Consider the following 41,861-nt stretch of genomic DNA (forward strand, 5'->3'; position numbering starts at 1 on the left):
AAAAAGGATGACACTTTTGGGAAAATGAGACCCTTTGAAAGTGATCGTCATTCCTCTTTACCTCCCGCAATGACACGCTGTGATCATGACAGGACGCAGAAACAGTAAAAATTTTGCGACATAACCGCGAGGTTAGCTGTGTCAGGACCATACGGAATTTAGACTGGCAATCTGAAGCACGCGATATCGGACACCGTGCACTCTAAGGCACGGTTTCCAGATCGGTTTCGCGAAATTCGTTATCCGTCGCCAAGATTGGCACACGATAATATTTTGCGCACGCGTAATGAATGCAGTCTGCCAAGTTCAGACCACGACGGCCTTTCCGGTAGGTATTGGCCGCGTGGAGTGAAAGCGTCGTGGTTCGTCTTGCAGGCGGCAGATCGCGAAGCTCAATGGCGCGGGCGTCCAGAAACTCCATGATAATTGGCTCAACATGATCAATGGGAAGATCGAACTTGTCTGGCCGAGATAAGGCGAGGGCAGTTTCCAGAACGACAAGCGGTGATGTAAAGCGCTTTTTGGCATTCATGATCGCGGTGGAAACGCGTTCGGCTTCTGGTTCGTCGGACAAAACAGCGACGAGGGCGCAAGCGTCAATAAACATGTCGCTCACGATTCCCACATTTCGTCATAGGCTTCCTTCGGTAGAGGCTTTTTTGCTGCTTCCTTGCCTGCAACGTGATATTTTTCTCGCAAACGCGCTGCAGTCTGGGCCGGTGTTTCGACGTTCAGACGGCGCTCGATCGCTTCGCGCATGGCAATGACGATTGCATCAGAAATGCTTACCTTTGCGATCTTTGCGAACTTGCGCGTCAACTGGTCGGCGGTTTCATTTGTGACATTGATTGCCATGACTGGCACTCCATGTAGATAAATATTTACTTTAATGTAGATGCTTTTCTCTACATTCGCAATGGGGAACCGGTCGTGCGGGAGAAACGCACGACCGTCCTGCGGCTTATTCAGCCGCTTGGGAAAACTCCTCTTCATCGTCGACGCTTCCAGCTTCTTCGCCGGTTTCGTCGTCCATGGTTTCGGCTGCGGCTTCATCCGCGATCCGAACGGGGACCGGGAGCCATCCGCTTCCGGAAGCGAGCCGTTCTGCGATCAAACCGCTTCGGCTTTCTTCTTGGCGGCACGGACTGACAATTCCGCATCCTTGCCCTTGGCTTCGGCCACTGCCAGTTCAATCGTCGTCCTGTTGACGTGATTGAAATAGTTGTCGGCGGTCGGCTCGAACCAATCCGACATATCAACGTCAAGTGACCGGGCAAGTTGATTGGCCTGCGCCACATCGCCCTTGCGCTGGCAGAATTTCGGCTCAACCGCATTGACGGCATGAGCGGCGGCAAAAGCCAGAAGCGATAGAAGCATGTCTTGTGGCTGCTCACGCAGCCAATCGAACAAGTCATCAGGATTGCCGGGAAGAATGTCACCGTAGCGATCCGACAGGTCGTTGAAGGCCAACAAGCCTTCGCAGTTCGCGGCATCCTTCATCGAACCGTCAAGCCGCTCATGGCTGACGCGGATTTGCAAGGCGCTATGACCGCCGTAGGGATAAACAACCTCGATCAACATCGAATGCACCACGGCAACGAGCCCGATGTCCGCATTGTTCGCCAGTTCAATGCGCAGCGCCGCTGTCTTGTGTGCGGTCAGGTCCTCTATTAAAGCCGCACTATGCGTCATCACTGGAAGGGAGGGAGCCGTCAACTCGGACGAATGTTCCGTCTCGCTGTTCTCAGTCTCGTCATCAACCGTCGCCGTCTCGGCCTTCACAAAGCCACGCTCGATCCGAACCTTGCCGTAGTAGTCCATCATCACGAACGCACCAGCCTGTTCCAGTGCTTCGGAACTGAAAGCTTCCGTCTTGGCCGTCAGAGCGTCAATACGCTCCTGAACACCTTCAAGCTTTTCCTCGGCCTGATCGTCGGCGGCATCATGCTCAATCAATTCGGCAATTTCGTCATATTCTGCCTGTGCTGCATCAAGTGCGACCTGATCTTCAGCGGACAACGGCACGTCTTCGGGATAAAAGCGTTCCATGCGGTGCAACCCATCGGGAACGCCCGTGCTGCATTCGACCCACTGCCAGCCTCCGGCCTTCACCTGCTCGGCAATCACGGTGAATCTCTCTGCAACCAGCCTTTCCAGCAAGGCGGCATCCGTGGCATATCCACCGTCTCGCGTATCGAACAGGTCACGTTTGACCGCTCCGCCTGCCGCTTCATATGTCTCAACGCCACCGATGAACTCAAAACGCTTGTCGTCTGCTCGTATCATTTCCTCGGTCAGGGCATACCTGATCCGGTGCGCGTCACGATTCCAGTCAGGCAGGGCGTTCCAGACTTCCATCTGGCGCTTTTGATCATCGCAGATGGTAAAAGCTTTCAACTGGCTATAGCCAATTTCCTCGTCCCGGAACAATTGCAGCAATTCGGGTGCGACGCGCGCCAGCGCGAGGCGCTGCCGCACTATGGTTTCAGAGATCGCAAAGCGAGCGGCGATATCAGCAATGTCTTTTCCCTCATCTGCCATGGCCTTGAAAGCTTCATATTGGTCAACGGGGTTCATTTCTTCGCGCATAGCGTTTTCGGCAAGACTGATTGCCGTGGCATCCTCGGCGGCACGTTCCTTGCACTCGACCGCGAAATCTGCCGCAATCTCACCAGCCTCTGCCAGAAAAAGCAGCGCCAGACGGCGGCGTTCACCAGCCGTCACGAAATAATGGCCTTTCCTATCGCCCTCGCGCACGACCAGATTTTGCAACGGTTGATAACCGTCGCTACGCAAATTTGCCGCCAGTTCTTCAATACCTTCCTTGCGGTAGGTTTTGCGCACGTTCTTCGGGTCACGATCCAGCTTGTTCAACGCGATAATGATGGTTGTTGGCTTGTTCTTATTGATCATGATCTTCTCCATTTTCCCGCGAAGCGGTCTTGCTCTTGCCCATCGGGCAGGAGCCCCACTCCTGCTCCCGAGCTCGTGCGGAACAGCGGGAGAGGGGGTAGCAAGGAAAAAAAACGGAGGGGGTTCGCCCGCCCGAGGCGTAGCCGGAGGGTCGGTGCAGATCCGCGTATGCGGATCCGTATCGATCCTGCACGAGCTGAGGACCAAAGGGACGATGCGAGGAAGGACGGGGAGACCGTTTTTTTCTTGCGAGGGGGAGAGGGCAGCGCTCTTTCTCCCTCACTAGTGAAACTAAAGATGACCGCCGTTGCGGTCGCCATTCATCATCTGATTGTCAACGAGGGAGGGAGCCGACCTGTTTGCACGCAGGACGGCTCCCAGGTGATTGACGCCAAGGGCTAGCAAGACGTCAGCACCTATTCCGGTTGTCGCCGGATTGACGCACTATGCTGAAGTCGTCGGGTCGTGTAAACAAGAGATAGCCAATTCGGTAATTGAAATTTCTTTGAGCCGCTATGCGCCTTGCACGAGTGCGATCGTCACCCGCATGGGCAGAAACCGGCATAATGCCAGGTTCCGTGCCGAAAGCATAGAGCGCCGGCGCGCAGCTACGTGCCCAGTCCATTCAATCATAACTCTATTTTTCACCGCATTCAGCTAGCCAAATCGGCTACATCGATTTTCCCATAAAAGGAATGAAACAACGTTTGACAGGAGATATGAAGGGACGTTCGTTAGAAGAATGGATTGATATTCTTGGGCTTGAACAGGTCGACGATCCACAAATAAAGAAGCAGAAATGACGAAATCGATTTTCGACAAGCTGCGGACGCTCGACGCTCCTACGCTTGCGGCGATCTCTAATTTCATCCAGCATTTGAAGACCAAGCCTGACAGCATTGACGAAAGCGGCAATCAGGATGCGGCGTTCGCCGCATCCTGATTGTCCCTTTTTTTGAGGAGGAAGAAAGATGGACGCGATACCTGTGCTTTTGCCGGGCCAGACGCTGCAGGATGCGCGCAGCATGATTGAGGATGTCTGTTCGTTCCGAACGGCAGACACAAATCTGATCATAGAGGATTGCCGTGCTTACTACGGCGACAAGGCAAGCATCATGGCCGCTTGGTTCGGTATGGATGCGTGGTTTGAAGGTGATGATGCATCCAAAGCCAAGTGGGCAACAGTCCTCAAGCACATGATTCAATAGGAGCTGGATCGTGCGCATTTTGACTGATGAAGAGGCGACAGGCCTGGTCGGATATCCAGAGGATGGCGTGTATGTCGCCATGGCAGAGCATAGCGGCGACAATCCGCGGCTGCTAGGTGGCGAATATTGTGAAGGTGGCCTTTCTGGAACGGCTCTGAAGGCCGCGGCTTTGCCGCGCTATTATCCGGAGACAGCGCAGCTCGTCGTTGCTATCGTCGAAAACGGGCGTTTGATGACGCTTTGGGATTACAGGACTGGTGATGCGCGAGACCTGTCGCCGGCGACGCGAGCGATGTTTGAGCGGATTGGCGATCTGGAAGAGGAGGTTCGGCTTCTGAAATCCAATCAGGATTATTACCGGCAATGCCTGATCGCTCTAAAGAAACAGCATCCCGATTGCCAGGATTCCATCAACGACGTCTTTTTGTCGATTCCTTATCCGGGACTGGAAAATGAGCGACGATAAGTACCATCCTTACCCCCAAACCGGACCGAATTTCCTGACCGTGGCGAAGCCACAGAGCGGAAAAACAGCATCCATTATCGTTCAGATGAAGTGGGGCGGAAAATGAGCTCTCCACTGAAAACGGCTTTATTTATCGGCTTCCTCATGTTCCTGTTGCAATTCGTCGTGGGCGCAATTGTAGGGCGTTTCTTCCTCGGCCTGCTCATCGCCACTGGCGGGGCGCTATGGCTCGGTTATCAAGTTTATCAAACCGAAAAGTCGTATCATTCATGGTGATTGGCGTGGATGGATGCAAAATGCGACTTGCGGTTTACGAATGGACTTTAGCAAGCCGATCATGTATTATATAGCAATATCAACAACATAGTTCCATAATGCGTATTATGCGATTTTTGTATATAACAGCAATATACAGATGCGACAGATGGGCAAGATAGAGATGCGACATTTTTAGGTCGCGTGCTCTGTTCAGATCGAACGAGGAAAGGAAGACTGGCTCTCTATTGATGTGTATCAGTTTAGAGAGTTGCCATGTCTTGTTTGATTACTATGTCGCAGAGAGAACTCAATCGATTGGAAGTCATTCAGAAGATACGGGATCGCCGCCTGACCGTTATACAGGCCACCGCATTGCTCGATCTCAGCCGCAGCCAGATTCATCGTCTTTTACAGGCTTACGATAAACTTGGGAGTGCTGGACTGGTTTCGGGAAGACGCGGTCGCCTGAGCAATCATCGTTACAGCGAAGATTTCCGCAATGGTGTTCTGGATTTGGTGCGGGGTTATTATCGGGATTTCGGTCCGACACTGGCCTGTGAGAAGCTTGCCGAACGACACCAGCTTTCGGTCAGCAAGGAGACGCTGCGGCAATGGATGACGGTGGCTGGGTTGTGGACGTCGCGTCGTGAACGCAAGCGACAACTGCATCAGCCGCGCGGCCGGCGGGATTGTTTCGGTGAACTGGTGCAGATCGACGGGTCGCATCACTGGTGGTTTGAGGAGCGGGGTCCCAAATGCGCCCTCCTCGTTTATATTGACGATGCCACCGGCAAGCTTCTGCATCTGCGTTTTGCCGGATCAGAGAATACATTCGATTATTTTCATGCGACGAAGGCCTACTTGCAGGAATGGGGCAAGCCGCTGGCCTTTTACAGCGACAAGCATGGTGTGTTTCGCTCCACACATGGTTCAGAGAAAGATCGAACAAGCGGCCTGACACAGTTTGGTCGGGCACTTTATGAGCTCAACATCGATATTATCTGTGCCAATACTCCGCAGGCCAAAGGCCGTGTCGAGCGGGCCAACAGGACTTTGCAGGATCGCCTGGTGAAGGAATTGCGACTGCGCGGCATTGATACAATCGAAGCAGCAAATGCTTATGCGCCGGAATATATTGCAGACTTCAATGCCCGGTTTGGCAAGGAGCCGCGCAATCCGAAGGATATGCATCGACCGCTGGCCGGGCATGAGAACATCGACAGCGCGATGTGCCGGAAGGAAGTACGGACACTTTCGCAAACACTGACGCTGCGTTACGACAAGGTGCTGTTCATCCTGGAGCCGACGGAGCTTGCAAAGCGGCTGGCCCGACAGAAGGTGATTGTCTGCGATTATCCGGATGGCCGTCTGGAGATCATGCATGGAACGGACACCCTGCCCTATACAACCTTCGACAAGCTTCGTTCTGTTCACCGGTCGCCTGTTGTCGAGAACAAGCGATTGGATGACATGCTATCGATTGTGGCCGAGATGCAGGCAGGTCGGGAATTGCAACGCAGTAAGAGTGGACCACGCAGAACGGGGCAGACGAACCACATGTTTGGTGTTCGCGACGGCAGCACAGCCAACGGTTATCAGAAGCGTGAGCGCAAATCGCGCACCGCTTACATGAACGATCCTGAAGTTACTGCACGTCGGGAAAAAGCATTAGCCCGGTTGGCTGCAGCCGAGTGAAATGCCCATCTTTAATGACATTTGGCACTCTCAAAGCTAAAGCCGAAGAGGTGGATATTCACCCGCCCCCATTCCTCGCTTGCAACCCTGACCAGCCTCTCGGAATGGGGGCTGAACGTCAGCACCTGTCGCATTTCTATCTTGCTAAAAACGTCGCATCCCTAACTTGCTAAAACATTGTATGCAGTCGGCCAGATAGTCAGTAATTGTGCGGCAGAACGGATCTCGAGCGCAGTCCACTTACTCTCAATCCAGTCATTGTTTGCCAGGAAAGATATGAGTCGTGTTTTCGCGCTCGATTGGGATAAAACCAATCGTCGGCCAGAACAATTCCGCATCAGAGCCCGCTGAGTAGAGCACGATCGGGCGATCAAATGTCATCGCATGGTTAAGTACAAACAATGCAATCTGTCGATCAACCCCGCGCCTCCGGAAAGCCGGTCGAACGTAGAACCGCCGCATACGTAGCCAGTTGCTATCCATGAAATCCTGTGTTGTACCGCCAATACCGGCGATCTCACCATCGACAGTTCCGAGAGCTAGAATTTCGCCGGGGCGGTCAAAGCGATTGGCCCCGCTGCGCCATTCGTCACGAAGCATGGAAATCATATTGCGGCCTTCTGCTTCGGCCTCTTGCTGCAATTGATCCAATTGGGCGGGCAGTTCGACAATCTGCCTAATCACAAAAGCACTTCTGTCACCCGTCATCTGAATTTCGCCTCCTATCGAGTTGGTTCCACCGAACCTCAATTCGGACGCCAGTTTAATGTTCGGCATTGGCGGCGCAAGAGCGCCAACGAGCTCATTGTTTTTAAAGGGAAGAAAGGGCTCTGCCCTCTCTCCCCACAAGCATCGCCTCGACCTTTCGATGCAGCAAGTCGGTCGCACCATTCCAGGTGCAACCGCGTTGCGCACCATCAGGCAGGGCGGGGGCCTTGCCCGCTCTTCGCCGCTGCTTGCCCCCTCTCTCCCGGTCTGACTTGCGACGCCGCAGGAGCAGGAGCGGGGCTCCTGCCCCATGGGCAAGAGCAAGACCGCTTCGCGGGAAAAGGGAAAATGGAGAGCGAAATGGTAAAAAGAGGCGAGGAAATGCCTGTCAGGCTCGTCGTTGTGACGGATGCTCACATGCAGGCTTTTGGTAAGAGAACGGATCAGCGGGGCGTTGGCGAGAACTCGGATGACCTTTTCGATGCCGATCACGCAAAACGGCTTCTGGAACTGGCGGCCGCCGAGACGAACGCGCGGCGCGTGGTAATAGACTACAGACCGGGAAATGTCGCTGACGCTATCGATAAGCTGGTCTATATCGCGGCTTTTCTGATTTCTGGTCGATCAACGCTGGCAAAGGACGAGATGAGAAAGGTGCTGAGGAGTGTCGAGAATTTGGACTGAGATGGGCAAGAAGCCCGCTCAATTGCGGGCTTTGCCAGATTATATTTTGACCTTCAATGAGAAGGTCAATGCAGAAACGATATCATCATCGAAGTCATAGGACGCGTCCAGATAAGGACGGCCTGTTGCAGGGTTGACGACCTCATTCGAGACTTCACCGCCGGTAAGCACCCCTATCAATCCACCAAATCGAAGCTCATGGAATATCCTGCAGAACGCTCCAGTCGGTCCACTTTAACGACCCGAAGGCAAGCCAATCCGGCGCAATTCCCGACTGCATTTTCAATTCAAGGGATTGTGGCAGCTTGGCGGACCCGTTTACATCCCATGATCCTCCTGCAAGCGGATTTCCGCCAGCGCCAGGTGGGAGACCTGTGAGATCGAGCTTACCGGTGAACTCGTCAAGTTTAACCTCGGAATTATAAACCAAGCTGGCACGAAATGCGTATTCCGGAACCTCGTAGGCGAAGCCACTGCGCCATCCCCATCCGTCTGCTTCCAGCGTTAATCGACCGAGACCGTTCCAGCCAAACGGGTTAGCCGGGATAGGCGCGACCAGCTGTTCTTTGAAGCCGTCCATGGATTGGTAAAACACACCACCGATGAGCCGAAACTGGCCCTTCTCGCTGACGTCGAATTTATAAGAACAGGTTCCGGAATAGCCATCGCTATTCATTTTGGTTTCGGTGTTGTCGTTGGCGCCAGCCCAGTTTCGACCGGGATTTGTATGTGCGCCCCATGGCTGCGAATAGTCGAGAAGGCAATCAAGGGAATCGATGATACCGAACTTGAGACCGATCCGCGGAACCAATAAGCCTCAGATTCCTTAACACCGTCGGTTCGTCCCCCACCAACTGGTCCGTCCCACGGACTGCTATCTCTGACGTTATTTAGCTTCCTGTTTGGCATGACATAGATGGAGGTCGCCTCCGTGGCGAACCGATCCGGATCAAACAGAAGGTCTATGTTATAGCCGCCACGTTCCAGTCCGCCGGCAGAACCATGACTGGCCGTTCCCAATACAACGCAGCTCGTACAAAGCAGGGCCTTCAAAGGCAGTTTGACCATTAATTCCCCTCCGAGAATGGTGAAATTGATCCCCTTGATTAGGACAAACCCCTGCACCTGATGATGGATATTCACAATTGATAGTTCATGTTTGACGATCTGAACTGTCAGACTTCGACAGAAACCGTTTTAAATTAATTCCGGCGAAAATTATGTACGGCGGAATTGCCAGTGAATAGTGACCACAGTTTAATTGCAGAACATCCGGGTTTACGCCAGCATTATTCAGACTTTCCAACAGAGCAATTGACACTTCTGGCAATACAACCTTGTCTCTTTTTCCCAAAACGATCTGAATATCCAGATCAGGACGGGCGAGACTGTAAGCGTAGTTCCCCAGATCAAGCGGTGCCCAAGCCCTGTGCAGTTGAGAAAGGTTTATCGTGGGTTCAAAGCTCTCGCGTATTGCTCGCGTTGCTCGCCCGGTCCAGACCATTTCGGCCAGACTGCCACCTGTGAGAAACAGCGAGGCTTTCCTAACGTTGGTATCATGAGCGGCGACCAGTCCTGCGACCCATGAACCGAGGCTCATTCCGAGTACGGAGATTTCTCGATATCCTTCGCTTTTCAGCCAACGAATGAGCTTCTGTCCATCCCACACGGCCTGCCGTAGTGACTGGATCGTTCGGCCAAGATTTGCGCTTAGCATATAATCAGCGTAGTCGGCCCCCGGACGGCTCCTTTCAAAATGATACGGCATAGCAATCTCAACGACTGTGATGCCCCTTTTGGACAAATAACCCGCTATCTGTCGGTTGCGGGATCGTGCGTTCCAATGATGAAAGATTACCAGTGCCTTGTCGCGCGAGCCGCTATCGGTGATCTTCGACCAGACCAGGTTATTTTCCTCAATGTCTGTCGAAATATCAGATGGAAATTTGAGGAAATCCCCTGCCCGCTCAAAATCGTTGTCGTCGCCGAGTGGCGCTCTGAAGTACGATGGCGTGGCAGTTGCCTGCACCCCGAGCTTGCAGAATTCTTCGATGTTGGAAACATTCGCAGCGCCCGGAAACGCGCGTTCTGCATCAAGACTGACGATCGTTGCTTTTTTAGCATCTTCTCCGCGTCGTGCCCGTTTCTCATCCCATTGATCAAGCCAACTATGAAACACTTTGATTGCTAACCTCACTCGCACGCCCGCGCCCGAAGGCCGGATCAAATAAGCAGTAAATAGCGATTAGGAGCCCGGCAAACATCAGGACCGTAAAGCCGGAAAACGCGTCGATAGACAAATAGCTTGCGAAAAGCAGCGCCACAACTGCGGTCATTTTCCAGAGAGCGACTTTATAACGACTTCCCGATCCAGCGCGGATCACACCATATAGAAAAACAAAACAGGTTGATATTGCGATGAGCAGGCTGCTGAAGTGTGTCGGCATCCGATAGCTAATGCGACTGTGCACGTCTGTACGATCGAATAGGATCGATGAAAGGTCGCTAATCACCCATGCAACGATGCTTGGGTCATTTGACGCCAGATAAGAGCTTTGCAGCTTCATGACGGTAGCGATCAGCATACCTAAGAGTGTGCAGCGGAAAACCCACAGCATAACCCAAAACCCGGTATCGCTTAGATCGCCCGCGTCCAAGAGGATCCGTGATTTTGCCGCGCTGCGGATTTTCCAAAAGTCATTGATCACAGAATAAAGCAGAATAAGACCGGCGAAAAAAAGATAAAACGATAGGCACATATAGAGGTAGGCGAGCGCCGTGAAAAAGATCGCAACAGGTATCGTTACGATTTCAGGCCGGACTATCGCGACTGTGCCCCAATCGATCGCGTAATTACCTCCGCCTTTGATGAGAGGCATCAAACAGACGCCAATCCACTGGAAAACACCCGCAAATAATAAGCATATTAGGAACACTGCCCAGAATGAACCGGATGAAGCATCAATAATTCGCTTCCATGCGCTGTCGCTGTCCTCGATTGCGCCATCGACAAGCCCCCTCCGTTTTTCGTGCTTCCACGAATTCACCAGTTCAAAAACAAAGGCAAGGAAGAGCGGGAGGAATACCATGAACACTAATGTCCAGTTCGCCGCCCAAAGGAAGCCGACCTGCTTGATGACGCCATCGGATCGGGTGAACTTAACGTTGTGAATGCCTATGATGAACGAAAGGAATCCAAGGGCGGACATTCCGGCAAAAACAGAAGCAGACAGATTCAGGGGAGAACCTTCGCTGAAAAGCTTCTCAGACTGTCTGGCTAGGTTCCATCGCCTGCCATCGTCATCGCGTACGGAATCCGATCTTGCTATTCGAGCTGCACCCCGGTCTGGCTCCGATGGCCCAACACTTTCGGCCCTCTTCATCTCGCGTCTTTTCGCCACCAACCGGGACTGAGCCGCGCTAAGCTCCATAATCCATTCACTTCTGGCAGCCGAGTCACCGCAGCTTAGAACTCTCGCCAGCAAACCGATGTTGGTAGTGCTTATGCCTTTCTCATTCTCCTGAAACCAGAGCTGTACAGTCCGTAGATCAACGCCGACGCGCTTGGGATCGACAAGCGTTATGGCCTCCGCAAGTAGCTCCGGCGTCCAGGGACCAGTGCGAGCGCCGTCGCTGCCGAGCGGGCGACCTGCGCCCTCAGCGGCGATACGCTTGAACAATTCCTTGAAATCGCTCCCGTCTTTCGGTGGAACGAAAAAAAACTTTCCGTTTTTTATCAATCTCTTACCGGCTCAAATTTCGTTGCGTTTCGCTTCGTTTCGTATCCTAGCGTGCAAGATACCTTAATCAACGTTTTTATCATTTAGATTTTGGGATGGCTGTTTCGTCAGAATTTGGTGCATAGAGGTAAGAAACTGAGCATCGTACAGTAAGAAGTACCCGATCTTCTAATGAGTATGCTTCTTGCTGCTATCAACTATGCGTCAGTTTTGAGAATTGCACTTATGAGCTTAACCCATCTTCTGAAAATGACTTTCGGAGGCCATTATGGATGCAATTGGGAATGCGATAAGTTGGGAGAACGAAAGCGGCGGCGTTCCAGAATGTAACGCTGGCCCGACGAAACGGCTGCTGGAACTATCGTCTTTGGCTGACGACCCGCGCCGGGTCGTTGATTATGAGCCGCAAGATGTAGATGACGCAATCGGCAAACTGGTCTATCTCGCAGCCTCAATTATCTCAGGACGGCTAACCCTCGCGAAAAACGAAGTGGCCACAGTTTTGAAGAGTGTCGAAAATATCTAACTGTGATGGAAGCCCGCTCGCGGGCTTCATTTATTTGCGGTCTGTCGCAATCCATTCGCCAGATGATTGATCCTTGGCAAATCCAACCGTCCTCGCAATAGCTTGCGCTGACGGATTTTTTTTGACGTTGGTAACGCACTCGACTACGCCGTTGGCACCGTCAACAGGCCAACAATTCGCTAGTGAGACGGAAAGCTTTTCAAGTTCACTCCTATCCCACAAAAGCGGATTTTTCTCTTCCAGTTTCCTTACGGCAATCAGTGCTTCAGCTTGAGTTGGTACATCGAGTTTAGCGCTCGACGCTGGCTCATCTGGAACGGGACAAAGTGTCGGGTCGGCGTTGATGGCCGCAACTATGTCGGCCTTGGCCAGTGCTTTTGCGTTGCTCGTAGAGTTGGAGACTGCGAACCAAGTACCGCCCGCACCGACTGCGATGCCGGCACTAGCAGCCAGTGCGAGAAGTGCGTTCTGATTCATTAGAGCTCCTTAAAGTTTCAGGTTGAACCAATAGCGCCCCTTAAGACCTTGATAATCGGGAATGTCAATAAAGTAAGGGTCTTTTCGCATAGGCCGAGCAATGGAGACGACCTTTCGACAACTATTTCCGCGATCCGAGTTACCAATGTCTCGATATTGAACATCCTTGTATTGCTGAAGTTCTTTGTTCTGTTCCCTGATCTTGTTGGTGCAGGTGTTGATTGTCTTTTCGCAGCGGTTCGACAGCATTGCGCCGCGATCACTCATATTGCTGGCTTCCTTGAAACCAGATGGACAATCCTCGTAAGGCTGATATCCGGGTTTGCCAGACTTTGCCTCGTGGCAAATGGGCCATGAGAAACCCGGTTTTGCCATGGCCTTGATCAGTTTGGTCATTGGCGGGACACAATAAGGGACGCCATGCCACGAAGGGTTTGAGGATGCTGCGCACAAAAGAACCTGGCAACCCCAAGATGGCGTGCCTCCCGTGTCTTGCGCAATTGCAGCGGATGGCGTCCCGGCGATAGTGCCAAGGCCAGCGAGTGCAAACAGAAGCTGCTTCATTTCAGGTCATCCTCATATTGTAGCGGTTGAAACCAACCCGGTAGGCAACATGTCTCGGGCGTGAAAAGGGGACCGTGTGATGAGATCTCCGGCCGCGTAGCTGCATAGGGCGATAAGTGTGAACGCAGAAAACCAGTAAATTCCAATTCGATAGACCAAGAGCTGATTTGGTATGTCGCGGCATACCGCTGGATAGGCAAAGACGCCGATCAAGAACGCATCGAACGACATTTGCCGTTGTTCGTGGAAAAACAGCGATATGGTGAGGAAAAGGGCCGCGATTATGCCGTGGACCCACCAGATTTTCGACGACGGGATGATAAGCAAAAACGATAGCAAGATGGCCAACAACAAGCAGGCCATGGGATCGCGCGCGAAATTGAGCGCAATATGAGCGATCTCCGCCAACTATCGGTCTGTCCTTCTTGGTTTTCTGCGCGCGTCGGCAAACGGGGGAGAGATCTCGCTTTTGCGCTCTACGAGCAGGTTGAAATCCGCGATTGGCTGACGATCGAGCGTTTTGTCGACTGCCTTACGCCGCCACTCGTTCATATCCAGAACGTAAGTTCCCCACATGCCATATCGCGCCGACATGGCGGCACGCTGATAGCTGAGATATTGAGGGTGGTTGAGGTAGGGTGAATCCACCCTCGCCCAACCCACGCGAAGCATTTCGAGAGCTAGGTCGCGTCCCCGTGATGTGCATCTTGCTCGTGCCATGCCTTCAGCATCATAGCCGACGACACCGCAGGAGACGGCAGACGCCCCGATCGTTCTTTTGAGCCAAGCTTTGGCAAAGGGGCCACAGGGTACAGGCGGCGGTGCTTTCGTGACGTCTCTGTTCGTCCATTTCGGATCCAGCGCCCATTGAGGCAATTCGCACGCGTCAATATCCGCGAGCCGAACTCGTTGGGCATAAGCGGGAAACCAGAGGGTCCGACCATCAATAACCGCGACACGACCCTTGAAGATTGGAAGCGGTGCCGGCTGGCCAGGTTGAACCAGTAAGCTGACAGCTGGCGCGCTTTGAAGAGAGTCAGCTGCGAATGCTGGTGTCGATGCGAGGGCAAATGACATTGCTACGATCAGATATTTCATTGTTGGGCATTCCTCGTCCGTTCGTTTGCCGATTTGCTCAACAGGATGGCAGGATGCTGAACGTCTTCGAATTGCCAGAGGCCTGCCCGCTTCTCACGAGCTTCCTGTTCGGCCACTGCGTATGCTGGATAGTAGGGAAGCCCGTCAGCCTTCAGCGCGGCAAAGGCATAGCCGCTCGTAATCAATACCGTCGCTAAATCGAGGCGATTTCCGCCGATTGTGGCATAGCAAATGACATAAGAAGTATCGGCAGTTTGCGCTACGGGAGCGCACACGGGTTTGGTGTCTTTGATATAAGCGGCGAATACGGCAAGCGACGCCTCACCGCAGTCCTTCTTGTTTCCGGTCGTATCAGTGAAAGCAGTTCCTCGAAGGCATGACTGAACACCATAGAGGCGATAGCGCTGGCCTTCTGAGACCCACGTATCGCCAGTTTCCAAAGTAACGCCCGGCTGGAGGTCGAAATATCCCTCCGGGGCTGCAAAAGCCGTCGTCGATAAAAGGACCATGCAGAGCGATAATAGGGCTGGCTTCATTGGGCCTTCACCCGCGGATCGGCCCACATACCATAGGAGCCGTCTTCTCCAATCTTCTGCGCGTTCTCCAGATCGGGACGCTCTAGCTTCCCGTCTTTCGATTTCGCAATGCGGAGCGCGCCAAGAGAGAGCAATTGCTCTTCGAGCATATCAACCGTGTCCAGGCTCCCGGGGTAATTGTAATAGCCGTAGCACGTCACATTTTGTTTGGGTGCGCTCTCTTCACTAACAAATGCCCGACAAAAGAGAACCTTCGGCGACTGCAACATGATCTGCAGCTGCTGCTTGGCGTAGTCAGTGCAAGAACCAGCAAAATCATCCTTGCGATTGACCATTTCGCCTTTGCAGGCTTCTAGCCCGTACAGATTAAGTACGGTCTTATCATCAACCCGAAATTCGGTCGGTGAAGTTGCCTTATAGCCCGAGGCGGATGCAAACCCCTTCCGAGCCGTAACTTTTCCGTCGCCGTCATAATACTCAATGACAAGCACGGTCTTCCCGGGCGATGCCAGCGACTTGATGTAGTCCTTGTTGATTGCAGGCGCGGCGATTGCGGCTGTTGCCAACATACAACTGCTCATTGCGATTGCGATGGTTCTCTTCATTTTCTAGCCCTTACCGTCTTGCTTATTCGTTATCCCTATTCATAGGGGGTTTATGATTTGCGAAAAAGCATGTATCACTTAGCCAAATTGGTATCATGCTATTATGAACTTAATCGGTTTTTGCTGCAACCTCAACAGCGCATGTGAGGTCTGCGACAGGAGCTAAAGGGCTAGAATGGAGAGGCTTTCAATCAAAGCGCTATTGTTAAGCGCCACATTGTTCATCCCGTTCGGGATTGCCGCCACTTGCGCAGAAGAAAGAGGCGCAATTGCGCCTTTCGCGCAAGATGGCGACGCCGAGGCCGCAACTCACGACGCATCCGGATCACGCTCGGATTTGACCGTATTCAACCGCCGCTGGACAAGCAAAAGCAAAGAATTTGTCGTGGGTTCCGATGGCATCGTTTCTGCGGAAAATAAAAGCGGCAATGGCACTAATACGAATAACCATATTGGCAACGTCTCCAGCGCCGTTATAGCCACTGGCTCTCTCGCTAGTATTACCAATCCGGCTATCTCTCTTCAGGATGAATCTGCCCGTTTAGGTGATTTGCGTTTTACTAAGCAGGCCGCTGTATCCACTCCCGAATGCGGCCCGTCCCCGCTATCACCAGAGGAAATCAAAACACTGGTCGAACAGGCCGCTCGCCGACATCAAGTCGATGCTCTGTTTGCTACCGCCATCACCTGGGCAGAAAGCCAGTTCGATCGTTCCCGCAATTCAGACAAAGGCGCACGCGGGCCGATGCAGCTCATGCCGGGAACCGCTGAGCGCTTCGGCGTCCGCGACGTCTGTGATCCGGCGTCAAATATTGAAGGCGGCGTTAAGTATCTCCGGGTGCTTTTGGACGAGTTCCAAAACCCCCTGCTTGTTGCCGCTGCCTATAACGCAGGCGAAGGCCGCATCTATGAGTACGGCGGCGTTCCACCTTTCAGGGAAACCGTCGGATACGTCGCAAAAGTCGTCAATTACCAGCTTGGCGTAACCATGCCAGCGCCGAAAAAGAAGCTCGTTGCGAGCGGTCGCAGATCCTCGCCGATCATGGCGAGCGAAACTCAATCCGGGGTCATTGCAGTCAAGAAAACCGGCACCTTCGTTGGTGGCGTGATGCATTTTTAAAGGAGAGAAGGATGATCAACGAACAGAATAAGGTTTGGCATATCAGCGCTTCAAAGCTGGCAGTCTGCCTTGGTTTGCTGGCTGCTGCGCAAATTGTCGGGGCGGATTTGGCGTTTGCACAGTCAGGTGGCGTTAATGGTGCCTTCGCGCCGGTTCAGACAGTATTTCAAGCTATCGTTGATTTCATTAGCGGCCCTATTGGTCGTCTGTTTGCGATCATCGCTGTTATGGCGCTCGGTTTCCTCGCATTTGCTGGCCGACTGTCCTGGTTTCTTGCGGGCGGTGTGATCCTCGGAATCGGTCTTGTTTTCGGTGCTCCATCAATCGTCGACGAGCTGATTAGCACGGTTGGAAACTAGCGATGGCTGAGTACGAGGATGTAAAGCCGCAGCTGACACCGTTGGTAATCGGGTTAACTCGATCTCCCACCATGTGGGGTGTCCCGTATATGGCAGTGGTCGTCGTTATCGGCATCACAATCATAGCATGGCTGGTCAGCAAGTCGTTCTGGACCCTGCTCCTGGCCCCGATCAGCTATGCGGTGCTGTTCTCCCTTTGCGCTTGGGACAACAAAATTCTCGATGTGCTTGAAGTCACCGCGCGCAAAACGCCTCGCACACGCAACAAGTCCTTCTGGGGAACAAATTCGTACGGACCTTAGCTAATGTTGAAAGTCGTCAGAGAAGAACTCGGATTTAGCAAGGTCGCTCATAATGAGCGGCCTATGGCTTCGCATATCCCATATCTGAGGCATATGTCGGATACAGTGATCGGCTTGGAAAACGGCGCACTCTTGTCGGTCATCAAACTCGACGGCCTCTTTTTCCAAACCGAAGATCAAGCCGAACTCAATATGCGCTCGAATGTTCAGAGTACGATCATTCGTGCGCTTGGATCGAGCCGCTTTTCTGTCTGGTCGACAGTAATACGCAGACAGGTTGACTCGGAAATCGGCGGCGCATTCGATGATGCGTTCTGCGAACAGCTGAATAACCGCTATATGAGCCAGTTACGCCATAAGCGCATGTTCGCCAATGAAATTTATTTCTCGATCGTGCGAACTCATATGCGTGGCGCACTCGGCCTCAGCGATATAGTAAGTCGTGCATTCACACGTTCTGGAGGCGCTGAGGTTCGAGATCAGCAAACGCGTGAAACCGTGACCGAACTCGAAGAGCTCGTTTCCAACATGGCGCGCGAGCTGCAGAAATATGGTGCGCGCGAGCTCGGGATAACATATTGCGATGGGGAGCCCTATTCCGAACCATGCGAGTTCATAAATACCATTATAAACTGCGGCGTGCCGCGCAAAATGCGCCTTCCCCGGATGGGCATTCGAAATTACGTCGGAACGTCACGCCTACATTTCGGTAAGCGAGCGATGCAAACGCAAGCCGCCACCGATGAGGACAATCGTTATGGCGCGATGCTCTCTATCAAAGAATATCCGCCATACACCGGTCCCGGAATGCTGGATGGACTGTTGCAGGTGAATCATGAGTTCATTCTGACGCAAAGCTTCACAATTTCCGACAAACCGATTGCGCTGGAGCGTATCACCCGGCTTCAGCGCCAGATTGCCGCGTCGGATGAGTCCGGAAGTGCAGTCGAAAGCGATATCGACTTCGCGCTTAACAGTCTCATGAATCAAGAGGCTGTTTTTGGCATTCACCACTTCTCTTTGCTTTGCCTGTCTCGCGACCTTGAAGGTTTGAGCAGAGCAGTTTCCGAGCTTGGTAGCTGCCTGACCGACATGAACATCAACTGGCTGCGCGAGGACGTGAACCTTGAAGCGTCCTTCTGGGCACAATTGCCCGGCAACCATAGCTATCGTGCGCGAAAGGCCATGCTGTCTTCGGCAAATTTCTCCGGCCTTTCATCAATGCACAATTTCGCGACCGGTCAATCGGACAATCTTCATTGGGGTTTGCCGATCACGATACTAGAGACCACCTCGCAAACCCCATACTGGTTCAACTTTCATCGTCGCGATATTGGTCACTTCCTTGTCACTGGCCCGACTGGCTCCGGTAAGACCGTCGCCCTGACATTCCTGCTGGCGCAGGCGATGCGCATCAGCCCTACCCCTAAAGCAGTCTTCTTTGACAAGGATAGAGGTGCCGAGATTTTCGTGCGTGCCATGGGGGGAGCTTACGAAGTCCTCTCGCCGGGAACACCGACGGGTTTCAATCCGCTTCAGCTGGAAAACACCGGCCCCAATCGTGATTTTCTGCTTCGCCTTTTGAAATCAATGTTGCGATCTAGCGATCAACGCGACTTCAGCCAGGAGGACGCAGACACGCTGGAACGCGCAATTGCCCGTATCATGGAAGAGCCGGCAGCTCAGCGCAACTTACCAAACCTTTCGGGCCTCTTGGTAGGCAGATCGCGGGCAGATGCGAACGACCTGGCGTCAAGGTTGCGTCCTTGGATCGATGGCGAAAAAGCATGGCTGTTCAATGCGCAGCACGATGTGCTGTCATTCTCCGGGCGTAGTGTCTTCGGTTTCGATATGACCAGCATCCTCGGCAACGAGGATATCCGAACCCCCGCACTGATGTACCTTTATCACCGTCTCGATGAGCTTCTGAACGGCGAGCCTGTCATGTTCTTCATGGACGAAGGCTGGCAGCTGCTTATGGATGAAACGTTCAGTCATTTCATCATCGATAAGATGAAAACCATCCGTAAGCTCAACGGAATTGTAGGTTTCGGAACTCAGTCGGCAGCGGATATTGCCAAAGCAAAGGCGTCTCACACCCTTATTGAGCAATCGGCCACGAATATTCATTTCCCGAACCCGCGCGCTGACGAAGAGAGCTACATCAAACGCTTTGGCCTGACGGTTAAAGAATTCAATTTCATCAAAAACACTCCGCCTGAAAAGCGCACGTTTCTCGTCAAGCACGGGAATGACTCAGTCATTGCCCGTCTGGATCTCTCGAAAATGCCTGATCTCGTCAAAGTGCTGTCGGGTCGAAAAGAGACCGTCGAAGAATGTGCTGCGCTGCGGGAACGATATGGCGATGAGCCTGAAAACTGGTTGGCTGAATTCTGCGGATGGGAGAGGAATGATGCATAAGAAAACTGCTCTATGCATATTTTTGGCGTCAGCGACCATGCCTTTGTCAGCATTGGCTGGTGGCGTTCCTGTCATTGACGGGTCGAATTTGTCCGAAAGAACGGTTCGTGATCAAAAAACGTCCGAGATCGAGAAGACGGATAAAGACCGGTTCTCCCTCAACAAGAGCGTAACATGTGCCGTCTACCGACCGGGGCGCAAGGACGATCCCGTTGCAGCCGCCAAAGCCAATCAGGAAATTTCCGGGTTGGTCAAACGAGTGGCGCGCGAAGAGGGTGTAGACGAGAATCTGTTTCTAGGGCTCGTTTATCAGGAAAGCCGCTTTAATCCATGCGCGAAATCGGGCGTGGGAGCTATCGGTTTGGCTCAGTTGATGCCTGATACCGCTAAAGAGTTGGGCGTAGATCCCCATAACATTGAACAGAACCTGCGCGGTGGTGCTCGTTATCTCAAACAGCAGCTCAAGCGCTTCAACGGCAACGCCAACCTCGCTCTTGCAGCGTACAATGCTGGCGCTGGCAACGTTAAAAAATACGGCGGCATTCCCCCGTTTAAGGAAACGCAGGGGTACGTCCGGAATATCACGCAGAAATGGACACCGGCGTTCGGCGGATCAAAGGACCTGCCCATGAACTACGGCGGTGGCGATACAGCATATTCCGGTATGCGGGATTCGACCATCAATGCGATGGCAACGACGCAGGCAACCCAGGAAAGTACCGCCAACGTCGCTTCATGGCTCACGCAGCTCGGCGGTATGCAATCCGGCACAATTCAAGACAGTTGGGATCACAACGCCGGCGCGCGAAATGCGAACCTCGAAATGGTCAACCAGGTGATTGTCCTCGGCAATTCAATGGCCGACCTGCTCAACAGCCGCAATGCAGTTTCAGCCAGTGGCATTTCTGGCGCATCACAATCGTCTGCGTCCAAGAAGAAAGACGACAAGCCCCGAGAAACGACCGGCGTTTGTGATCCCCGTACCGGCCTCGAATGGAATCCGGAAGAAAAGGCTTGCGTTCAGCAGCGTGAACGCGAGGCGAACATCAAACTTAACCTCGATCCTCAATAAGGGAGATTATTATGAAACGACTGATCATTTCGGCGTCAGCGATTGCCGTAGCTTCGGCATCGTTCGCTCCCACGGCGGCTTATGCAGGTGGTGTCCCGGTCATCGATGCTGCCAATTATGAAGTGGCAAAACAAACCTCCGTCACGACTGACAAAATCCTCGGGACAAACAAGGAAATCCTGACAACGGTCGAGGAGACATTGAAGGCCGTTACCGGTGATCGCGGCGGCGATGCCAACCAGATGCAAAACCTGGCCGTCGGAAATGGCTTCAGCGTATCGTCAATGCCCTCTTTTGACAGCCTTATGTCCGGCGGAGTGCCAAATTTTGGTAGCATGGGCGGTGACATCGCCAAAGTGGCATCCACTTTCATCAACGGGCTTCAGCTCGTTAAGAACTTGTCGGGACAAGCAAATAGCAGCTTCAGTGGAGACAAGTCATATGAACAGATGGTCAACACTGTGCTTGGTGTCGCCGCACTCGTAAATGGCTCGCAACAGGCGGTAACGACGCGCCGAAGCGCTTTTGAACAGGCCGGGCAGAGTATCGGTCAGGCAAAGGACATTAAAGGTTCCATCGACCAGAACACGCAGCTGCAAGTCCAAGCAGGGCTGACCATCAATGAACTGATCGGCGTCATGAACGGTGCCGTGTCGTCGTTGCAGACTGATAATCAGCGCCGCCTCACCGACATTTCCAATTCCAAGAAGGTGTTGACGTACAGTGCAAACTAATATCGCAAACATCTTCCTGAAGTTCTTTATCCTCACCGCCATCGCAGCCGGTGTTGCCGGCTGCGGAACGGTCAAGGAAAAGACTGCTCCGTGCAAACGTCCAGCAAATCTCACGTCTTTTGCCGAAGACATTCGGCACGACTGCGGACCTATGGCCTTTATCAATGGCGATCCAGCGACCGCCATTGCTGCAATCAATTCGATAGCGTCGGAATAGTCGGGGGCCGCTATGCATGATTTCTTGAGCGATCTTTTGGAGAGAATTGATAAGTCCGGCGAGAATTTTTCTTCGCAGGCTTACAATATTATCGGCTCTGAAATCACGCCGCTGCTCAAGGTGATGTTCGTCGCCTATGTTGGATATTACGGTATCCAAGTAATAATGGGGACTTCGCGTATCAGCGTGGCCGAAATTGTTACTCGCGTATTCCGCATGGTCTTCATTCTGGCATTGATCAGCAACTGGGGTTACTTCAACGATTTTTTCTACAAGTGGCTGAACAATACTCCTGAAGATGTTGGTCGCGCTATCTTGACGGCCACCAAAACAGGAATTACCGAACCGACAAACGGTCTTTCCATGATTTGGCAGACCGCCAATCAGGCAGCTTCGGCCTTTGCTGAGCAGTCAGGCTATTTTACCATTTTGCCGTCGATGATCGGCTTTCTCATAATGGCCTGCGTGGCAATCTTTATCGCCGTTGCTCTCGCAATACTCGTTCTTGCGAAGGTGATGTTATGGGTACTGATCGGAACCGCACCCATCTTCATCGCCTGCATGTTGTTTGAACAATCGCGCAGTCTCGGGCAGGCGTGGTTCCAACAAGTTCTTCTATATGCACTGATCCCGTTATTCGTATTTGTCGTCGCCGCCTTCCTTATCGCTGCAATGGACCCTGAACTGACGAAGGTATCCGCTGCCGCCACGGAGCGACGCCTTACACTCAGTGATATTTCAGCCTTCCTTCTGCTTTGTTTTGCCGGGGCATTTGTCCTTTTGAACATCCAGGTCCTCGCTCAGGGCATTGCAGGAGGATTGGCCGTTGGTATCGGCGCCGCCGCAACACGGCTTGTTCGCATGACCGGTGTCACCGCTCCAATGCAGATTGCGCGAGCTGGCTTCAAGGGGATCGGTGCGAGCTATCGCGGCGGAAGGTCGCTTTACAATCGTTTTGGCGGTGGCGGCGGTGGTGGTTCGATTTCCCCGACAAGCCAGGGCGCAAAAGAAGCAATGCAAAACCGAATAAGCAGCAACAGCCTGCCTCGCTGATGCTGCAGGTTCATAAGAGGTAAAGGGCTAGATCATGACTGATTCCAAAGAAGCTGCATTGAGAAGTTATTTTCAGGACGGTGATCGTTGGGAGAACGAAATCGTCCGGAAAGCAAAACGTTCAAAGGCCGTGGCATGGTTCGTAACCATCATATTCGGGCTCGTCGCGCTTTTCGCGTTGCTCGCGCTCGTTATGCTGGTTCCGTTAAAGTCGTTCGAGCCTGTGATTGTCGTCGTAGACAAGGCTACGGGCTACATCGAAACCAAAAGCGGGCTGACAAAAGCGCAAAATCTGACGGATTCACGCGCAATTACCCAAGCCAACGTCGTTCGGTATATTAGGACACGTGAAGGCTACGATCCTTACGCGATTGATACAAACTTCGGCACGGCAGCACTGTTATCGACAGGTGATGCCGCTCGCGAATTGCAGGAACAATACAGCGCTGCCAACCCGAAGAACCCGGCCAAGGTATACGGGAAAAACAAGCGGGTGCTTGTCGATGTGAAGTCTGTCACGTTCCCCAACGATTCCACCGCTCTTGTCCGTTTTTCAACGACTGAAAAGTCCGATACCGATGCGATCACCAGACACTATATTGCAGTCGTGCGCTATCGCTATACGGACGAACCAGCCACGAACGAATGGCGGTTTGAAAATCCTCTCGGCTTCCAGGTTTACAATTACAGGCGGGATCAGGAAACCGTCACGGAAGGGAGCAAGGGATGAGAAACCGCTTCCTTCTTGCGGCGGCGTTCTCGACCGTCCTCATTTCGCATGCCCACGCTGCCCAGACGCCTAGGGCTGGCTCGCTGGATTCACGTGTGACCAGTGTCGTCTATCAGCCCAACAATGTCGTCAAAATCTCTGCGACGTACGGCATATCGACAATGATCATCTTCGATGAGGATGAAAAGTTTGAGACCATTTCGCTTGGCGACACAGAGAGCTGGCAGGTTGCTCCAACCGAAAAAGGAAACATCCTCTTCGTTAAGCCGACGGCCAAGAATGTCGTCACCAACATGAACGTTGTCACGACCAAGCGCATCTATTTTCTGGAGCTGCACGACTACGCACCAGATGCTGGCAAGAAGGTCTTTGGCGTGCGCTTCATCTATCCTGAAAAGGATCTGAATGCAGCGATGCGCAAAGAGGCCGAATATCGTGCTGCCAATCCGAATATTTCCAAGATCGATAAGGCTAATGTCAACATCGACTATTCCTTTACCGGAGATACGAAACTGAAGCCGTCGATGGTCTTCGATGACGGCAAGAAGACCTTCTTCAAATTCACCGGTCGGACACCTGCAATTTTCGCAGTAAACAGTGATTTTTCCGAGACATTGCGAAACTTCCGCAAGGAAGGCGAATATCTGGTCGTAGATGGAACGGCAAGACAATACACCCTCCGCGATGGTAATCAGTGGATCTGCATCTTCAATCTTAGAAAGCCGGATTTTGGCGCACCCGATCCTGACATCATGGGTCCCGCACCTGATCATGCGGCAACCAAGAGAAGAAGGAGCGGCAACTGATGAAACAGTCTCCCGAATTGGAAGCACTGGCGGCGGCTGATGACTCCGGTGTCAGCAACAAGAATGCAAAGCGGAACCAAACGGCTGCGATGGCCGTATTTCTGCTGGCCGGTGTAGCTATGGCTTATTTTGTTCTCAAACAGCCCTCGGAGAAGCCGCGCGATCTCGTGCGCAGTGACGAGGAGTTTAGCACGACGTCGTTCAGACCGCCGTCTTTCGTGCGCGATCAGGATCAGCCCCCTGCCGCACCCGAGCCAAATATCATCAACATTCCACCGCCTCCACCGCCACCAGAGCCGGAGCAAGTCGACACCACGACATTTAATGTTCCTCCCCCTCCTCCCCCGACGGTCGCTGTGAACGAACCCGCTCAGGCATCCGCGCCGGAAATTGTTGAAGAATTTCCAGACCGGTTCAAATCGAAGCTGATTCAGATGGATCAAGCGAGATCTGGCGGAGCGAATGGCGGTCTTGGTGGCGATAGTGGCGAGGGAACACCGACTGTTGCTGGTGAAGACAGAAACAGCAAGTTTCTGGCGACGGCCTCGGCAATGGCCGACCGAAATGCCAAGGCTACGAAAATCAAGCGTATCGACGCGGTTGTGCCGGAAGGAACGATGATACCCGGTATTCTCGAAACCTCGATTGTAAGCGATCTGCCAGGCCAGGTTCGCGCCATTACGTCAGAGGACGTCTACAGTTTTGATGGTCGTCGCATTTTGATTCCGACCGGCACTCGACTCATAGGTGAATATCAAAGCGACGTAATGACAGGCCAGACCCGCGTTTTTGTTGTCTGGACCCGCTTACTGCGTGATGATGGTGTAAGCGTGCGCCTGAACTCCGTTGGAACTGACAGCTTGGGTCGTTCGGGTCTCACCGGCATCGTCGATAAAAAATGGCGTGAACGGTTCGGTGCCTCCATCATGTTGTCCGTAGTCGGCGCCGGTGCAAGCTATCTGACAGGTTTTGGTAGCGGTGAAGCCTTCGGTCGTAACAATGATGATGCGAAACGCGGAGAAGAACTAGCCCGCCAGACGATCGCCGACACTTTCTCTCAAATGGCAAATACCGCTCTGAGCGAGAACTTGCGCATCAAACCGACAATCAGCGTCCATCAAGGCGAACGCATTTTCATATTCGTGCGTCAGTACCTCGATTTCTCAGAGCTGTACGACGATCCCGTAACAGAGGCGATGAAGGAAATTCAACGTGAACGCAGGGATAAGTAGAGCGACAACGACCATACAAAGCAGATATTACTTTCTGGATCGGGCACTTGAGCCACTGCGGCCATTTCTCAACGATCCAAAGGTCGTTGAAATCTCGGTCAATAAACCAGGTCATGTCTATGTTGAGCGACTTGGTGCTGATCATATGGAGTTACATGAGGTTCATGCACTCTCAGCAGTTGAGATTCAGAATATCGGTGAACGCGTCGCCGGAGCAACCGACCAGTTCATCAGTAAATCCGCGCCCATCTTAAGCGCTGCGTTACCAACTGGTGAGCGTATTCAGATCGTTCTTCCACCCGCTTCACCGGAGGGCGGATCCATATCGATCCGCAAGCAGGTCTTTAGCAATTTTAGCTTGGAGGAATACAGAGATAGCGGTTCACTGGATAAAGTTTCTGTTGCTGTTGGCGGACTGAGCGACATTGATCGTGTGCTCATCGAATATCTGAAGCAGAACAGAATTTTCGATTTCATCAACACAGCAATCACGCAACGAGTGTCGATGCTGATCAGCGGCGGCACATCATCGGGGAAGACAACCTTTCTGAATGCCTGCCTGAAATCGGTCCATCCGAAGGAACGGATTATCACGCTGGAAGACACCCGCGAACTGTTTCCCATCCAAGAAAACCGCGTTCATCTGGTAGCTTCGAAAGGCGGGCAGGGCACCGCTGACGTCACAATTCAGCACTTGCTTGAATCATCGCTTCGTATGCGGCCTGATCGTCTATTCGTTGGCGAGATACGCGGCGCTGAAGCTTTTGCATTTCTTCGCGCCATTAATACTGGTCATCCGGGTTCTATGTCGACGATTCATGCCGATACGCCGCAAGGTGCCTATGAACAGCTCGCCATGATGATGCAACAAGCGGGGCTATCTGGCGGATACTCGAAGCATGATCTCATGTCGTATATCCGGATGGTCATCCCCATCGTCATCCAGTTGCGTCGCGACGGCGGAAAACGTGGCGTATCGGAGATATTTTTTGCACGAAATGAGGAGCCATGAGCAAGGGTTACAAAGCGGTCTATCTGACATTTTGTGCCGGCATAGCCTTCCTTGTCTGGACCTTAGCTTATGGGGTCGTACTCGGGGTAGTCTATAAAGACAGCCGAATTTTGAATATCACCATCACCGAAAATCCTTTTGCGCCGCTTCAGCAAGTCTGGGCCTACGCGTCCAACTCAACTCTGCAACGAGTTGCCATCGGTGCCTTTTTACCTGCCATCGCCGCCGCCGTATTTGCGGGCCATCTCGGTCTTAAGGCTCACGAAAATCCCTTAGGGGATGCTGCTTTTCAGGACGTCATGGGCCTTCGTCGCGGCAAGTGGTTCCGAAAGACAGGGCACATATTCGGGCGGTTCGGCCGCAATGTGCTGCGAGCGGCAGACAGTCGCCATCATCTGATTATCGGTCCTACACGATCGGGTAAGGGAGCGGGCTATGTCATTCCAAACGCCCTCATGCATGAAGGTTCAATGATCGTATCCGACTTGAAGGGCGAAATTTTCAAGGCGACAGCCGGATATCGCAAGAAGAATGGCAGTCAGGTCTTCCTCTTTGCTCCCGGCTCGGAGAGGACAAATCGTTATAATCCTCTAGATTTTGTGCGACCCGAGCGCGGCAATCGCACAACGGATATTCAGAATATCGCCAGCATTCTGGTTCCCGAAAATGTTGGCTCTGAAAACTCAGTTTGGCAGGGCTTGGCTCAACAGGTCGTAGCCGGAATTATAAGCTATGTTCTGGAGAGCCCCTATTATCACGGACGGCGCAACCTCGGCGAAGTCGTTTCCTTCGTGAACAGTGGCGTTGATCTTCAGGCGCAGATCAAGTTCATCAAGGAAAAAGAGCCGAACCTTTCAAAATATACGGTCGAAAGCTTTAACGCATTTCTTGCATTGTCAGAGCGGGCGGCGGCATCCGCGCTGCTGGATATCCAGAACGCGCTTAGACCCTTCCGAAATGAACGTATTGTAGCCGCGACAGAAGTAACCGACATGGATATCGCCGCCATGAAACGGCGGCCTATCTCTATTTATTTAGCACCTAATATTACCGACATTACAATCTTGCGCCCACTTCTCACTTTGTTCGTGCAGCAAGTCACGAATATTCTGACACTCGAACACGATCCCAATTCGCTTCCTGTCTATTTTTTGCTGGATGAATTTCGGCAGCTTAAAAAGATGGATGAGATTATGACGAAGCTTCCCTATGTGGCTGGTTATAATATCAAGCTTGCTATCATCATTCAGGATCTCAAGAATCTCGACGAGATTTATGGCGAGACTTCGCGTCACTCCCTTCTCGGCAACTGTGGTTATCAGCTGGTGCTAGGTGCCAACGACCAGGCGACAGCGGAATATGCATCCCGGGCACTCGGAAAAAGAACCATCCGCTACAAGTCGGAATCCCGTACCATTGAAATTCTCGGTTTACCTCGGCGCACAAAAGTTGAGCAAATCCGGGAACGCGATTTGATGATGCCGCAAGAAGTGCGGCAAATGCCAGAAAGTAAGATGATCTTGCTCGTCGAAGGTCAACGACCGATCTATGGCGACAAGCTGCGATTTTTCAACACCCAACCCTTCAAATCTGCTGAAGCTTATTCGCAATCGCACGTTCCTGATGTGCCGACGATTGAATATTTGCCCCATAGGCCGGTTCCAGCACTCACGAGCGAATACGCGCAAGACGGGCAACGGGCCGCTGAGCAGACAATTAGCCCCCTGCCCTACAGTCCTCAGTCAGATGAGAAAACTCGGCCGAAAGCCAGCATAACCGCCTCCCCGTCGATTCCTGAATCTGGTGACGGGAACCAAGAAAATACCAGGACGGTCAATCTGAACGTCAAATTGCCATCAACTGGCATAGACAAGAAATCAGCAATCCCACCGGGTTATATCGATGATCGGATAGAAGAAGTCGAAGCGAAACTTAAACCGAGCGCAGAACGATTATTGAAGGCTGTCAACGAGAAAGTTGATGCTTCTGGCACATCCCCTCGAAAGCGGAAAAGTTATCTCGACATATTCAACGCTACTGTCCCGGACCCAGAGGATATTGGGCTGATGACCATTTCCAACTAGCCCGTGAACCCATAAACGCGAACGACTGAGATGGGGTGGCTTTCTGTCTGTCCGCTGCTGACCGCATAAGCTGGAAAAGCTGTCGTTCAATTGCCCGCCGAACTTCGGCAGGGATGCGCCTTCATTCATGTCGTTCATTGATTATCTGACTGTTCGCGAAAGTGGACGTAGAGTGGCGACCAGTCATGCCGCCGAGAGCAACACCGTCTCTTCTTTGTATGAAAACCGCTTCGAGATGCAGACGGTGTCCCTCCGAGGGCCCCGCGATAGTTCAAGGGTCAGCAGGCTGTCATTCGAAAACGCAGGGCTGAGCTCGAGTTTGAGATACTCAAAGAGTTGTCGGTCATGCACAGCAATCATCACCTGCCGTCCATGCTCCTTGGATAGTGTTCTAAGCAATGCGGCAAAATGAGCGATATGGACGTCATCCATCGATTGTACCGGATCGTCGAGGATCAGCCAGGGGAGCTCTTTGGGCACTGAGAGATGAAGTGCCGTGAATAGAGTCAATGCACCGGTATTGAGATTGCCCGCGCTCAACATCGCACCAGGAGTTCCGCCAGCCTCGCCGCCGTCCCGATGCTCGGTGATTAACTTGGGCTGAAGTTTCTGGGTAGACGATTGGGGGATTCTGAATGCGGGAACGAAGGGCTCTCCCGGCGCGAGCCGCACAAATAGGTCACGCCACACGCGATTGAGCCGGTCGTTAAACTCGCGTCGAATTATGGCAGAGCGCACTGTGTCGACGGCGCTCCGAATTGCGTTGCCCTGATCGCGGAGGACCTGGGCCCGTGACAACGCCTGATCCGCGTGTTGCCAGGACGCGAGGTCTGCCGCAATCCGCTGGTCGACCTCCCCGCGGCGGGAGATTGCCGTACGGATTGTGGCGACGTGATCAGCGCCCTTGCGCCGCATGGCAAGTCGATGTTCAAAGTTCGTCGCGCCGGCTGCCAATATGCTTTCCAGCCGCACGACGGCAGCTTCGAATGATTCATCCTCCTCAAGCCCAGGCGTTCCTATCGAACGGGCAAAGTCGCTCAACGTATCACGTGCGGCCGCAAGCGCAACATTGCGCGACTGAGCTTCGCTTACCGCGCGTCGCGCGGCTACATCGGCCGCACGCAATTGCGCTCCCTCGTGTAGCGCATCATGCAGGCTTTCAAGTTCGGTTATGAGCCCATCTGTAGAAGCCGTTCGCCGATCGAGGTTGGCCAAAGTTTCTTCGTCAAGTTTTCGAGATCCAATGGTCTCGATCTCACGTGCCAGACGTTCAGCCGTAACCTGAACCTCACTACGGGTCCGCCCTAAGGTGAGTAACCTCTCCGCCGAAGCGGATAGTGTTCTTACCTTGTCGTGAACATGGTCGCTGAGCGACCCTTCGCCTCGCTCTCTGAAATCTCGATCGCATACCGGGCAGACGTCGTCAGTAATGAACGACGTCAATTCCGCCAATGCGGCCCCAAGACTACCCGCACTGCTCGGCAAGCGAGCGAGTTCTTGATCGATTGTATCGCGTTGGCGCAGCGTAACATCTCGCTCATCCTGCGCTAGAGCGTACCGTGTTATGTCGGCACGGGCTTGTGACGTGCGATCACTCAGCTGCTTTTTTTCGGTGTGCAGGCCTGCTAGCGCCACCTCAGCAAACCGTTCCGGTTCGCTTGGCAACGCGATAGCGGGTAGGAAGGCCTCAATACGACCGCGCACATTGGTGATGCGCGTGCCGTAATCGGCTTCCCAGCGTGCAAACGCTGCGCGGGCAGCCTCCGATCCGGACGGGGTGACAACGGCACTGGACAGAGTCGCGCTTTGTGCCGCGTCGATTTCGCGTCGGATCGAGGCGAGTCTCCGCTGCTGATCAGTCAGGCGTGCGAACGCGTCAATATCACTGCTTTCCGAAAGAGCGGCCGCCACGTTGGCTAGCGTATCCTCCCGCACCTCAGTTGGAAGCTGAAGCGCGGAGCAGAGCGCCGTAAGGTCGCCCATCGTGTTCTGGATTTGCTCGCTTAACTCCTCGCGCATTGTGCGTTCATCGGTGAGAAGTCGGTCCAGCCGAAATTGTTCGTTCTCGGCTCCCGCCCAGCCATCAATGATCTTGCGGACGTTACGCACATCCGCCAGAGGTTTCAGCCCAGCCTCCAGAGCGTCCAGCCGATCAAGGCCGAGCAGTTTGGTCACGAACTGCGCCAGAGGCGATTCCGCATCGTTGCCTGCATCCTGATAGATCTGCAGCAACTGGCCGAGCAGGGCTTGCGGCAAAAATACCCGCTCCCGGAAAAAGGCGGCTCGCTGCTCGTCAAGCGCGCTCACCGACCGCGGACCAGTTCCACTTAGTATTACGCTGAAGTTCTGTTCTGTGGTGCCCGCCAAAGCCTTGAGTAAGACGCGGCCTTCGGACGCCGAACGATGCAGCAACTGCTTCTCATATCCAGGGTCCGCACGCTCCAGCGACTGAACCATTCCGGTAAGTGCTAATTCAATGGCTGACAGAAGGCTCGTCTTTCCCGCGCCATTTTCGCCATGGACGAGAACCACCTTGGCGTCGAGTGGCGCATGGATTTTCCCCCGAATGCTGCGGAAGTTGCTGATATCGAGGCTTCTAAGGACGAGGTCGCTCACGATTGGTCCTCTTCCGGTTCGGGCTGAAACGCACTGTTAATTGCCAGCGCAACCGCATCGGTCACTGCCTGCTCCCCTCCACTGGATGCGTTAATCAATGCATCAAGGAGGGAGGTGTCGGAGTCTGCCGGAAGCGCACGCACGAGCTGATCCATAGCGGGGCCGCTGCCGTTCTGAGCTTCAACCATGGGGAGGGGCAGAGTAAGGGGAAGAAGCACTCGGATTCGATCATCGAGTTGGCGTTTGGCATCGTCGTCTGAAGGCTTTCCTTTATCGTCGAGGCTAATGCCTTCGACCTGGAGCACTCGGCATGTCTCCGACAGAGCCTCGATCCCTTCCGCCAATAAAGCGCCAGCGAGAATCGCGGTCACGACATAGCGCGAGCCGGTGACGTCGAGCGCTCGGCTCAAGGCTTCCAAGCGTTGGCGAACACGGTCGCCGTCGCGGTCGCCATAGTCTCCAGTTGTCGTGTCGACCAGAAGCACGAGGTCCAGCGCCCGACCGTCGCGTCCGCGCATAGCACCGGTGAAAGCAAACTCGACGCCCGCAACTTTGAATGGCGTCGGCAGGTCGCTGTATCCGGCATCTCGGAGGCGCTCTTGGACAACATGAATGAGGGGCGAGTTGCTCATAACATCATCTCCGCGACGAATTCTCGCTGGAGCGTCGCGGGATCGTCACAGCGCGCGAGTAGATTGCCAAGGCTGACATGCGTTTCTCCAATCTGTCCGGTTCGCCCGGGTGCGGAGCGAACTCGCCGCGCAGTTACACCACCCCCTGCCATTTGATGCCAGGCGTTGTCGGCATGGACGACGATTGCATTGTCATTCGCGAAAGCTCCGCGACTCTTCAGGCCAATCGCTTCGGTCGCCGATTTTACCACAAAGAATGGGCGGTCGACACCGTCTGGACGCAGGGCGCGAGCGGTAAGGGCCCCTGACGTCAGGGCGTCCGAGACAGGCCCGCGCAGCTCCCATAACCCAGCTTGACGCCCATTTTCCAGAAGCGACAAGGCAATCCCAAGGCATCCAAAACCCATGCTTTGAGCGTTTTGGTCGGCCGCGAGGAGATTAGGTGTCGAACTGGAGAGCGTTTCATAGGCCTCCGGGTTGGAAGGCAGAGCACCTGATCGGAAGAGCGAAAGCATTCGCGACCAAAGCGCGATGGCTTGGTTTACGAAAGCGGTCCTGTTCTTGGTCCCAGGAGCGGGGACAGCTAGGCCGGCGATGTCGTCTCGAAGCGTTTCCAGCAAGGGCGCAAGTGCGACAGCAATGTGCGCTTTGCCCAAAGGCGCCAAGCCAAGTTGCATTAAGATGGCGAGCTTGTCCGTAAGGAGCTTCAACACCAGCGCGATGAGTACCTTTTCGCCCCACGCGCGCAACAGCGTGGCCGCATGAACGGCAGCCGGATCGCCATTGTAGGCGTCCCCGTAAGACAAGCGGAGGACGTCACGCTGCCCTTGTTGGATTCTATCCTCGCAGAAGATATGAGCCGCTGAAGCGGGCGCGCATGGCCATGGCCATGCGTGTATGGCCCGCGCCCGCGCAAAAAGGGTTTGAAGATTGTTGTCCTGGATCGAGAGTCCCAGCACCAAGGTCTTTTGGGTTGTCGCAAGCCCAACGACTGCGTTGCACATTGCTGCGAACTCTGCCGCTTCCGGCCAACCCATTATCTGAGGGTAACTACCAGTCAGAAACCGACGAAAGACTGCCGGCTCACGCGTGGCATGCACAATGCACCCGTGGAATTTCAGCAGTCGGGCGCGTCCGGCGGGTCCCCGCAGCTGATCAGGATCGACGACGACTTGCAGCACGCCCTGAACACCACCGCTCAGCCGTTCGACCGCTGCCTCGATGAAGCCATCCCAATTGGCTGAGGCTATCGCTTGTACTGCTCCTTCAAGGATTAAAACCGCAATGCACAGATGCTCAGCGGCTGGAGCGGCCGGGTTTTCGAATGCCTTTCGGATATTTATGGCATCCCAGAGTACAAAATCGGGCTCGGTGCCAGGGATACGAATGTCGAGCACGCGCGAATATTTTGTCCACAGGCGCTCGATGATTGCGTCGTGTTCGGGCCACGCCGCCAATGGCTGTGGGTACTGCGCCTGGACATTGTCCGGTTTGATTTCCGCAAGATCGAGTGCTTCTTCGAACGCGGGCAAATAGGCTGCCGCAGTTGCCGGATTAATCGCCTTCGCGCGGATATAATCGAAAGCTTGTTCGATCAAGTTGCCAAGATTAGGAGCCTGCCGCGAGATTCCAGAACCGACCCACAGCGCGAATTCACCATTCTCCACCGCACGCGCCATTGAGGCGAATTCGACGCTGAACTTCGCAAGTACTTCTCGCACTGAGATTTCGTTCGCTGTCGGCCCCAGCGCCACATCGCCCCCCATTTTACGCGATTAGCGTTACCCTTTGGATTGACATTACATTTCAGCGACGCGTTGTCCAGTGCGAGAAGAGTTAGTTCTCTTCGTTTCACAATCGGCAGCTGTTCACCGAGGATGCTCAGAACCCGATGGTCGGCAAGAGCCCCCATTCCGCCGTTCGTGTCTCTCGGATGAATGGCGGGTTTCAGGCGCCGACGAAAACTCCCCGAACGGCTGGGATTAAGGTCGTCTGCTGACTGACTGCTTTGATGCTTTCATATCGCGCCCGATTCTGATTCAGGGCTCAGCATGAGCCGATATGACCTGACAGACTTTGAATGCCGCGTAATCAAGCCGCTGCTACCCATCTGTCGATCGCGCGGCGGGCTGACAACCAAGATACACGTCGTCGTTGACGCGCAAGGATTCCCGATCCGGATCGGTCTGCTCGCCGCCAACTTTCTCGCTATGGTGCAACGCGCCTCGCTCCTTGTTTATGAGTCTGATGGCCTAACCCTTACGAAAAAGCCGGGGCGCAAAAGCGCCCGGCTGATTTTTAATTCTCCTTGCCGTCAAAACGGCAAGAATCCTCCAAGGAAACTGATGGTATCAGTTATCCATGCGAAGGCGGCATTAAACCAACCTTGAATGACAGTAGCAACATACACGATTGCAACCAGTCCAAGCACGAGCCAGAACAGAACCGCAAAGAATTTTGCAAAAGCGTCGTCGGCCTTCGGATCGGGAGGTGAATTATAAATATAATCGTGTCGCATCGTCCTTTAACGCTCGTGTTCGTCGCGTTCCTTCTTTTGCTGCTGCTCTTGTTCTAGTTCCTGCAATCGCAGAACTTGTTGCTGAGGTGGATCGGTGCGCATGGTTTCTCCATCGCGAACAACGCCCTTCACTTCCAAATTAACCTGATTGTCGAGCTGTTTGGAACCTTCAACTTTTCCATCTGTCCGATCCCGCTCTTCAAGCACGTTCGCTTCCCATGCCCGGCGATCGACCATTTGCTCGACACGCTGCTTCTGACCGTCGACTTCCTGAATGACAGTTTTCAAAACGCGTTCCGTCCCAGTGGACCGCAAATGAACTTCATCGCCGATTTCAGCGCCGGCGCGATGCAACGCATCCGGTAATCCGACACCCCATACCGTGCGATTGCCATTGGCCGTTTCAATAACGACAAATGGCGAAGGCTCATTTTTTTCATTATCCTGATAAGGCTTTTCGCCTGTCTCAACGAGGATGCCCTGCACACCCTCCTTATAGTCGACGGTCTTGGAGTGGGACGTTCCAGAATTATCTGCATTCTGTGGCTCTCTATCGACCTTGCTCGACTGATCCGATCCTGCAGATTGCTCCTGATCCCGGTGAGCCGCATCCAGCGCCCTGCCCTCGATCGGAACAATTTCATTGCGCAAGTAGGACTGCTCGCGACGCGCCAGATCTTGCCAATCCAGTTCCGCCGGCTGATAGCCCTTGACCGAAATACCGTGCGCCTGGCCCTCCAACCAAGTTTCACGGCGGAACTCCTTGCTCCCCGTTATTTCGATGCTCGTCCAGCCTCGATGCGCTGCTGTTTCGATCATCAACCGAACGCCCTGAGCATCGAACGATTTAGCGCGCAGCTTCTCTCCATTGTCCTGGAACACTTCGCGCTCACCCTTTGAATCGGCAAAGACACGCTGCGTCCCCCCGTGATCCTCACGAATATAATATCGGCTCGTGATCTCATCCGGGAATGAACGATCCATTTCGGCCTGATAGGATGCTGCAGCTGCTTTCTCCTCGTCATCAATGCTTGAACGAGGTTCGTTAGCATTATCTGCCGATGGCTGACCCTGCTCTGCTTCCACGATAACATGCGCTGGCTTGGCAATTTCGGAATCGGCTTCGCGAGCGATCTGCATTGACGAGCTATCTTGCTCGCTTTCGCGAGATGGGGTTTCAACGGTCAATCCACGCTGTTCAGTCAGTTCCATATGCTCGCGCATTAGATTGACATGCTCGCGCGTATACTGCGCTACCTGTTCCAGATCGGCTTTCTCTTCCGGTCCGAGATTGCGGCCAAGCCGGAACAAAGCTGTTTCAACTTCTTTCTCATATGCCTCAAAATCGCTTCTCGACATTTCGCGCACTTTTTCACCCTCCAAAATGATGTTTTGCAACTTTACCAAATTGGTGCGGTAATGTGACCCGAATTCTGCATGAACGATGTTAGAAGTTTTAGCTTCCGATTGATGCGAACTGGTTGATACAACTATATCTCTTTGCTGGATGGCGTATGAGGCAATCTGATGATTGCCGCTTGCCATTGCAATTTTCTCCCAACTCTGAGTTACCTTTACGGTATATTCAAGGCTGCGCACGCTTCGCGCCACGCTCCGCCGACCTGACCGCTTGGCATCATAACGCGACTGAGCCGCCGCACTCGTCCCCTCATGTTCCGTTCGTCCCTCGCGATTAACCGGCCGCACCTGATTGCGCGTGTAGGCTGGAGCATTTGCAAACTCGCGCCTGTCCGTCATTTCCATAGCGATTCCGTGCTGGCGCGCCTTTTCAGCCATAAGTTCGCGCCATTGGCGAAAAACCTGTGGCGAGGTTTCTACCCGATCACCGGCATCCGAACGCATAGCGATAATGGCATGGGCATGGATATGCGGTCGCTTTCCGCCCTGCCCCATCTCCTTCGGATCGCTGAACGGATCATGCATCGCAAATATGTAGCGGTGTCCTTCGAACTGAGCGGCCAGAAAATCCCGAACAGCGCCTTCGAAAGCCTGAACATTGGTGCCAGCTTTAGCAGACATGATGACATGCATCACATCCCTGCCCTTGCGGCTATGCAACTCCCGACGCCACTGCTTTTGCACCAGATCGCCGGCGGAACGCGTATCGGAGATATCGCGCCCCTTATCATCGCGAACTTCTCCCTTATGATCCTCGACCAGATTTCGCAGCTTGGCGGCGCCATATTCCACGCCATTGCCATACCCGGTAAAACGGAACCGCGCCCTCGCCAGCTCGGACACCGCGCTTTCGTTGTAACGTCTCTGAATAATGTCAGCCGCCTTCGGGTCGCCGGTCAACCGTTCCCCTTCTGCGCTGCGCAAGACTACCAGACCGTCAACTTTCAAAACTCCATGTGATGGCTGCGAAACTGCATAAGCGAAGCTGCGATTACTTAATCCGCTCGCCAGGCTGTCGCGTACGAGCTGGTGCAAAGCTTCTTCTGTTTCGAAACCAGTAGCTTCGATCGTCACATGGAAAGTTCCAATATCCCTGCTCTCGGCACGATTTTGAAACAATGGCTCCCAATCTTCCCGCAACCGGGCTAGATCCTCGCGACCATGAAGGCGCTCACCATTTTCCTTTTCGACGTGTATTTCCCCGCTGCGTGATACGTAATTGACCATCGCGCCGAACCGTGCACCGCCACCGTACGATGCCATTTTTACCACGGACGGTTGACTGCCTGCTGCGACCGCGGCCAGACGCGCTTCCATCGGCCTAGCCGCCGCAATTGGCTTGCTTGCCGTACTTCCAAAGAACTGGAAACTCCGTGCCCTTGAGGATCCCGTGCGCATTTTCGGCACTGAAGCACTACCTGCTGCGGTGGCACCTCCTGCGATTTGCAGTTCGCGCAGCCTTCGGCGCATCTCTTCTTCCGCGCCACTCGCAGCACTCGAACCCAAAGAAAGCTCATGCAACAGCGCCGCGCGATGCTGCTCCCATTCACTCTCAAAGGCTCCGAGAAAAAACTCCATCGACTGCTATTCCTTGCTGCGATGCCTGTATCCAGATCGCTTGGTAACGCGCCGTAACTCGCTGAGGACGCCGATCTGCATCTTCTGCACATCCCCGACCACCATGCGGATTTCGCTATCAGATACCGATTTTCCACTATTCAGAGCTCTGGCTACCTGATTGAGATTGACGCCAATCATACGCATGTCCTCTAGCATGAGAGACAAAAGCGCCCGGTCTTCGTCATTAAAGACTGGCTTCACTCCTGCCCCTTGCAGGAATACAGCTTTAAAAAATGCACTCATCGTCATGTCAGCCGCCTTTGCGGCTACATCGATTGCATCATATTCGTCCGCCGAAACGCGGCTATGAATGGTTTGCGGCTTGGCTTTAACTGCCACCCCACCATCGGTAATTCCCTCATCCATAAGCTTCAACAGTTCCAGCACAGAGTAGCAATAATCAATCGCGGACGTGTTTCGCGATTGATTGGAAAAAATGTAGCACATTTTTCCGTATCCTGCCTAACCAAATAAATAGGAAATCATTAAAGATCGTCCAAATTGGTCTCGCTTCGCTCACCAGGGTTCACCTCCAGGCCGCTTTATTCGCCTTTGTGTACCCCTCGTACTCGCCAGCAAGGGAGGCTTCGCTCTTCGCCCTTGCCGGACTGCGTGCGAGCGGCACAGACGGCTCTTGCGCGGCTCCGGGGTTCATCATCAGCTAGAAAGGAACTGGGGAGATCAACCACACGACGATGTCATGTGGTTATGCGATGTGAACACACCGTGTGATCCATTGGATATAGTGTGTTGTCACATCGTGTGAAAATATCGTAGTCTGTTCCTCAGTCCATATAACTAACGATCACCACTCGATCCAAATGCTCGTTAGTCTGATATGGCCTGAACCGGACGTGGGTAAACGTTCATGCTCTCTTCGTTTGAAGGAGAATTCATGACAGCTCGATTTTCAGCAGTTAGTGGCAAAGGCGGCGCGGGGAAAACGACCACGGTCATTTTGACGGCAGGTGAATTCGCACTCCAAGGTCAACGGGTCCTTCTCATCGATGCAGATCCCCGCCAGAACCTGGCCGAGTGGTGGAAGCGCTGTGAAGCGAAGGGCAACTTACCTGAATCGATTTCTCTGACGACCGCACTTCGCCAGAGCTCAATCGAACAGGTTATGTCTTCACACGCGGAAAAGTACGACGCCGTGATTATCGATGCTCCCGGCGTCGATAGCGTGGTCATGGATACGATAATAGATCATTCTGATATCGTGATTACGCCCATTCAGCCTGCACAGGATGAAATAAAGGCAGCAGGCGAAGCCGCGGAAACCATTGCCACGCGAACAGATCACAACCAACGTGTAATTCCTCAGGCGGTTGTGCGAACACGCATCAACATCGTTAATCGCCACCTTGAAGAATATCGCATCATCCGTCCATTCGTAGAAAATTTAAGCCAACATGGTTACAATACGACGTTGCTCGAAACTGAGCTAATCGAGCGCAACTGTTACCGCGAGATCCGCAGCGGCTGGGGAACATTGCAAATGTTGGAATTAACGGATGCTATCTGTAAGGCCAGAACCGAAGTCAACGCGTTTGTTTCTGAGCTCGACTATTTAAGGGACCAGAATGTAATGGAGACGGTGAATGGCTAAAAGCAAGGTCACACTGTCAGACTTCCCTGTCGCATCCCGCAGACGCCCATCAGCAGAAGAGGAGAATGGCCCCAATGCTGCTGCGCTCCCAGCGGCGGAAAACGCACAAATGCAAACTACAGGGCCGTCAACGGAACTGGAAACGCGAAGAGCTCGTCCTAAATCACAATTCGTCACGCCAGAAGAAAGAAGGGCGAACGATACCCAACAGGCAAACCAGCGGGAAGATTCCCGAAATCGCTTACGTGAACTTCGTAGAAATCGTGAACGAGAAAGTAAGCATTTTGTAAATGTCTCACTTGATTACGACACCAAAAGGCGACTTGAAAAGGCAGCCCACGACAACGGACTTAAGATGTCGGTTATCCTTAGAGATGCCATCGACCAGTATCTAACAGAAAACGGATACTGACCGTGCTTGGTCGTAGCTTTCTTCTAGGCTTGGCCGTCGGGATCGGAGTCGGTCTATATTTAGCGCCTTATCTAGCTGCTAATGGCTTTGGCCACACGATTGAGCCAATCAACTCATTCGCTAACAGTCAAGTTAGCACGCCCGCCGTTTCAGTCGAATGGCCGACCAACCAGATTGCCAAAGAAGAACTCTTTCGCTTTTCCAACTGGAATTATGCCGCCTACGGCAAGGATTCCATCACTAATGTTATCCGCTGCATTCATATCAAACAGCAAACTATTGCTTGCGAACTGTCAGCTACACTCAGTTGGCTGAAGGACACAGCGTTGATCGAAGCAGTCTTTGAGGGAAAACCAGGGAACTGGCGAATGGCCGCGGCGAAAACACGTTAGTCAACATATTCTAGTTCATTTTTTTCCGTAAGAGGTCGCTTTCTGCATCCGTGGGGCAGAAAAGTTTGGTGATGAATTCCGTTTCATCAAACTCTACAGTGCCAAACCAACGAGAATAATTCATATTATTCAATTAGGCGGCATGGAGTTTAAGGGGTTTTGACGGTGAATAACGAATCTGCTGATTTCGCAACAGAACATTCATTGGAGAAAACCAATGATCCGGAAATCGATAAGCCCATCTACAGACGTCGCGGCTTTGAGGGTATCAGCACGTTTGAAGAAATAGACCAACGACTTGCAAAATATCTAAGAGAAGCGCGTGAACAGGCTGGCCTTAAACAGGCAGATTTTGCGCCACTTATGGGGCTGTCTACACCGGTATATGGTCGTTACGAACGTGCATTCTCAAAACTGCACGTTACGCGCATGATACACATCTGCGAAGTATTGGGTTTCATGCCAATCGATATGCTCTTCGCAGCAGCACCTCATCTCTGGGGTGAAAACGAGCAAGAAGCCAAAGATCGTGTCGAGCTAGCAAAACTTGTCAGCGATCTCCCACATAGTACGACACGCGATCTGCTGTCGTTGGTAAAAAAAATGGCGGAACTTCAGAACCAAGTTGATGCAAGCTCGAAGAGCTCGAGCCTGGCTGAGAAATAGATGATCGCGTAAACGGCCTCACATGATCACCCGCTTGCAATCTCATGGAGATAATCGGCAACCGCCTGTGCTTTGGCTGCTGCAGTGATAATGGCGCGCTTATCGGACTTCAGAACGGCTAGCCAGTTTTCGATATAAGCGGCTGTGTTTTCGCGAGGATCATGGGCCACGCCCAGGTCAGCGCAAAGGAAAGCTGCGGACAGTTCGGCCACCAGTTCTTCGAGTGCGTAAGCGTTTGTGCCGAAGCGGCCAGCCAGATCGCGACCAAGACGATGCTTTGCGCCTGACCAATGACCAATTTCGTGCAGAAGCGACGAGTACAGGTGGACATCGCTTAAAAAACGCTCCCGGTCGGGCATGAGAATGTCGTCAGGTCCAGGACGATAGCAAGCCTTCGTGCCGCCGTAGTGAATGACGGCTCCGGTCTGGCGAACAAACATCTCGACGGTTTCATTGTGAGGCACGAGCGCCATCGGCATCGGTTCGGCTGGGCTGTAATAGTCGGAAGGCAGGTTCTCGATCTGCTCTACGTTGAATACCGTGTAGCCCTTGAGATAAGGGATAGAACGGTCGTCATCGGCGTCCTGATCCTTGGGGGTAAAGGTGCCGAATTTGACGACAAGCGATCCACGTTCGCCCTTCCGGACTTGACCGCCGAGATCCTGCGCCTGACGATAGGTGATCCAGGTGGTTTGTTCGTAGCCGTTCATCTGCGACGCGATCCAGAGCATGAGAACATTGATGCCGCGATAGGTTTCGCCGCTGGATCGGCGGGGGATGATGGAGCTCGGGCGGGTATTTCCATGCCACGGGCGAACCCAAGGCTTGGTGCCGGCTTCCAGCTGCTCGATGATGAGGTCGGTAATGCGCTGATAGGTGTCGATGACGTTGTTCATGGCCGTCTCCATTCGTTGGTTGACGGCAAAAAACGGAGATAGCCGAGACGAGCCCATGCACCTATTGGCCGCAACGGAAGTGGAGGACCGCGAAGCGGTTGCATTGGGGAGGGGCTATCGCAGCTTGTCCGTCAATCAACCAACGGGTGGGGCGGCCCAAATGTCACCCACCGAAGCAAACGGACCAGATCTCTGCGCGGAAGATGTACCGCTTATCGTTCGCGGTCGTCGGAATCCCGCTCCGCCTGCTTGTGCGTCGACAACTCTGAAAGCCGTGATGGGACCGCTGCGCTTTTCTGCTCTGGTGGCATTCGTTCGACGGCGGGAACATCTGGGTAATCCCCCCACCAAATAACGGGCTTCAAAAGTAGAATTTTCTCGGGCTATATGATCGAGGAGATTTTAATGAAGACGAGCAGATTCAGCGAACCACAAATCCTTGCCATCCTTCGCCAGGCGGA

Annotated in this window: 45 protein-coding genes and 1 pseudogene; 25 read left to right on the forward strand and 21 right to left on the reverse strand. The window is 53.3% G+C overall.

The genetic code is table 11. From position 1 onward, the window contains the following. Window positions 1-202: 202 nt before the first annotated feature. The 4 genes from F9K94_RS23600 to F9K94_RS23610 form a co-directional block, all read right to left on the reverse strand. Complete coding sequence (locus F9K94_RS23600) at window positions 203-607, reverse strand: type II toxin-antitoxin system VapC family toxin (RefSeq protein ID WP_151610734.1); 405 nt, start codon at window positions 605-607, stop codon at window positions 203-205. A 5-nt stretch (window positions 608-612) separates the two neighbouring features. Further along, window positions 613-855, reverse strand: a complete 243-nt coding sequence (locus tag F9K94_RS23605; RefSeq protein WP_151610735.1) for a type II toxin-antitoxin system VapB family antitoxin — start codon at window positions 853-855, stop codon at window positions 613-615. Window positions 856-961: 106 nt separating this feature from the next. Continuing rightward, window positions 962-1,114, reverse strand: coding sequence for a hypothetical protein (locus tag F9K94_RS24750; RefSeq protein WP_231771632.1), 153 nt, complete (start codon window positions 1,112-1,114; stop codon window positions 962-964). Further along, a complete protein-coding gene (locus tag F9K94_RS23610; protein WP_231771633.1) occupies window positions 1,111-2,913 on the reverse strand; it encodes a ParB/RepB/Spo0J family partition protein in 1,803 nt (600 codons plus the stop codon). The genes F9K94_RS24750 and F9K94_RS23610 overlap by 4 nt, the downstream gene beginning before the upstream one ends. A 799-nt stretch (window positions 2,914-3,712) precedes the next feature. Here F9K94_RS23610 and F9K94_RS24570 point away from each other — a divergent pair. The 5 genes from F9K94_RS24570 (at window position 3,713) to F9K94_RS23625 (ending at window position 6,540) form a co-directional block, all read left to right on the forward strand. Next, the gene (locus F9K94_RS24570; RefSeq protein WP_192799576.1) at window positions 3,713-3,856 is read left to right on the forward strand and encodes a hypothetical protein; all 144 of its coding nucleotides are present in this window, start codon (window positions 3,713-3,715) and stop codon (window positions 3,854-3,856) included. Window positions 3,857-3,884: 28 nt separating this feature from the next. Continuing rightward, on the forward strand, window positions 3,885-4,121 hold the full coding sequence (locus tag F9K94_RS23615) for a hypothetical protein (protein ID WP_151610614.1): 237 nt from the start codon (window positions 3,885-3,887) through the stop codon (window positions 4,119-4,121). 10 nt (window positions 4,122-4,131) lie between these two features. Next, window positions 4,132-4,587, forward strand: a complete 456-nt coding sequence (locus F9K94_RS23620) for a hypothetical protein (protein WP_151610613.1) — start codon at window positions 4,132-4,134, stop codon at window positions 4,585-4,587. Between the two features lie 102 nt (window positions 4,588-4,689). Beyond that, window positions 4,690-4,863 (forward strand): hypothetical protein, encoded by a 174-nt coding sequence (locus tag F9K94_RS24575; protein WP_192799577.1) that lies wholly within the window; start codon window positions 4,690-4,692, stop codon window positions 4,861-4,863. Between the two features lie 255 nt (window positions 4,864-5,118). Then, window positions 5,119-6,540: an ISNCY family transposase gene (locus tag F9K94_RS23625; RefSeq protein ID WP_151610612.1), complete on the forward strand. Its 1,422-nt coding sequence runs from the start codon at window positions 5,119-5,121 to the stop codon at window positions 6,538-6,540. Window positions 6,541-6,795: 255 nt separating this feature from the next. Here the strand turns inward: F9K94_RS23625 and F9K94_RS23630 are convergent, their stop codons facing one another. Further along, window positions 6,796-7,248: a GNAT family N-acetyltransferase gene (locus tag F9K94_RS23630; protein WP_151610611.1), complete on the reverse strand. Its 453-nt coding sequence runs from the start codon at window positions 7,246-7,248 to the stop codon at window positions 6,796-6,798. A 360-nt stretch (window positions 7,249-7,608) separates the two neighbouring features. On the opposite strand from F9K94_RS23630, the gene F9K94_RS23635 reads away from it, so the two are divergent. After that, on the forward strand, window positions 7,609-7,932 hold the full coding sequence (locus F9K94_RS23635; protein ID WP_231771634.1) for a hypothetical protein: 324 nt from the start codon (window positions 7,609-7,611) through the stop codon (window positions 7,930-7,932). A 196-nt stretch (window positions 7,933-8,128) separates the two neighbouring features. Here the strand turns inward: F9K94_RS23635 and F9K94_RS23640 are convergent, their stop codons facing one another. The 3 genes from F9K94_RS23640 to F9K94_RS23650 all read right to left on the reverse strand — a co-directional run bounded on the left by F9K94_RS23640 (window position 8,129) and on the right by F9K94_RS23650 (window position 11,672). Next, window positions 8,129-8,743 carry an outer membrane protein transport protein gene (locus tag F9K94_RS23640; protein WP_373418773.1) on the reverse strand — a complete coding sequence of 205 codons (615 nt, stop codon included), beginning with the start codon at window positions 8,741-8,743 and terminating at the stop codon, window positions 8,129-8,131. A 342-nt stretch (window positions 8,744-9,085) separates the two neighbouring features. After that, window positions 9,086-10,111 (reverse strand): alpha/beta fold hydrolase, encoded by a 1,026-nt coding sequence (locus tag F9K94_RS23645; protein ID WP_151610616.1) that lies wholly within the window; start codon window positions 10,109-10,111, stop codon window positions 9,086-9,088. After that, complete coding sequence (locus tag F9K94_RS23650) at window positions 10,101-11,672, reverse strand: RcgA family putative transporter (protein WP_151610610.1); 1,572 nt, start codon at window positions 11,670-11,672, stop codon at window positions 10,101-10,103. Before F9K94_RS23650 ends, F9K94_RS23645 begins: the two co-directional genes overlap by 11 nt. 268 nt (window positions 11,673-11,940) lie before the next feature. On the opposite strand from F9K94_RS23650, the gene F9K94_RS23655 reads away from it, so the two are divergent. Further along, complete coding sequence (locus F9K94_RS23655) at window positions 11,941-12,198, forward strand: hypothetical protein (protein WP_151610609.1); 258 nt, start codon at window positions 11,941-11,943, stop codon at window positions 12,196-12,198. 30 nt (window positions 12,199-12,228) lie between these two features. On the opposite strand, the gene F9K94_RS23660 is transcribed toward F9K94_RS23655, so the two are convergent. The 6 genes from F9K94_RS23660 to F9K94_RS23685 are packed head-to-tail and all read right to left on the reverse strand — an operon-like array spanning window position 12,229 to window position 15,478. Further along, window positions 12,229-12,675 (reverse strand): hypothetical protein, encoded by a 447-nt coding sequence (locus F9K94_RS23660; RefSeq protein WP_151610608.1) that lies wholly within the window; start codon window positions 12,673-12,675, stop codon window positions 12,229-12,231. A 9-nt stretch (window positions 12,676-12,684) separates the two neighbouring features. Then, window positions 12,685-13,239, reverse strand: coding sequence for a hypothetical protein (locus F9K94_RS23665; RefSeq protein ID WP_151610607.1), 555 nt, complete (start codon window positions 13,237-13,239; stop codon window positions 12,685-12,687). 12 nt (window positions 13,240-13,251) lie between these two features. Beyond that, a complete protein-coding gene (locus tag F9K94_RS23670; protein WP_151610606.1) occupies window positions 13,252-13,647 on the reverse strand; it encodes a hypothetical protein in 396 nt (131 codons plus the stop codon). Then, on the reverse strand, window positions 13,648-14,337 hold the full coding sequence (locus tag F9K94_RS23675; RefSeq protein WP_151610605.1) for a thermonuclease family protein: 690 nt from the start codon (window positions 14,335-14,337) through the stop codon (window positions 13,648-13,650). After that, entirely contained in the window at window positions 14,334-14,873 is a 540-nt protein-coding gene (locus tag F9K94_RS23680) for a thermonuclease family protein (protein WP_151610604.1), read from the reverse strand. The genes F9K94_RS23675 and F9K94_RS23680 overlap by 4 nt, the downstream gene beginning before the upstream one ends. Beyond that, entirely contained in the window at window positions 14,870-15,478 is a 609-nt protein-coding gene (locus tag F9K94_RS23685; protein WP_151649004.1) for a hypothetical protein, read from the reverse strand. Before F9K94_RS23685 ends, F9K94_RS23680 begins: the two co-directional genes overlap by 4 nt. Window positions 15,479-15,653: 175 nt before the next feature. On the opposite strand from F9K94_RS23685, the gene F9K94_RS23690 reads away from it, so the two are divergent. The 13 genes from F9K94_RS23690 to F9K94_RS23750 are packed head-to-tail and all read left to right on the forward strand — an operon-like array spanning window position 15,654 to window position 28,620. Then, window positions 15,654-16,598 (forward strand): lytic transglycosylase domain-containing protein, encoded by a 945-nt coding sequence (locus F9K94_RS23690; RefSeq protein ID WP_151610603.1) that lies wholly within the window; start codon window positions 15,654-15,656, stop codon window positions 16,596-16,598. 11 nt (window positions 16,599-16,609) lie between these two features. Beyond that, window positions 16,610-16,957: a TrbC/VirB2 family protein gene (locus tag F9K94_RS23695; protein ID WP_105545309.1), complete on the forward strand. Its 348-nt coding sequence runs from the start codon at window positions 16,610-16,612 to the stop codon at window positions 16,955-16,957. Between the two features lie 2 nt (window positions 16,958-16,959). Continuing rightward, on the forward strand, window positions 16,960-17,259 hold the full coding sequence (locus F9K94_RS23700; protein ID WP_094544258.1) for a type IV secretion system protein VirB3: 300 nt from the start codon (window positions 16,960-16,962) through the stop codon (window positions 17,257-17,259). A 3-nt stretch (window positions 17,260-17,262) separates the two neighbouring features. Beyond that, window positions 17,263-19,680: a VirB4 family type IV secretion/conjugal transfer ATPase gene (locus tag F9K94_RS23705; RefSeq protein ID WP_151610602.1), complete on the forward strand. Its 2,418-nt coding sequence runs from the start codon at window positions 17,263-17,265 to the stop codon at window positions 19,678-19,680. Next, window positions 19,673-20,752 carry a lytic transglycosylase domain-containing protein gene (locus F9K94_RS23710; RefSeq protein WP_373418774.1) on the forward strand — a complete coding sequence of 360 codons (1,080 nt, stop codon included), beginning with the start codon at window positions 19,673-19,675 and terminating at the stop codon, window positions 20,750-20,752. The genes F9K94_RS23705 and F9K94_RS23710 overlap by 8 nt, the downstream gene beginning before the upstream one ends. Window positions 20,753-20,763: 11 nt before the next feature. After that, window positions 20,764-21,486 (forward strand): type IV secretion system protein, encoded by a 723-nt coding sequence (locus tag F9K94_RS23715; RefSeq protein ID WP_151610600.1) that lies wholly within the window; start codon window positions 20,764-20,766, stop codon window positions 21,484-21,486. Further along, window positions 21,476-21,703 (forward strand): hypothetical protein, encoded by a 228-nt coding sequence (locus tag F9K94_RS23720; protein WP_231771635.1) that lies wholly within the window; start codon window positions 21,476-21,478, stop codon window positions 21,701-21,703. The genes F9K94_RS23715 and F9K94_RS23720 overlap by 11 nt, the downstream gene beginning before the upstream one ends. Window positions 21,704-21,715: 12 nt before the next feature. Beyond that, window positions 21,716-22,756, forward strand: coding sequence for a type IV secretion system protein (locus F9K94_RS23725; RefSeq protein ID WP_151610599.1), 1,041 nt, complete (start codon window positions 21,716-21,718; stop codon window positions 22,754-22,756). Between the two features lie 34 nt (window positions 22,757-22,790). After that, window positions 22,791-23,486 (forward strand): virB8 family protein, encoded by a 696-nt coding sequence (locus F9K94_RS23730; protein WP_151610598.1) that lies wholly within the window; start codon window positions 22,791-22,793, stop codon window positions 23,484-23,486. Further along, entirely contained in the window at window positions 23,483-24,292 is an 810-nt protein-coding gene (gene virB9, locus F9K94_RS23735; RefSeq protein ID WP_151610597.1) for a P-type conjugative transfer protein VirB9, read from the forward strand. The genes F9K94_RS23730 and virB9 overlap by 4 nt, the downstream gene beginning before the upstream one ends. Next, the gene (virB10, locus tag F9K94_RS23740; RefSeq protein WP_151610596.1) at window positions 24,292-25,524 is read left to right on the forward strand and encodes a type IV secretion system protein VirB10; all 1,233 of its coding nucleotides are present in this window, start codon (window positions 24,292-24,294) and stop codon (window positions 25,522-25,524) included. Before virB9 ends, virB10 begins: the two co-directional genes overlap by 1 nt. Then, on the forward strand, window positions 25,505-26,536 hold the full coding sequence (gene virB11, locus F9K94_RS23745; RefSeq protein WP_151610595.1) for a P-type DNA transfer ATPase VirB11: 1,032 nt from the start codon (window positions 25,505-25,507) through the stop codon (window positions 26,534-26,536). The genes virB10 and virB11 overlap by 20 nt, the downstream gene beginning before the upstream one ends. Then, entirely contained in the window at window positions 26,533-28,620 is a 2,088-nt protein-coding gene (locus F9K94_RS23750; RefSeq protein WP_151610594.1) for a type IV secretory system conjugative DNA transfer family protein, read from the forward strand. The genes virB11 and F9K94_RS23750 overlap by 4 nt, the downstream gene beginning before the upstream one ends. 183 nt (window positions 28,621-28,803) lie before the next feature. Here the strand turns inward: F9K94_RS23750 and F9K94_RS23755 are convergent, their stop codons facing one another. The 3 genes from F9K94_RS23755 to F9K94_RS23765 are packed head-to-tail and all read right to left on the reverse strand — an operon-like array spanning window position 28,804 to window position 33,622. Beyond that, on the reverse strand, window positions 28,804-31,236 hold the full coding sequence (locus F9K94_RS23755; protein ID WP_192799578.1) for an AAA family ATPase: 2,433 nt from the start codon (window positions 31,234-31,236) through the stop codon (window positions 28,804-28,806). Then, a complete protein-coding gene (locus tag F9K94_RS23760) occupies window positions 31,233-31,868 on the reverse strand; it encodes a hypothetical protein (protein WP_151610592.1) in 636 nt (211 codons plus the stop codon). The genes F9K94_RS23755 and F9K94_RS23760 overlap by 4 nt, the downstream gene beginning before the upstream one ends. Next, the gene (locus F9K94_RS23765; RefSeq protein WP_192799579.1) at window positions 31,865-33,622 is read right to left on the reverse strand and encodes an SIR2 family protein; all 1,758 of its coding nucleotides are present in this window, start codon (window positions 33,620-33,622) and stop codon (window positions 31,865-31,867) included. Before F9K94_RS23765 ends, F9K94_RS23760 begins: the two co-directional genes overlap by 4 nt. 297 nt (window positions 33,623-33,919) lie before the next feature. Here F9K94_RS23765 and F9K94_RS24980 point away from each other — a divergent pair, with 297 nt between their 5' ends. Beyond that, a complete protein-coding gene (locus tag F9K94_RS24980; protein WP_151610590.1) occupies window positions 33,920-34,258 on the forward strand; it encodes a hypothetical protein in 339 nt (112 codons plus the stop codon). 134 nt (window positions 34,259-34,392) lie between these two features. On the opposite strand, the gene F9K94_RS24985 is transcribed toward F9K94_RS24980, so the two are convergent. The 3 genes and pseudogenes from F9K94_RS24985 to F9K94_RS23780 form a co-directional block, all read right to left on the reverse strand. Continuing rightward, window positions 34,393-35,931 (reverse strand): LPD7 domain-containing protein, encoded by a 1,539-nt coding sequence (locus F9K94_RS24985; RefSeq protein ID WP_407922071.1) that lies wholly within the window; start codon window positions 35,929-35,931, stop codon window positions 34,393-34,395. Window positions 35,932-36,213: 282 nt separating this feature from the next. Further along, window positions 36,214-37,383: pseudogene (locus F9K94_RS24990) on the reverse strand (LPD7 domain-containing protein); the annotation flags it as partial. 6 nt (window positions 37,384-37,389) lie between these two features. Then, on the reverse strand, window positions 37,390-37,872 hold the full coding sequence (locus F9K94_RS23780) for a plasmid mobilization protein (protein WP_151610588.1): 483 nt from the start codon (window positions 37,870-37,872) through the stop codon (window positions 37,390-37,392). Between the two features lie 448 nt (window positions 37,873-38,320). On the opposite strand from F9K94_RS23780, the gene F9K94_RS23785 reads away from it, so the two are divergent. From F9K94_RS23785 to F9K94_RS23800, 4 genes are all read left to right on the forward strand, one after another. Beyond that, window positions 38,321-39,034: a ParA family protein gene (locus tag F9K94_RS23785; RefSeq protein ID WP_151610587.1), complete on the forward strand. Its 714-nt coding sequence runs from the start codon at window positions 38,321-38,323 to the stop codon at window positions 39,032-39,034. Further along, window positions 39,027-39,446, forward strand: a complete 420-nt coding sequence (locus F9K94_RS23790; RefSeq protein ID WP_105545507.1) for a ribbon-helix-helix protein, CopG family — start codon at window positions 39,027-39,029, stop codon at window positions 39,444-39,446. The genes F9K94_RS23785 and F9K94_RS23790 overlap by 8 nt, the downstream gene beginning before the upstream one ends. 2 nt (window positions 39,447-39,448) lie before the next feature. Next, on the forward strand, window positions 39,449-39,838 hold the full coding sequence (locus F9K94_RS23795) for a hypothetical protein (protein ID WP_105545506.1): 390 nt from the start codon (window positions 39,449-39,451) through the stop codon (window positions 39,836-39,838). A gap of 165 nt (window positions 39,839-40,003) precedes the next feature. Next, the gene (locus F9K94_RS23800) at window positions 40,004-40,504 is read left to right on the forward strand and encodes a helix-turn-helix domain-containing protein (RefSeq protein ID WP_151610586.1); all 501 of its coding nucleotides are present in this window, start codon (window positions 40,004-40,006) and stop codon (window positions 40,502-40,504) included. A gap of 26 nt (window positions 40,505-40,530) precedes the next feature. Here the strand turns inward: F9K94_RS23800 and F9K94_RS23805 are convergent, their stop codons facing one another. Then, complete coding sequence (locus tag F9K94_RS23805; RefSeq protein ID WP_151649006.1) at window positions 40,531-41,400, reverse strand: ArdC family protein; 870 nt, start codon at window positions 41,398-41,400, stop codon at window positions 40,531-40,533. Between the last annotated feature and the right edge of the window lie 461 nt (window positions 41,401-41,861).

The organism is Brucella tritici, from assembly GCF_008932285.1.
GTDB classification, from domain to species: Bacteria; Pseudomonadota; Alphaproteobacteria; order Rhizobiales; family Rhizobiaceae; genus Brucella; species Brucella tritici.

Coding starts and splice junctions, on each gene's coding strand:
- F9K94_RS23610 (WP_231771633.1), bottom strand. CDS start 2,913: ATGATCAATAAGAACAAGCCAACAACCATCATTATCGCGTTGAACAAG.
- virB10 (WP_151610596.1), top strand. CDS start 24,292: ATGAAACAGTCTCCCGAATTGGAAGCACTGGCGGCGGCTGATGACTCC.
- F9K94_RS23790 (WP_105545507.1), top strand. CDS start 39,027: ATGGCTAAAAGCAAGGTCACACTGTCAGACTTCCCTGTCGCATCCCGC.
- F9K94_RS24980 (WP_151610590.1), top strand. CDS start 33,920: ATGAGCCGATATGACCTGACAGACTTTGAATGCCGCGTAATCAAGCCG.
- F9K94_RS23750 (WP_151610594.1), top strand. CDS start 26,533: ATGAGCAAGGGTTACAAAGCGGTCTATCTGACATTTTGTGCCGGCATA.
- F9K94_RS23785 (WP_151610587.1), top strand. CDS start 38,321: ATGACAGCTCGATTTTCAGCAGTTAGTGGCAAAGGCGGCGCGGGGAAA.
- F9K94_RS23705 (WP_151610602.1), top strand. CDS start 17,263: ATGTTGAAAGTCGTCAGAGAAGAACTCGGATTTAGCAAGGTCGCTCAT.
- F9K94_RS23690 (WP_151610603.1), top strand. CDS start 15,654: ATGGAGAGGCTTTCAATCAAAGCGCTATTGTTAAGCGCCACATTGTTC.
- F9K94_RS23700 (WP_094544258.1), top strand. CDS start 16,960: ATGGCTGAGTACGAGGATGTAAAGCCGCAGCTGACACCGTTGGTAATC.
- F9K94_RS23665 (WP_151610607.1), bottom strand. CDS start 13,239: ATGAAGCAGCTTCTGTTTGCACTCGCTGGCCTTGGCACTATCGCCGGG.
- F9K94_RS23760 (WP_151610592.1), bottom strand. CDS start 31,868: ATGAGCAACTCGCCCCTCATTCATGTTGTCCAAGAGCGCCTCCGAGAT.
- F9K94_RS23695 (WP_105545309.1), top strand. CDS start 16,610: ATGATCAACGAACAGAATAAGGTTTGGCATATCAGCGCTTCAAAGCTG.
- F9K94_RS23685 (WP_151649004.1), bottom strand. CDS start 15,478: ATGAAGAGAACCATCGCAATCGCAATGAGCAGTTGTATGTTGGCAACA.
- F9K94_RS23660 (WP_151610608.1), bottom strand. CDS start 12,675: ATGAATCAGAACGCACTTCTCGCACTGGCTGCTAGTGCCGGCATCGCA.
- F9K94_RS24575 (WP_192799577.1), top strand. CDS start 4,690: ATGAGCTCTCCACTGAAAACGGCTTTATTTATCGGCTTCCTCATGTTC.
- F9K94_RS23780 (WP_151610588.1), bottom strand. CDS start 37,872: ATGTGCTACATTTTTTCCAATCAATCGCGAAACACGTCCGCGATTGAT.
- F9K94_RS24570 (WP_192799576.1), top strand. CDS start 3,713: ATGACGAAATCGATTTTCGACAAGCTGCGGACGCTCGACGCTCCTACG.
- F9K94_RS24985 (WP_407922071.1), bottom strand. CDS start 35,931: ATGGCAAGCGGCAATCATCAGATTGCCTCATACGCCATCCAGCAAAGA.
- F9K94_RS23730 (WP_151610598.1), top strand. CDS start 22,791: ATGACTGATTCCAAAGAAGCTGCATTGAGAAGTTATTTTCAGGACGGT.
- virB9 (WP_151610597.1), top strand. CDS start 23,483: ATGAGAAACCGCTTCCTTCTTGCGGCGGCGTTCTCGACCGTCCTCATT.
- F9K94_RS23710 (WP_373418774.1), top strand. CDS start 19,673: ATGCATAAGAAAACTGCTCTATGCATATTTTTGGCGTCAGCGACCATG.
- F9K94_RS23680 (WP_151610604.1), bottom strand. CDS start 14,873: ATGAAGCCAGCCCTATTATCGCTCTGCATGGTCCTTTTATCGACGACG.
- F9K94_RS23725 (WP_151610599.1), top strand. CDS start 21,716: ATGCATGATTTCTTGAGCGATCTTTTGGAGAGAATTGATAAGTCCGGC.
- F9K94_RS23600 (WP_151610734.1), bottom strand. CDS start 607: ATGTTTATTGACGCTTGCGCCCTCGTCGCTGTTTTGTCCGACGAACCA.
- F9K94_RS23625 (WP_151610612.1), top strand. CDS start 5,119: ATGTCTTGTTTGATTACTATGTCGCAGAGAGAACTCAATCGATTGGAA.
- F9K94_RS23630 (WP_151610611.1), bottom strand. CDS start 7,248: ATGACGGGTGACAGAAGTGCTTTTGTGATTAGGCAGATTGTCGAACTG.
- F9K94_RS23635 (WP_231771634.1), top strand. CDS start 7,609: ATGGTAAAAAGAGGCGAGGAAATGCCTGTCAGGCTCGTCGTTGTGACG.
- F9K94_RS23805 (WP_151649006.1), bottom strand. CDS start 41,400: ATGAACAACGTCATCGACACCTATCAGCGCATTACCGACCTCATCATC.
- F9K94_RS23675 (WP_151610605.1), bottom strand. CDS start 14,337: ATGAAATATCTGATCGTAGCAATGTCATTTGCCCTCGCATCGACACCA.
- F9K94_RS23655 (WP_151610609.1), top strand. CDS start 11,941: ATGGATGCAATTGGGAATGCGATAAGTTGGGAGAACGAAAGCGGCGGC.
- F9K94_RS23715 (WP_151610600.1), top strand. CDS start 20,764: ATGAAACGACTGATCATTTCGGCGTCAGCGATTGCCGTAGCTTCGGCA.
- F9K94_RS23615 (WP_151610614.1), top strand. CDS start 3,885: ATGGACGCGATACCTGTGCTTTTGCCGGGCCAGACGCTGCAGGATGCG.
- F9K94_RS23605 (WP_151610735.1), bottom strand. CDS start 855: ATGGCAATCAATGTCACAAATGAAACCGCCGACCAGTTGACGCGCAAG.